This is a genomic window from Rhizobium sp. BK008, from assembly GCF_014197345.1.
Lineage (GTDB): Bacteria > Pseudomonadota > Alphaproteobacteria > Rhizobiales > Rhizobiaceae > Rhizobium > Rhizobium anhuiense.
The window spans coordinates 114,956-172,626 of record NZ_JACIFK010000005.1 but is presented as its reverse complement, the minus strand read 5'-3'; the positions used below and the strand labels follow the sequence as shown (position 1 = coordinate 172,626).

Genomic DNA, 57,671 nt, shown 5'->3' with positions numbered 1-57,671 from the left:
GCGCTGCATACATTGCTGCGTGCCTGCGAAACGCTGTTCGGCCTCTGGCTGGAATTCATGCGCAACCACCTGTCGACGGTTATCGCGCTTACCCTTCTGGTGCCCACCGCAATGTCGATGGACTTGCGCCTTTCCGCCGTGCTCATGGTGCTCGCCATCGCCTACTGGCTGATCGGCCGCGTCGTCATGAGCCGCACCAAGGACGGCCAGGCTTCGGTCGAGAACCATTATCACACTGTCTTCTCGCATGTCAGCGACTCGATTAGCAACGTTTCGGTCCTGCACAGCTACAACCGCATCGAGGCTGAAACCCGGGCGCTGAAATCCTTCGCCGACCGTCTGCTCGAAGCCCAGTATCCGGTGCTCGACTGGTGGGCGATCGCCAGCGCGCTGAACCGCATGGCTTCGACCATCGCGATGATGGTGGTCCTGATCATCGGCACCATGCTCGTCCAGGCCGGCCAGCTGCGCGTCGGCGACGTCATCGCCTTCATCGGCTTCGCCAACCTGCTGATCGGCCGCCTCGACCTGATGCGCCAGTTCGCCACGCAGATTTTCGAGGCTCGCTCCAAACTCGAGGACTTCTATACGCTCGAAGACTCGGTACGTGAACGTGAAGAGCCGGCTGGCAACGGCGAGATCAAGGACGTCAAGGGTGCGATTGAATTCCGCGACGTCTCCTTCGGCTTCGGCAACAGCTCGCAGGGCCTGCACAATGTCTCCTTCTCGGTGAAGGCAGGCCAGACGGTCGCGATCGTCGGCCCGACCGGCGCCGGCAAGACGACGCTCGTCAACCTGCTGCAGCGTGTCTACGATGCCCAGGGCGGCAAGATCCTCGTCGACGGCACCGATATCACCAAGGTGACCCGCAAGTCGCTGCGCCGCCACATTGCCACCGTCTTCCAGGATGCGGGCCTGCTGAACCGTTCGATCAGCGACAATATCCGCCTCGGCCGCGAGGGCGCCAGCGAAGAGGAAATGCGCCGTGCGGCTGAAGCCGCCGCCGCCGCCGACTTCATCGAGACCCGTGAGGATCGCTACGATACGCATGTCGGTGAACGCGGCAACAAGCTCTCCGGCGGCGAGCGTCAGCGCATCGCGATCGCCCGCGCCATCCTCAAGGACGCGCCGATCCTGGTGCTCGACGAGGCGACCTCGGCGCTCGACGTCGAGACCGAAGCCCGCGTCAAGGCCGCGATCGACAATCTGCGCCAGAACCGCACCACCTTCATCATCGCCCACCGCCTGTCGACGGTCCGCGAAGCCGATATGGTGCTCTTCCTGGACGACGGCCGTGTGGTCGAACAGGGCAGCTTCGACGAACTCAGCCACAGCAACGGCCGCTTCGCCGCCCTGCTGCGCGCCAGCGGCATCCTGACGGACGAAGAAGTCCGCAAGGCCCATACCACCGAAGCCGCCTGATCGGTTCGGGTCTCAAGACAAAGGCCGGAAGGGTAGCTCCCTTCCGGCCTTTTTGTTTGCCAGAGCCCCGGGAGCGGCGCCTTACCGTCTGATCGTCCTCTGCCCTGCCGGATATCTCCCCCACAGGTGTAAAGCCCGGATATATACGTGACAGCTGTTCGGAGACATGCCTGACACTTCCAGAATGTTTTTCGACAGGTCGGCAGGAGCTTGCTCCCCGTAAAGCATCAACCACTCCGGTTGCCGTGCCATATCGCCTTATCGCCTTCAGTTTAGAGTCATGCGACGGCCAGTTGTTCGGGAAGCCCTCGCGCCATCCAATCTCCCCGTGCGGGGAGATGCCCGGCAGGGCAGAGGGGTACCGCACGGCACAACATCTCCGCTCTGACCCACACGATTGATCACCCCGCCGATCTTCCCTAACCTTCGGCAGTCAACGAGCATAGGGAGAAAGCCCATGAAGGTCCTGCGCATCGTCGCCAATATCCAGGCAGCGGATATCACCCTGGCCCGGCGTTTCTATCAGGATATCCTCGGTCTCGACGTCATCATGGATCACGGCTGGATCACGACGTTCGGCGCATCGCGTTCGATGAATGTTCAGCTCAGCATCGCCAGTGAAGGTGGTTCCGGAACGGAGGTGCCGGACCTTTCGATCGAGGTTGACGATCTGGATGCCGCTTTCGAGGCGATGTCGGCCTCAGGCTTTCCGATCGAGTATGGCCCAGCCGATGAGCCCTGGGGCGTCAGGCGTTTTTATGTGCGCGATCCGCTGGGAAAGTTGGTGAACATCCTCGTTCATAAAAAATGAGCCGGCGGCCTTTCGGCTACCGGCTCCTACATTTGACATAAATCCGAACCCTATTTCCGATCGCTCCGGCGATAGGCATTGGCCGTTCCGCCGATGCGGACGGGAACGGGGATGCTGGCGGTATCGGCGACGAGTTTTCCCTTGAGCTTGCCCTGTTGGCGCTTGCGCTCGAGATAATAGGCATAGGCGAATTGTATCGCGACCCCTGATATCACGAAGATCGGGCCGACCAGCGGGTCCTTGTTGGTGAGGTAGAGCACCACCTGGCCGATCATGGCGAGGATCGTGCCGGCGACGAAGATGTTCAGCGAATGGCGCCCGAGGATCGTCAGCGGATGATCCGCAGAACGGCGCAGGATCCGCGAGAGCGCCGGGATGCTGATGACGAGATAGGTCAGCGCCAGCACATGCAGCAGCCGCGGCAGCGACAGGAAGGTCTTGTCGAAACCGGTGATAACGGTCGGCAGGCCAAGTGCGGCCAGCGAGTTGCCGAAAATCCAGAGATGGCCCGTCACCCAGACGAAGGACAGTAAGACGTAAGCGGCAGCGGCCGCCAGCAGCAGCGGATGCCGCGGGATCGTGCCGCCGCGCTTGATATGCAGCATCGAGACGATGCCGATCGAAAACAGGAACTGCCAGGAGAGCGGATTGAGGAACCAGTAGCCCTCGATCAGCATGTTGTGCGGCGCCACCTCGTAGATCCCTGCAAGCAGCCAGACGGTGCCCGAGACACCGAGCGCCAGCAACGGGCTCCGCGCATTCAAGAAGAGGATAATCGGCACCATCAGCATCAGCGCGCCGTACATCGGCAGGATATTGTTGTAACCGATCTGATGGCCGAGCAGGAGCAGAGCCGGAATGCCTTCCTTCAGGTTCATCAGAACCGCCAGGATATTGATTTCGACCAGCAATCCCGGCCGGTGGAACAGCCAGGCACCACAGATGAACAGCGCCAGCGTCATGAAGGTGGTGATCATATGGGCGAGATAGAGCGTGAAGGCGCGCTTCGCTGCCTTGATCGCCACCTTGAGCCGGTTCCCCGGCTGAAAGCGAGCCCCATAGGCAAGACCGACGGCGATGCCCGAGATCAGCACAAAGGCCTCGGCGGCATCGGAGAAGCCGAAATTCTTCGTCGTCACATATTCGAAAATCTGTCCGGGAACATGATTGATGAAGATCATGATCAGGGCCACACCGCGCAGGACGTCGAGCCTTGTGTCGCGCGCTGGCGCAGCTGCGGATAGAGTACTGCGCCCAGGGACGATGGCTTCGGACGGCGTGCTTGCCATGGGTCTCTCCTTATTATCCGATTTGCAAACGCGACGACGGCCAAAAGGGTTCCCTTTTGGCCGTCGCGAATCGCCGTGTTTTTCAGCGTGGAGAACGCTGTTATCCGAGCGGATATCCCTCTTCGGGATCGGTGACTTCGCAGCCGTTGATCGACAGAGTGTAGCCGCGATCATTGGACGCTTTTGAGACCGAAATGCGGTATTTGCCGCCGCCTTGCTCCACCTCTGCCGCAAAACCGTCCCATTCGGACGGGAGCGACGGACGCACGTAGAGCCGGCCGTCCTTGAGCCGGATGCCGAGGATGCCCTCGACGGCGGCGCGGTAGAGCCAGCCGGCCGACCCGGTATACCAGGTCCAGCCGCCGCGTGACGTATAGGGCTCATGGCCATAGACGTCGGCGGCCACGACATAGGGCTCGACTCGGTATTGCTCCGCTGAAGCCTTGTCGAGCGCATGGGTGATCGGGTTGAGGATCTGGAAGCAGCGGAAGGCATCGTCACCCCGCTTCAGCTGCGCCAGCGCCATCACCACCCAGGTCGAGGCATGGGTATATTGCCCGCCATTTTCGCGCACACCCGGGGGATAGGCCTTGATATAGCCGGGATCCCTGGCGGAATTGACGAAAGGCGGCGTGAACAGCCGGATGATCCGGGCATCCTCGTCGACCAGTTGGTCGAGCACGGCCTCCATCGCCGTGACGGCGCGGGCCGGATCGCCCTCGCCCGAGAGTACGCTCCAGGACTGCGCGATCGAATCGATCCGACATTCGGGGCTTTCCTTGGAGCCGAGCAGCGCACCGTCGTCGAAGGTGCCGCGGCGATAGTAGCCGCCATCCCAGGCCGCAGTTTCGAGCGCCTTCTTCAGTTCGATGAGATGCGCCGACCAGCGCTCCGTGCGGGCGGTGTCGCCGCGCTCTTCGGCATAGGGAATGAAGGAGCGCAATGCACCCGCCAGGAACCAGCCGAGCCAGACGCTGGTGCCGCGCCCGCCGATGCCGACGCGGTTCATGCCGTCGTTCCAGTCGCCGCCGAGGAACAGCGGCAGGCCATTGGTCCCCTTGCGGGCGATGGCGAGATCGAGAGCCAGCGCCGCATGTTCGTAGACGCTCGCCTTGTCCTCGGAAATCTCCGGCTTGTAGAAGGAGTCGTGCTGGCCTTCGAGCAGTGCCGGCCCTTCCAGGAAGGCGATCTCCTCGTCGAGCACGTTCTTGTCGCCGGTGACGCTGCAATAGTGATGGATCGCATAACTCAGCCAGACGACGTCGTCCGAGATCAGCGTGCGCACGCCCGCACCCGTTCCCGGCAGCCACCAATGCTGCACGTCGCCTTCGCGGAACTGGCGCGAAGCGGCATTCAGGATCTGCCGGCGGGCAAGCGAGGGTTCGTGCAGCACGAAGGCGAGCGTATCCTGCAACTGGTCGCGGAAGCCGAAGGCGCCGCTTGCTTGGTAGAAGGCGGTGCGGGCCATGATGCGGCAGCCGAGGCTCTGATAAGGCAGCCAGGTGTTGACCAGATTGTTCATCCCGCGATCCGGCGTCGATATCTGCAGTCTGCCGGTGAAGTCCCGCCAGAAGGCGCGGTTAGCCTCGACGGCGTCGTCGAACGAAACCTTGCGGATATCGGCAATGACAGTGCGCGCCTCTTCTTCCGTCGGCGTGTCGCCGAGGAAGAAGGTGAAATCACGCTCCTCGCCGGCGCCAAGTTCGATGTCGATCGCAAGAGCCGCGGCCGGATCGCCATCGAGTTCGGTGCCGCCGGAAAGGGCGGCGGCCGAGATGACGGCCTGCGGCGCCTGGATCGTCCCCGCCTTGCCGATGAATTCGCGCCGGCTTGCCGAGAAACTCGAAACCGTCTCGCTCGCCGCGAAGAAGGCGGTTCGGTTGGAGAAATCGATGCTGTAGGGATTGGTGGCAAACAGCGCCCCCGTCTCCTCGTCATGGCTCGACAGGATGAAAGGCACCGTGCGTGCCGGATTGCTGCCGAGGATCCATTCGACATAACCGTAGAGGCGCAGCTTGCGGCTGGCCGAACCGGTGTTGCGCAGGCGCAGGCGCTGCAGTTTCACCGGCCTTTCGCGGTCGACCGTCTGCGTTAGTTCGAGCGCGATATCGTGCTGGACACTGGAGAAGACGGAATAACCGAGCCCGTGGCGGGCTTCGAAACGAATGTCCGGCCGGCGGGAAAGCGCAGCGAAAGGCGTCATGACGGCACCGCTGTGGAGATCGGTGAGATAGAAGGCCTCACCCGAACGGTTGACCACGGCATCGTTCGACCAGGAGGTCAGCTGGTAGTCGCGCGAATTGGCGCTCCAGGTAAAGCCGGAGCCCTCCGCCGACACGTGGAAGCCGAACCTGTCATTGGAGATGACGTTGATCCAGGGCTGCGGCGTTGCATGACCGCCAGGCAGCCGAACGACATATTCGCGTCCGTCGCGGGCAAAGCCGCCGATGCCGTTCCAGAAGTCGAGATCGCCTTCCTCCTCGATGACAACGGCGGGCACGACAGGCGGCGGCACCGGCACGACACGCTTGACGGGGGCCTTGTTGCGCTCGGCCCGTTCCATCTCCTGCAGCTCCTCCTTGGAGGGTGCAAACAGCGCCACGGCGCGGTTGATCTGGTCGACCACCTTGCCGTTCTTGGTATGCAGCGTGACGCGGGAGGCCGCGATCAGCGCATGATAGGTGCTCTCCTCCATCAGGTCCTTGCGCACCGCAAAGATATGCTGGCGCAACCCGTCGGCCTGGCCCATGCGACGGACGTTCTCGCACATGGCGTCGAGCGCATGTTGCATGTCCTGCGCATAGGAAGAGGCGCGTTCGTTCATGATGACGAGATCGGCGGTGACGCCGCGCGAGCGCAGATACTCCTGCGCCAGCAGCGCCTCCCGGGCGATATCGAGATCCATGTCGTCGTTGATGCGCAGCGTGAAAATCGGGAAGTCGCCGGAGATCGCCAGCGGCCAGAGCGCCGATTGCGACTGCAGGCCGGCCTCGACGGTCGCCTCGTCCTTGCGCAGCTGCATGTCGGGATAGACGAGGTAGCGTCCGAGATGCTGGAAGGCCGCCGCCTGCTGCGAGGTGACGCCGACATGGCGCATCTGCACCTGCGTGCGTGTCCAGGCCTGGACGAGTTCGTGGTTGAAGGCGTCGGGATGGCGATAGCGATTGACCGCCTTGTCGACTTCGTCGCGGCTGGGCGCCGCGATCGTCCAGAAGATCACGCTGACTTTCTTGCCGGCCGGCACGCGGACGGTGCGACGCAGCGACATGACGGGATCGAGCATGAAGCCGTCGCTGCCCGAAAGTGTCGCGCCCGGATCGAAGGCCGCCGCATCGGCAAGACTGCGGCCACGGCCGATGAACTTGCGGCGGTCGGTCTCGAATTCGGTATGGCGGGTGTCGCCGGCATTGTCGACGATCAGATGGGCGATGCTGATGTTCGGCTCGTTCGGGTCGCGCTTGTTGCGTTCGGCACGGATGACGTCGCCGCGCTTGCCGATCTCGGTCTTGACGAACATGCGGGCGAATGCCGGATGCGCATTGTCGGTATCATCGGAGGTGATCACCGGTTCGAGATAGGAGGTGACTTCGATGAAGCGGTCTTCCGTGCCCATGTTGAGCAGGGTGACGCGGCGAGCCTCGGCATCATGCTCGGTCGCAATGATGCACTCCACTTCGCTGGTGAGGTCACCGACCGTCTTGGTGAACTGTGCCTTCTCGTCGGCGAATTCGACCTTGATCTTCTCGCCTTCGACACCCTTCGGCTCAGCCGTCGCCGACCACCATTCGCTGGTGGCGGTATCGCGCAGGAAGATGAAGCTGCCCCAGCGGTCTTCGGTCGGATCGGCTTTCCAGCGGGATACGGAAAGGCCGTTCCAGCGTGAATAACCAGCACCCGTCGCCGTCAGCAACAGCGAATAATGACCGTTCGACAGGAATACGAGTTCGCGGTCGCGCGAAGCCGGATCGTTGATCTTCCGGAGCTCCGGTCGCAGGAGATCGTCCTGGATGCTGGCCGGCGTGTCGGATTCGTGTTTGCCGCTCATGACCGGGATGTCGCGCGGCGCCTTTTCCTGCAGCAGCAGCTCGGCCGCCTCGATGACCGGATCGGAGTGGAAGAGCTCGCGCAGATGACCGTTGAAGGCGACGTTGGCGACAGCCGCGATCGACATGCCGTGATGGTGGGCATAATAATTGTAGACCACCGCGCATTTCTTGCCTTCCGGCACGCGTGTCGGCGTGAAGTCGACGGCGTCATGGAAGCCGAACTTGCCGAGCGCGCCGACCTTGCGCAGCCTCTGCAGGTTTTCCAGCGCACCCGGCGGGTCGTACTGACTGGCGAGCAGCGATGCGTAAGGCGCGATGACGGCATTGTGGCCAAGGCCGCGCTTCAGGCCGAGCGTCGGTACGCCGAAATTCGTGTACTGATAATTGAGGTTATGGTCGCGGGCATTGAAGGCCGCTTCCGAAATGCCCCACGGAATGCCGAGCTTGCGGGCGTAATTCATCTGCTCGACGACGACCAGATTGTTGGTCTGGTTGAGAATGCCTCCGCCACGCTCCTGCATGACGAGCGGCGGCATCAGATATTCGAACATTGAGCCGGACCAGGAGACCAGCGCGCCGCGTGACCCCACAGGCACGACCTGGCGGCCGAGGCGATACCAGTGTTCGGTCGGCAGGTCGCCCTTGGCGATGCCGAAGAGGCTGGTCAGGCGGCATTCCGAGGCAAGAAGGTCGTAACACGCCTGGTCGAGTTCGCCGCTTTCGACGCGGTAGCCGATCGACAGCAGGCGCCGCTCCGGCCGGAACAGGAAGCCGAAATCCATCGAGAAAGCCAGATCACGGGCCTTGTCGCGCAACGCCACCAGGCGCGGCCGCAGCGCATCGACCTTGGAAAGGTCGAAGGTGCTGTCGGAAATATGCGCCTCGCAGACCTTTACCAGCGATGCCGCCCATTGGGTGACTTCTTCGCTCTGCTTCGACTTGACCTCATGGTCGAGATTGGCGGCAAGCTTCTCGATGTCGCGCGCGAGAACGGCGAGGTTGATGATGCGGATCGAGGCGAATTCATGCTCGCGTTTGACGGCGGCAAGTGCGTTCTGGAAGCCGACGATGCGCTCCTCCAGGCGCCGGCGCAGCGGGCGCACGGTCTTGCGGTCATCGGGCAGGTCCGCCAGCACTTCGCCGAGAATGCCGGCGGTGTCGCCGACGCCGTCGAGATTGCCCTGCATATGCGCCGACGGCGCCTCGGCCCAGTTGCGGCAGGCCGATGAAATGGCGATCAGATGGCCGGCGAGATTGCCGCTGTCGACGGCCGAGACGTAACGAGGCCCAAGCGTCTGCAGCGTATCGGTGTGATACCAGTTGAACAGATGGCCGCGGAATTTCTCCATCCTGTCGATCGTCGCGATCGTCTGCTCCAGCCGCTCGAGCGTCTCCTCGAAGGAGAACCAGCCGAAATGCCGGCCGGAAACGACGGAGAGCAGATAGACGCCGATATTGGTCGGCGAGGTGCGTGCCGCGACGATCACATGCGGCGTTTCCTGGATATTATCAGGCGGCAGATAGTTCTGCTCGGCCGTCGTGAAGGTCTCGAAATACCGCCAGGTGCGCCGGGCGATCTTGCGCAGTTCGCTCGACACGGAATCGGCGACTTCGAGCCGGTCTTCGGTCTCCGCCGACTGGCTGACATACCAGGCGACAACAGGCGACAGGACCCACAGCAGGGCGAAGGGAATGCCGACGAGGAAGGCGTTGTCGCCGGGAAGGGCTGCGAAACCGAGCGCCAGCAGCGCCAGCACCGGCGCATGCCACATCGCCTTGTAGTAGGAGATCAGCGTCCCCTGGCCGCCGGCCTGGACGCTGGCGGCGGTGCGCCACTGCAGCATCAGCTTGCGGCTGACGAACAGGCGGTAGAGCGAACGGCCGATCGCATCCGCCATCATGCAGGCCGAGTCGGCGATGAAGACGATGCGCAGCGCAACTTGTGCATTGGCCGCCGTGATATCGGACCAGACCGTATAGAGATGGGCGCGGGCGATGATATCGCTGGTGCGCGGGATGATGCCGTTGATGAGCGACAGCGTCGGTGCGACGAAAAGGCAGAAGATCAGCAGAATCTGCCAGATGAGTGCGCCGAGCGGGCCCATGAAATACCAGCCGAGCACGGAGGCGAAGAACCAGGCGATCGGCGTCAGCGAGCGGCGCAGATTGTCGAACATCTTCCAGCGGCCGAGAGCCGTGACGCCGTATTTCGGATTGAACATGTAGGGCAGAAGCTGCCAGTCGCCGCGCGCCCAGCGATGCTGGCGCGAGGTTTCCACTTCGTAGCGGATCGGGAAATCCTCAACCAGTTCGAGATCGGTGACGAGCGCGCAGCGCGCCATCGAGCCTTCGAGGAGGTCGTGGCTGAGCACGGAATTCTCGTCGATCCGGCCCTTCAGAGAGGCTTCGAAAGCGTCGACATGATAAAGCCCCTTGCCGGTGAAAGTGCCTTCGCCGGCGAGATCCTGATAGACGTCGGAAACGGTGAAGACATAAGGATCGAGGCCGCGATTGATCGAAAAGACGCGCTGGAAGACCGAGGCGTCCTTGCCCGTCGTCAGCGACGGGGTGACACGCGGCTGCAAGACGCCGTAGCCGCTTTCGACACGGCCGGTTTTCGGATTGATGACCGGGCGGTTGATCGGGTGATAGAGCTTGCCGACGAGCTTGGTGACGGCATCGCGCATCAGGCGCGTATCGGCATCGAGCGTCATGACATACTGCACGTTGGCCGGCACCGCATTGGCGCCCGGCAGATAGGTCGTGTCGCGGTCGCCGCGCAGCAACATGTTCAGTTCGTGCAGCTTGCCGCGCTTGCGCTCCCAGCCCATCCACACGCCTTCCGAAGGATTGTAGAGGCGGCGGCGATGCAGCAGATAGAAGCGCGTCTTGCCGTCATAGGCATAGCGGGCGGAAAGATTGGCGATCTCACGCCGCGCATAATCGAGAACCTCGAGATCGGCAGCCGTTTCCTCGACCTCGCTGTCCGGCCAGTCGCTGAGCAGTGCGAAATAGATCTCGCCGCGCGGGTTGGCGAGATAATGAACCTCGAGATTGCGCACGTGGTCGTCGACGCTGTCGCGGTTCGAGATCAGGCAGGGCACGACGAGCAGCGTGCGCGCGTCCTCCGGAATGCCTTCCTTGAACTCGTAACCGACAAGGCGCGCCGGCGTCACGAAGAAAGAAAGCAGAGTGTTGAAGAGACCCGTCGCCCCTTCTGACGCCGGTACCGAGAACATGATCAGCAGCACGGCGATTTCGATCGCCCCCATGCCGGCATTGGCCATGAACCTGCCGACGATCGCCATGGCGATGATCGTCAGCAGCATGACCGGCAAGGCAATCGCCAGCCAGTTGAACTGGCGCACGGCGCGCACGAAATGCTGGATGATCGTCGGGCGATAGTTCGCCCGCGCCTCGAGCTTCGGCCGCTGCGCGCCCGACAGGAAACCACCGACATTCGGTTCATGCGGCTGCGGCTCGTCCGAAGCTTTGGCGGCATCGGTCATGTCGAGCGCCAGCTGGGCGATTTCCATTTCCGTCAGCGGCGAGCGCTTCGCCAGCTTCTCGATCTGTTTTCGATATTTGTTGCGCGAGCCGGAATCGAGGATGCCGTAATCCGAATGCTCCCAGAGCAGCTTGTCGACATGGCTGACCTGCTCGACCCAGACCGACCATTCGGCATCATCGATCTCGCGAAGGCTGCGGATTATGTTGCCCATCGTCACGTTGCCGGAAGACAGGCGGCTATGTTCGGCCGTCGTCGCCTCTTCGGTGTTGCGGCCGAGTTCTTCCAGCCGCTCGTCGAGCCAGGTGATCGCCAGGCTCGACGTCTGTGAGCCGTCGCGCAGGCGATAGAGGAACTGCGTCGAGAATGTATTGTCCTCAGCAAGCGGTTCCAGCGTCTTCAGATAGGCGGCCGCTCCGGCCGGATCGGTCAGGCGCACCAATTCGTCGGCCGCCTCATTGGCGCGGCGGCGCATGCGGCGGCTGGCTTCGACACGGCTGGAAATGCGGCGAAGGTTTTCGACGAGCACGTAACGCACCAGCGAAGGCAACGCCCAGAGTTCGCCGATCTTCAGCGTCTCGCTGGCCTGGAAGCCATCGACCAGCGCCGTCAGGCTTTCCTGCGAGATCGTGCTGTGGGTATGGGCGACATAGAGCCAGGCAAGCACGAGGGTGCGCGGTACCTCGACGCCGCCGACGACCATGGTCGGCAATTCGCGATAGAAGCGGCGGGGGAAGTCGCGCCGCACCTCCTGGATCGCCTCTTCGACGATATAGTGATTGTCCAGCAGCCATTCTGCCGCCGGCGTGATCGTCTCGCCGGCCTCGACATCAGTCGCCGTGGTCCGGTAGACGCGCAGGATTTCCTTCTCGTTTTCCTTATGGCGCGCGAAAAAATCGAAGGGAGCAAAGGCCGGCAGCTTGTCGACGCCGTTGCGGGCGACCCCATCGCCCATCGCCTTGATGTCCTCGATGGCAAGATAGGTCGAACGGATCGAATCGTTGTGATCGATCTGCTTCGTCTCGGTTTCGCGCGAAGGGCTCGGAGAAAGATGTGAAATAGACATGGGTTCGGTTCTGGATCCAAACGAAGTTATGGCTGTTTTGCTCAGCCTTTTGCACTGCTTATCATGACTGCTACATGAACGGAGCCCTATTCTTCAAAGATCGAAGAAACCGGGGCGAATGAGACTTGGGCCAAGCGAGGCAAACGGGCTAAGCCCCGGTTCCGGGCGTGGCCCGACGGCTGATCGCGGCCATCGATATCCTCTCCGCGAAAGCCATGGCGAAAATTTGGACACTATCGGAATAATTCAAGCCAAGAGGCATCAGCCGCCGCCCGCGCGCTCGTCTGGCGGCAATGCGAAAGCTTCGATTTCGGAAAAAGGAAAGGGCAGGATCGATAGACCATGTGCCGGGGGGCGGCGCTTGGGGGCAGCTTTCGACCCTTGTTCCTTTGCCGCTCCGTCGCCGGTATTCAGATGCGTGAAAAAAGTACAGAAGAATGATGATAGGGATCGGAATGCCGATCAACCACAATAAGATGCCCTCATGGCCACTCTCCCTTTGACATTCGAGTGCCAGGAGAATGCCGAGACACATCAAATGTTCGGAATTCAATAGGGGCGGAAACCGCCGCAGCGCCGGCACTTGCCAACACTTACCATTCACCGATTAGCCGACGACGCCGCAAACCATGGCTACGACGAACAGAAATGCCGCAGTGAAAATCGCTCCATGGAGCAGCGCCTGAAGCCTGTGACGCGTGGTGAGCGCCTTCTTGGCCGGTACGGAACCATATTGGTTCACGTGAGCATGCGAAATACCCAGATCTGCCATATGTCGCCTCCGTTGTTCTCGTGCGGCCGGTTGTGCGGCTCGCGCTTATATTCTTATTTTCTCTATCAAGTAGGTAGAGATAAATTTCCGTCCAGAGCGAAAGGAAGAGAAAATTCAACCAGCCTTTTTAGCAGAGCGTGCGCCACGCCCAGATCCAGGAGCGCTCGACGGCACTCTCATTCTCGGGCAGGTTGGAGGAAGTCTCGATCAGCCGGCGGTCCTTTTCCGCAGGAAGAGATACCGAAGCCTGTTCTTGGCGATCGGTTTTCACGGGAGGATCGAGGTAGCCCATGGTCATCCCACCGAGAAAGAACATGCTTCAACCTCCATTGATCACGAAAGCTAACAAACGTTAACAGGATCATGACAGAAGCAAGGCAGCTGTCAATAGTCTAGTTGAATGGTCGTCTTTTAGCAAAGCGTTATCCTTAACGCCGCTATCGCTCTTTCCTTTTCAAGGGCTTGAAAAGATTGCCGTTCAGGCTTTGACGAAACCCTTGCTCGCGATCATCAAATTTCGCGTGTAGTCCTCGTGAACCGCGCCGGCCGCCAGCTCTTGAGAGCTCAGCCGCTCGACGACGGCGCCGTTGCGCATCACCGCGAGCCTTTCACACATGTGGGTGACGACGCCGAGATCATGACTCACCATCACGAAGGTGAGTTTGCGGTCACGTCGGATCTGCTCCAGCAGGTTCAGCACTTCGGCCTGCACCGAGGCGTCGAGCGCCGATGTCGGCTCGTCGAGCAGCAGGATCGACGGTTCCACGATCAGCGCCCGGGCGATCGCCACGCGCTGCCGCTGGCCGCCGGAAAGCTGGTGCGGATAGCGGAACCGGAAACCATTGCCGAGGCCGACTTCGTCGAGTGCGCGGGCGATGCGCTTATCGCTGTCGTCGATGCCATGGATCGCGAGCGGTTCGAGCAGAAGCCGGTCGATCGTCTGGCGCGGATGCAGAGAACCATAAGGATCCTGGAAGACCATTTGCACGCGGCGATAGAAAGACTTGCTGCGTTTCGAACCCTTCAGCACTTCGCCATCGATGTTGATCGCGCCGCCACTGATCGGCGCAAGTCCGGCAACAGCCCGCAACAAGGTCGATTTTCCCGATCCGGACTCGCCAACGAGACCGAAGGATTCGCCGCCTTCGACGGCGATGCTGACATCCTTCAGCGCATGAAAATGGTCGTAGACGACGCTGAGATCGTCGACTTGGAGAGCTGCGCTCATGCCGCCCACTCCGGCCTGCGGTCGAGCACCGGCAGCGGGTGACGGTTTGAGCCGATCTCGGGCATGCAATTCAGCAAGCCTTGCGTATAGGGATGTTGCGCATGTTTGAGATCGGCGGCCGCGAGCTCCTCGACGATCTTTCCGGCATACATGACGATGACGCGGTCGCAGAAGGAAGAAACCAGCCTCAGATCATGGGAGACGAAGATCAGCCCCATGCCACGCTCGGACACCAGCCTGTCCATGATCCTCAGCACGTCGAGCTGGACCGTCACGTCGAGCGCCGAGGTCGGCTCGTCGGCAATCAGCAATTCTGGCCCGGCAATCAGCATCATGGCGATCATCGCCCGCTGTCCCATGCCGCCCGACACCTCGTGCGGATGCAGGTCGAAGACACGCTGGGGATCGCGGATCTGCACCGCTTCCAGCATGGCGAGCGCGCGCTCGCGCGCCTCGGCCTTGCCGACCTTCTCATGCGTGCGCAGCGTTTCGCAGATCTGTCGCCCGATCGACATGACGGGATCGAGCGAATATTTCGGATCCTGCAGGATCATGGCGATGCGCTTGCCGCGCAGCCTGCGCCTTTCGCCGGCCGGGGCATTGATCAGATCGATGCCGCTGAAATTCAGCCTTTCGGCCGTGACGACGCCGTGTTTCGGCGTCAGACCCATGATCGCCCGTCCGGTCTGCGACTTGCCGGAACCGGATTCGCCGACAATGCCGAGCCTTTCCTTGCCGAGCGTGAAGGAGACGCCGCGCACGGCCTCGATCACGCCGGTGCGCGTGGGGTAGCTGACCTTGAGCTTATCAACCGTCAGAAGTGTCGTCATTGGCCACTCTCTTTCGGATCGAGCGCATCGCGCAGGCCGTCGCCGAGGAGATTGAAGCCAAGGCTGACGATGAGGATGGCGATGCCGGGCATCGCCGCAACCCACCATTGATCGAGGATGAAGCGCCGTCCCGAGGCGATCATCGCCCCCCATTCCGGCAGCGGCGGCTGTGCGCCCAGGCCGAGGAAACCGAGACCGGCCGCCGTCAGGATGATACCCGCCATGTCGAGCGTTACGCGCACGATCAGCGAGGAAATGCATAGCGGCATGACATGGCGCACGATGATGCGAAGCGGCGAGGCGCCCATCAGCTTCACCGCCGAAATATAGTCGGAGCGCCGGACCGTCAGCGTCTCGGCGCGCGCGATGCGGGCATAGGGCGGCCAGGAGGTGATGGCAATGGCGATGATCGCGTTCTGGATGCCAGGCCCGAGGGCTGCGACAAAGGCGAGCGCCAGCACCAGCTTCGGAAAGGCCAGGAAAATATCGGTGATGCGCATGAGCGTCGCATCCACCCAGCCTCCGGCATAACCGGAGACCGTGCCGACGATCAGCCCGATCGGCGCCGAGATGATGGCGACGAGCGCGACGACGAGCAGCGTCAATCGCGATCCGTAGATCAGCCGTGAATAGATGTCGCGGCCCTGGTCGTCCGAACCGAGCAGGAATTCCCCGGTTCCCGGCGGCAGCAGCCGGGCATTGCGCAGATCGCCGACAACGGGATTATGCGTGGCGATGACATCGGCAAAGGCGGCGGTCAAAAGCAGCGCCACGATGATCAGCAGGCCGAGGACGGCGAGCCTGTTTGCCGTAAACTGCCGCCAAGTGACATAGGCGCGGCCGAGGCGAGCCTGCAGGCGCGATTGCGGCCGGTCGGAAAGCAGCCAGTCGCGGCGGCTCATCGCAGGAGGTGGGCTGGCGGAGGCCGTCATCGGTTTCGCGTCCTCGGGTCGAGCGTCCGGTAGAGAAGATCGGACAGAAGGTTGATGCCGATGAAGACCGTCCCGATGACGATCGTGCCGCCGAGCACGGCGTTCATGTCGGCGTTCTGCAGCGAATTGGTGATGTAGAGTCCGATGCCCGGCCAGGAAAAGACGGTCTCGGTCAGCACCGAGCCTTCGAGCAGGCCGGCATAGGAAAGCGCAATCACGGTGACGAGCGGCACGGCGGCATTGCGCAGCGCATGGCCCCAGATCACCCGCGTTTCCGAAAGCCCCTTGGCGCGCGCGGCAACGATATATTCCTGGGAAAGCTCGTTCAGCATGAAGCTGCGCGTCATGCGGCTGATATAGGCGAGCGAGAAATAACCGAGCAGGGATGCCGGCAGGATGATGTGGCGGAAGACATCGTAGAAGACATCCCATTGTCCTTGCCAGGCACTGTCCAGGAGATAGAAGCCGGTGATCGGCGTGAAGGTGTATTCGAAAACGATGTCGATGCGGCCGGGAAAGGCCACCCAGCGCAGTTGCGCGTAGAAGATGACGAGCGAAATCAGCGCCAGCCAGAAGATCGGCACCGAATAACCGATCAGGCCGATGACCCGCACGACCTGGTCGGCGATGCTGCCGCGGCGCACCGCGGCGAGAACGCCGAGCGGCACGCCGACGAAAGCGCCGATCAGCGTTCCGAGCGTTGCAAGCTCCACCGTCGCCGGAAATGCACGGCGAATATCGACCATGACAGGATTGGTCGTCAGGACCGAATTGCCGAAATCGCCGGATAGGATGCCTTTGATATAGATGAAGAACTGCTGATAGAGCGGCAGATTGAAGCCCATTTCCTGGCGTACGCGCTCGACGACATGATTGGGCGCGCGGTCGCCGAGGATGGCGAGCACGGGATCGATCGGCACGACGCGGCCGATAAAGAAGGTGACGGCCAACAGGCCGAAATAGGTAGTGACAGCGGCAAACAGGAACCGCCCTAGCGCCTTTGCGAAGGCGCTGGCACGGCCCCTTCGGGGCCGCGCCTCCTGTGGTGTTTCGACGGTGCTCAAGCCCCTCAATCCTGCCGGATTATTCCTTGGCGATCGGACCGACGAAATTGGTATCGAAGCTCGGACCCAGTTTGAAGTCCTTCAGGCTCTTGCGGTAACCGGCCACCTCGGTCTGCTGGAAGATGAAGACGAAGGGGCTGCTGGCCAGGTACTTCTTCTGGATATCCTGATATATGGCGGCACGCTTGGCGGCGTCGCGTTCCAGAAGTGCGGCCTTGGCTTGCTTGTCGAGTTCCGGCGCTTCCCAGCTGTTGCGCCATGCGAGCGTCTTCACCGTGCCGGCATCGGAATTGTCGGGATTGCCGGTGAAGGTATCGGCATTGGAGTTCGGATCGAAATAGTCCGAACCCCACTGGCCGATATACATGTCATGGGTGCGGGCGCGGTATTTGGTCAGTGTCTGCTTGCCGTCCCCGGGGATGATTTCCATCTTCACGCCGGCCTGCGCCAGCGTCTGCTGCATGGATTCGGCGATACCCGTCACCGGCTGGTTGTTGCGCACATCCATGGTGACCGAGAAACCGTCGGGCAGGCCCGCCTTGGCGAGCAGTTCCTTGGCTTTGGCGACATCGAGCTTATAGGGATTCTCGTCGAGCGCGCCGAGCTGGCCCTTCGGCAGGAAGGTCTGGTGGATTTCGCCGATACCCTTGATCAAGGTCGCGCCGATCGCATCGTAATCGACCAGATATTTGAAAGCTTCCTGGACTTCCGGCTTCTTGAGGTTCTCGTTCTTGTTGTTCAGGCTGACATAATAGATCGTGCCCTTCGGCGCACTTGTCGTCGCGAGATCGGCATTTTTCGAAACGGCGTCGATATCGCCCGGCTCGAGGTTGCGGGCGATATCGATATCGCCGGCTTCGAGCGCCAGCCGCTGGGCAGAACTTTCCTTCATGTAGCGGTAGATGACGCGGTTGAGCTTCGCCTTGTCGCCGTAATAATTGTCGTTGCGCTCCAGCACGACGACTTCGTTGGCACGCCATTCGCGCAGCTTGTAGGCGCCGGAGCCGGCATAGCCGGTCTTCAGCCATTCATTGCCGAAATCATTGTCGTATTTGTGCTCGGCATCCGGCGTCACCGCCTTCACGTGTTCCAGCACCAGCTTCTTGTCGACGACGGAAGCGACGGTTGCCGTCAGGCAGTTCAGCACGAAGCTCGGCGCATAGGCCTTGTCGACCGTGAAGACGAAGGTGCCGGCATCAGCCGCCTTGGCCTTTTCCGTGACGTTGTCGCCGGTGAGGCCGAACTGGGTGAGGATGAAGGCCGGGCTCTTGTCGAGCTTGACGGCGCGCTCGAACGAATAGGCGACGTCTTCGGCGGTGATCGGATTGCCCGAGGCGAATTTCAGGCCGGGCTTCAGCTTGAACGTATAGGTGAGGCCGTCATCGGAAACGCTCCAGCTCTCGGCCAGATCGCCCTTCACCTTCGACGTATCGTCCATGTCGAGACGGACGAGCAGGCTGTAGCTGTTGCTGGTAATCTCGGCGGTCGAAAGCTCGAAAGCCTCGCCCGGATCCATCGTAATGATATCGTCGATGGCAAAACCTTCGACCAGCGTATCCTTCGGCGTCTCGGCGAAGGCGGCGGGTGCCGCCATCATCAGGAGCGAAAGCGCGGCTCCGGCGGAAAGCATGCGAAAATTGCGGCTGAGTTTGGTCATCATCATGATCTGTTCCCCTGTTTTTTGATTGGATTAGGAAAGGCTTAGGCGCGGTCCTCCCGCCAAGCTTGGGCCAGAATGCGAAGCCAGTTTTCACGGGCAAGTTTTGCGAGGTCGGCATCAGCATAGCCAACCTCTTTGAGAGCGGCAATCAGCTTCTGATTGCCAGCCGCATCACCGATTTCCTCGGGAATGGTGGCCCCGTCGAAATCCGATCCGAGCGCCACGCATTCGATGCCGATGCGGTTCACGAGATAGTCGATATGGCGGATCATGTCGGCAAGCGGCGTATCGCTGTCCGAGCGGCCGTCGGCACGCAGCATGGCGGTCGCATAGTTGATGCCGACGAGCCCGCGGCTTTCGCGGATCGCATCGAGCTGCTTGTCCGTCAGGTTTCGTGCGACCGGCGTCAGCACATGGGCATTGGAGTGGCTGGCGACCAGCGGTTGGTCCGTCGTCTTCGCCACGTCCCAGAAACCCTTCTCGGTGATATGGGCCAGATCGATCAGGATCCCGAGGCGATTGCATTCCCTGACCAGTGCGAAGCCGGCATCGGTCAGGCCGGGGCCTGTGTCCGGCGACATCGGGAAGGCGAAGGGCACGCCGTGACCAAAGACATTGTGCCGGCTCCAGACCGGCCCGAGCGACCGCAGCCCCGCTGCGTAGAATACCTCGAGTGCCGAGAGATCGGCGCCGATCGCCTCGCAGCCCTCCATATGCATGACGGCGGCGAAAATGTCGTCCACCATGGCGCCGCGGATGTCTTTCACCGTCCGGCAGAGCCGCCAGGCGCCTGCCTGGTCGAGCCGCAACGCGATCGCCGCCATTTCATTGGCAATGGCAAGGGAAGGCAGCGGATCAAGGGGGGCGGCCATCGGCGTGATATAGCGACCGTTGGCATCCGGATCGGCGAAGACGAGATCGCCCGAGGGAATGTAGATGGCACAGAGACCGCCGGAAAGACCGCCCTCTCTGGCCCGACGCGCATCGATATGGCCGACCGTCGTGCCGTCCGCGAATTCTGCGATCGGATCGCTGCCGTCTTTTGAATGTGTCCAGAGTCGAAGGAGAACGTCGTTGTGACCGTCAAATACGAATTGCATCTGTCTTCCTGCGCTGCCCTACTGCATAATTCCTTAAATCGGAATCGATTTAAGGACAAATTATGCAGCATTCAAAGTGCTACAGCCTCCGTAGCGCGTCTTTTCAGACGCGCGGCGCCGTAGAGGGCGAATGAAGCGGCAGAATAGAAAAGCTGACGGGATTCGCCACCCCTTTTTTTAAAATCCGTCATGGTGCGGAAAACAGAACGGGGGCCGAAGCCCCCGTAAAAAACCATGAGAGATCAGTGCTTGCGTCGTTTCTTCTGTCTGTAGACGTCGATGACGACAGCCGCGACGATGATGAGACCCTTGACGATCTCCTGGTAATAGGCGTCGATCCTGAGGAAGGTGAAGCCGGAGGTCATGACGCCGAGGATGATGGTGCCGATGACGGTGCCGGTGATGCGCCCGACGCCGCCGGTCAGCGAGGTGCCGCCGATGACGGTCGCGGCGATCGCGTCGAGTTCGTAGCCGACGCCCATGCTGGCCTGTGCGGTTTCAGCACGTGCCGCCGTGACGATCCCGGCGAGACCGGCAAGCAATCCGGCAATCACATAGACCTTGACGAGATGCGCCTCGATGTTGATGCCGGACACGCGTGCCGCCTGCGGGTTCGCGCCGATCGCATAGGTGAATTTTCCGTAGCGGGTATAGCGCAGCGCAATGTGAAAGATCAGCGCAACGACCAGGAAGACGACAACCGGCCAGGCTTTCGTTCCGATGAAATGAAACTGTTCGGTGATCCCGGAAACCGGCTGTCCCTTCGTATACCACTTGGCGACACCTCTGGCCGAAACGAACATGCCAAGCGTTGCAATGAACGGCGGGATCTTCGTATAGGCGATGAGTGCGCCGTTCGCCAGACCGGCTGCCGCTCCGATCAGCAGGCCGATTATGATCGGCACGAAAGCCGGCAGGTCGGTCAGCGACGGAAAGACGGCCCGTCCCCAGGTCGACGACTGGGCGAAGCTTGTTGCAATCATCGCCGTCATGCCGACGACAGAGCCCGACGAAAGGTCGATGCCGCCGGTGATGATGACCTGCGTGACGCCGACGGCGATGATGCCGATGACGGAGACCTGAAGGATCATGATCGTCAGGCGCTGCGAATTCATCAGGAAGCTTTGGCCGATGAACATCCAGCCGAGCACCTCGTAGATGAGCGCGATGCCGACGAGCACGAGGAAAATGCTGAGCTCGGTCGGTATGCGCCGCCGCCTTTGCCGGGTTGCGAGCGGGGCTCCGCCCTCTGCTGCCTTGGTAGTCATGTCAAACCTCCCTTGGGCGATTGCCGGTGACGCATCACTGCGCAGCCAGTTCCATCACCTTGATCTGCGTTGCTTCGTCGCGATTGAGGAAACCGGTCACGCGTCCCTCATGCATGACCATGATGCGGTCGCTCATGCCGAGAACCTCAGGCATCTCGGACGAGATCATCACCACCGCCACGCCGTTGCGCGCCATCTCCACGACCAGCCGGTGGATTTCCGCCTTGGCGCCGACATCGATGCCGCGCGTCGGCTCGTCGAGGATAAGGATGCGCGGATTGGTGAGCAGCCAGCGTCCGATCAGCACCTTCTGCTGGTTGCCGCCCGAAAGATTTTCCACCCGCTCGTAAAGATTGGGCGTTTTCACGCGCAGTTTCTTTGCCATGTCTTCACAGGTTGCCTCGATAGCGCCCTGCTGCACGAAGCCGCGCTTGACGTATCTGTCCTGCAGAACGGCGATCTGCATATTCTCGAGAATATCGAGGATCAGCAGGCAGCCGGTATCTTTCCGGTCCTCGGTCAGGAACGCCATCTGGTGACGGATGGCCTCGGTCGGAGAAGAAATCGTCACCGGCTTGCCGTGGAGTTCGATCGAGCCGGAGCTTGCCGGCGTCACGCCAAACAGCGTTTCGGCAACATTCGATCGGCCGGAACCGACAAGGCCTGCCACGCCGAGGATCTCGCCGGCTCTGACATCGAAGGAAACGTCGTGGAAGACCCCCTTGAGACAGAGATCCTTGACGGAGAGCACGACCTCGCCGATCGGCACCTCTTCCTTGGGAAACATCTGGGTGATCTCGCGCCCGACCATCATGCGGATGATGTCGTCGCGGGTGACGTCGGTCGAGGCATGCGTGCCGATATATCGGCCGTCGCGGAAGACGGAGAACTCATCGGCGATCTCGAAAAGCTCGTTCATCTTGTGGGTGATGTAGACGATGCCGATGCCCTGGGCCCTGAGGTCGCGGATAATACGGAAAAGATGCTCGACCTCGCGCTCCGTCAGCGCCGAGGTCGGCTCGTCCATGATCAGCACGTCGGACTTATAGGAAACCGCCTTGGCGATCTCGACCATCTGCCGGTTGGCGACCGACAGGTGCCGGACCTCGATATCGGGATCAATCTCGATATTGAGCCGGGCAAACAGCTCCTCGGTCATGCGATGCATGAGGCCGTGATCGATGAAACCCAAGCGGTTTTTCGGTTCGCGACGAATCCAGATATTTTCCGCGACCGTCATGAACGGCATCAGGTTCAGTTCCTGATGGATCATGGCAATCCCGTTCTCCAGCGCATCGAGCGGAGATTTCAGCCGAATCTCGACCCCTTTCAGGCGGATATCGCCTTTGTCGGGGATATAAATGCCGGCGAGGATCTTCATCAGTGTCGATTTTCCGGCGCCGTTTTCGCCCATCAGCGCATGCACCGAGGCGCGCTTCAGCCGGAACTGCACGTCGTCGAGCGCGACGACACCCGGAAATTCCTTGCGAACGCCCTCGGCGCTCAAGAGATATTCCGCATTCGGAACTGCACCACTGGCGCGCACGGCGGCCATGGTTGTCGGGCTGACGGCCATATCATCTCCTCCGGATACGGACAGGCGGAAAGGATGCGGGCAAGGCCCGCATCCTGCTTGGCATTCGCCTCAGTTCTTGGTGACGAAGTCCTTGACGTTCTCAGGCGTGACGAGCTGGAAGGGAATATAGACCTTCTTGTCGACCTTTTCGCCCTTGGCAAGCTTGAGCGCCGCGTCGAGCGAGCCCTTGCCCTGGCCGGCGGCATCCTGGAACACGGTGACGTCAAGATCACCCGCCTGCATGGCGGCAAGCGCGTCCTGGGTGGCGTCGACGCCGCCGACGACGACCTTGGTCATATCCTTGCCGGCTGCCTTCAGCGCCTGGATGGCGCCGATCGCCATTTCGTCATTGTTGGAGATGACGGCGTCGAATTCGATGCCGCTGGAGAGCCAGTTGGTCATCAGGTCGGCGCCCTGGGTGCGGTCCCAGTTGGCCGTCTGCTCTTCGACGATCTCCAGCCCCTTGCATTCATCCGTCTTGATGACGTCATGAATGTCCTGGGTGCGCATGCGCGCAGCCTGGTTGGAGAGCTCGCCCATGATCACCACGGCCTTGCCCTTGCCGCCGAGAATGCGGCAGATTTCCTTGGTTTCCAGCGTGCCGGATTCCTGCTCGTTGGAGGCGACGAAGGCCTGCTTCTCCGGCAGCGTGTCGACATTGACCGGCTGACGGTTGACGTAAACCAGCGGAATGCCGGCATCGGCCGCAAGCTTCGACATCGCCGTCGTCGCATCGGTATCGACAGGGTTGACGATGATCGCATCGACCTTGGAGGCGATGAAATTCTGGATCTGGCTCTGCTGCTTGGACACGTCGTTCTGTGCGTCTTCGACCTGCAGCGTCACACCGCTGAGTGTCTTTGCATAATCGGTCATGCCGTTGCGCAGAACTGTCAGGAAATTATCGTCGAACTTCGCCATCGAGACGCCGACGGTTTCTGCGTGAGCCGCCGTCGACATGACGAGCGCCATCGCAGTGCCCAGGATAAACTTTTTCATTTCACTTCCTCCACAAAGCGGTGCCCGGCTGCACCCTCCTCACGCCGGAGCTCCAGGCATTTGCCCTGAAGCCGCAACTTCCCCGCGCCACCTCTCCCGCGGCGCTCTGCAAAACGGAACAAACAAACCGTCAAATCCGCTCTGCGGAATATTCATTCCATTTTCTGGGAACGGCGTCAAGCCTCTTTAGCGGCGACCGGATATGGATGAAGCGCAATGCCGTGGGCCTTCACGGCCAGCACCTGCATTTCCGCCGTTGTGAAAGACGAAGCGAGCATCCATCTATGCGAGGTCGAAGACAGGCCCAGAGCCGCAGGCATCTTTGATCTTTTGCCGCGGCCCAATCATTTGAAGATTTTGGAGACAGGACACATGTCCATTTCGATCTACCGCCTCACCGTTCCGATGTTCCAGCGCGGCATCGCCAGCCTGAAAACCTACCTCGACAAGGCCGAAGCCTATGCCAGGGAAAAGAATATCGATCCCGCCATATTGGTCGCCGCTCGACTTGCGCCCGACATGCTGCCGCTCTCCGGCCAATATCAGCGCGCCAGCGACACCGCCAAATTCGCGCTCGCCCGCCTGACCGCGACCGACGCCCCGAAGTTCGAAGACAACGAAACGACGCTCGATGCCCTGCGCGAGCGCCTGGCAAAAACCGAAGCCTATCTCGCCGGCTTCTCGGCCCAAGCGCTGGAAGGCACGGAAACCCGCCAGATCACCCTGCCGGGAAAGAGCGGTATCGTGCTGCCCGGTGACGAATATATCGCCACCTTCGCCCTGCCGAACTTCTATTTCCACGTTGCGACGGCTCACGCCATTCTGCGCAACCAGGGCGCCCCGATCGGCAAGCGCGATTATCTCGGCTGAACAAAGCAATTCCAGCAAAAATGTGCAGCGGTTTTGCCAGGCAAAGCGTGAAACGCTTGTGCCGGGAATTGCGTACAAAGAGAAAGAGAGCATTGCCGTCATTCGAAGAAGACGGCAATGCTCTACCAGGGTCGGTGCGTCACCGGCCCTCTTTCCGTCAGCTCGGTATAGGCAAGCGTCTGGTCGAGATGCCGTGCCCGCAGCGACAGAAGCTTCTCGGCATAATCGAGCCGTATCGCCGCATAGGCCGGATCCGCTGCGACATTGTCGAGTTCCATCGGATCGTTGAGAAGATCGAAGAGCAGCGGCGGCAATGCGGTAAAATGCACATATTTGAACCGTCCGTCGCGGATCACCGCCAGATTGCATTGGTTGGACCGGAGCCCGAAATGCCGCTCCGCCTCGCCATGCGCAATGTCGCGAAAATCGAATTCCCAGAATGCCGCGTCCCGCCAGCCCGGTCCGCTCCCCCCCCTGACAAACGGCATGAGCGACTGGCCATCGAGCCCGTTCTTCGCGTCGATGCCGAGCCTTTGACAAAGGGTGGGAAAAATATCGGCAGCGCTGGTGAATTTGTCGACGACCCTACCCGCAGCACTGCTTGCGGGATCGCGAATGACAAGAGGAATATGATAGCTGCCGTCGAAGAAACCGCCCTTGCCGAGCATCCAGTGATCGCCCGCCATCTCGGCGTGGTCCGAGGTGAAGACAATAAGCGTGTCGTCCCAGGCGCCCGCATCCTTCAGGGCTTGCCAGATGCGGCCGAGTTGCGCATCGACCTCTGATATCATCCCGTAATAGATCGCCCGGATCGCGGCAAAATCCTCAGCGTTCCAGCCGCTGAGCGGCCCCGTTGCCCCGTAGATGAAGTTGCCCTTGCCAGAGCGTGGCATCTCGTAGGCGAGATAAGGATGACTATTCTGTTCGGCGTCGCGGTTTGCAGCGCGGGCAAAAGCCGGTCCCTCGTCGGGCTTGAACATCCGGTTGAACGGCTCCGGCACGGAAAATGGCGGATGCGGACGCAAGAAAGAGACATGTGCAAACCACGGCCTGTCCTGTTCGCCCACCCAGCGAATGAACTCGCCGGCCAGGAACGCCGTCTGGGCCTCGTCGCGCGAATAGGCCGGCGCCGCATTTGAAATTTCGCCTGCTTCGGCACCGACCGGAATATGGATGTCGCGGCTGACGGCATTCGCATGGCCGCGGGACCTGAGCCAGGAGAGCCACTGTTTTTCATGCTCGGGCAGAAGCTGGCGGGCCGTAAAGCCCGGCAGCACGCCTTCATAGGTCGTCAGATGCGGATCGCCGGCATCCATGCCGCGCGGATCGGGCGCGGTATCCGTGTAGCCGAACAGGGTCGGATCGTATCCGGCCCGCCGGGCGGCGAGCGCCAGATTGTCGAAGCGGGCATCGAGCGGCGAACCGTTGCGGCAGACGCGGTGGTTCATCTGATAAAGGCCGGTATAGAGTGTGGCCCGCGCCGGCGAGCAGGGTGCCGCCCCGGCATAGTGCCGCCGGAAGAGCGTGCCTTCCCGCGCCAGCGCATCGACACCAGGTGTCTTTACGCAAGCGTGACCGACAGCCGACAGGCTATCGCCACGCCACTGGTCGGCCGTGATCAGCAGGATGTTCGGCCGGCGCGCCTTCTCAATGCTGGTTGGATTTTGCATGCCAGGCCCAGGCGGAGCGGATGATCTCGGACAGATCATATTGCGGCACCCAGCCGAGCACGTCGCGCGCCTTGTCGTTATTGGCAACCAGCGTATGCGAATCGCCTTCACGACGGCCGATATATTCGACGGGGAAAGGCCGGTTCGACACTTCCTCGATCGCGCCGAGCAATTCCCTGACTGTCGTGCCGGTGCCGGTGCCGAGGTTGAGCGCGACGGAATCGCCGCCCTTCAGCAGATATTCGACGGCGCGCACATGCGCATCGGCAAGATCCAGCACATGGATATAGTCGCGCACGCAGGTGCCGTCGCGGGTCTCGTAGTCGCTGCCGAACACCTTGAAACCCTGGCGGCGGCCGAGGGCTGCATCGATCGCCAGGGGTATCGCATGCGTTTCCGGCTGGTGCCATTCGCCGATCCGGCCCTCGAAGTCGGCGCCGGCCGCATTGAAATAGCGCAGCACCACCGAGCGCAGGCTCTTATATTGGTCGTAATCAGCAAGCGCCTGTTCGACGATATATTTCGTCCGCCCGTAGGGATTGATCGGCACCTGCCGGTGCGTCTCGTCGAGCGGCACGCTCTGCGGCAGACCGTAGGTGGCGCAGGTGGAGGAGAAGACGAAGGCGTTGATGCCGGCAGCCTGTGCCGCCGAAAGCAGCGTCAGCGTGCCGATCACATTGTTCTCGTAGAAGGAAACCGGATCTTTCACCGATTCGCCAACCTCGATCAGCGCCGCGAAATGCAGGATCGCCGCCGGTTTGTGCTTTGCCAGCACCTCATCCAGCCGGGCGCGATCGCGAATATCGCCCTCTTCGGCCGGCCCCCATTTGACGAACTCGCGATGGCCGTTCGAAAAATTGTCGAAGACGACAGGCGTATAACCCTTGTTCGCCAAGTCGAGACACGTATGCGACCCGATATAGCCGGCGCCGCCGACAACAAGAACCGTTTCACCTGCCATGCACCACCCTATTCTTCGTGAGAGATGAGGGAAACCTAGACGAGATACACGTCAATAAAAAGAAAGAACTGCGATCGGCGTGAACAGACAATACGTCAAATGCCGATGCCACTTCAATCGATGCGCGATTCGTCGCCATGGCGGCCCTATCGATGACTTCAACTCCAACGCCGAACGACAATGACGCCGCCCGCCCCGCAATTTGGGCCGCATCGGCGATATTCGAAAATTATTCGCGTGATTTGCATAGCCGCCCGATCTAAGGGCCTTGTACCACCATGTGATGCAACGGTCTGCAACATCAGCCAGGGAGGGCACGAATGAGAAAGGCATTGGTCGTTTGGGGCGGCTGGCAGGGTCATGAGCCGGAGCAATGCGCTCATATCGTCGCCGACCTGCTGCGTGAAGACGATTTTACGGTCGAGGTGACCGGCGATCTCGGAATATTCGGATCACCGACGCTGGCGCAGGCCGATCTGCTGGTGCCCATCATTACCGGCGAAACGCTCGAAAAGCCTCATGCCGCGGCCCTGGTCGAAGCCGTGCGCGGCGGGCTGGGGCTCGCCGGCCATCACGGCGCCCTTGCCACGTCCTTCAAGGAAAGCGCGCCTTTCCGATATGTTTCCGGCGTCACCTGGGTGGCCCATCCCGGCAATATCATCGACTTCCGTGTCGCCGTCACCCGCCAGGACGATCCAGTGATGGAGGGCATTCCCGACTTCGACTACCGTTCCGAGCAATATTATCTCCACTATGATCCCACGGTCGAAATCCTTGCGACCACCACCTTCACCGGTGCCTACGATCCGGCGGCCCGCAATGTCGTGATGCCCGTCGTCTTCAAGCGCCATTTCGGTGCCGGCCGCATCTTCTATTCCGCCCTCGGCCATATCGCTGCCGAATTCGACCATCCCTATATGCCGCTCATCCTGCGGCGGGGTTTGAGCTGGGCCGCACGCCAGTAGCGTCAGGACGGGCCGCGCGCCGGAGAATGCCGACCGGCGGCGACAGCCGGGCGACGTCGGCCGCTGAAGAATGAGTATTTCAAGCTGGAGAGCAACCTCGCCTGATCGTCCGGCACGGGCGACCGCTTGCCGATCGTCCGTCTGCGTCATAATTTGCCCGGATGCAGGATCGCTTCTCTTTCTTCCCCGCCACCGCCGACCGCCTGGCTGATCTAGAAGAGGTGTTCGACGATTGCTCGGGCGGCCGGAATTGTCGCTGCGCCTACTGGTATCTTCCGAATGCCGACTACAAGGCAGGATGGGGCGAGGGAAATCGCAACTGGTTTCGAAGCCTCGTCGCCGGGCCGCGCCCGCCAGGCATTCTCGGCTACCACGAGAACGAGCCGGCCGGATGGTGCGGTATCGCGCCGCGCGCCGTATTCGACCGGCTGCGCCGCTCAAAGCCCTTCGCGCCGGTCGACGACAAACCGGTTTGGTCGATCAATTGCTTCATCGTCCGCAAACCGTTCCGGCGGCAGGGCCTGGCGCGATTGTTATTGAAACACGCCGTCAAATTCGCAAACGCGAATGGCGCTGAATGCCTCGAAGCCTACCCCGTCGATCAGGCAGCCCGCGCTTCGAACGGAGCCGAGCTCTATCCGGGAGCGCTCTCGATGTTTCTGGATGCCGGCTTCGTCGAAGTGGCAAGACGCCTGCCGGCAAGGCCGATCGTCCGCCTGGAATGCCGCTGAATATTTCGGCAACCCAGGGATTATAAATACAGGCTAGCGAACCGCCTTGATCTGCCGGTCATTCTCGACGGCGGGAACCGTCTCGTCATAGACACGCATCAACCGCCCCGCGGCCTTCAGCTTCTCGATAAGATCATTTCCATCAGGCGAGGCCTTCGTCAGCTCCAGCTGCTCGAACTCCCGTAGCGCCTGCGCCCAATGGCTTTCCCCGCGCCCATCCGGCCTGCCTTCCGATTCCCACAGCGAATAAGCGCGCTGGCTGACCCAGGCGTCCTTATTATGACTCATAATCAACCCCAGCGAGAAATTTGGAAGCAATATTCGACAGGCAACAAGGTGCCAAAACCGGCTTTAGGAGTCGTTACGAGGCAGCGTTAGTTTTTAGCTAATATCGAGGAGCAGGGGATTATCCCTCGCATGCATTCCCCGACCTTGGCCTCGTACCGGCTCCAGGGTAGGGTCAGCCGCAGAAACGACAGCGATGACCGATGGCAGCCAAGACAACACTCAATGCCAAGAATCTCGAATCCCTCGGTGTCCAGCGCCTTGCCGAGCTGCTGATCGAGATCAGCACGGGCAGCGCCGCCCACAAGCGACGGCTTCGAATGGAGCTTGCCGGCAATCACGGCAGCGCCGAAGTGGCGCGTGAGGTGCGAAAGCGGCTTGCCAGCATTACCCGCGCTCGCACCGTCATAAACTGGCACAAAGCGAAGGCGCTGAAGACCGATCTGGAAACTCAACGCAAGACGATCTCAGAGACGATTGCCGCCGATGATCCCCGGGAGGCTTTCGAACTGATATGGCAGTTCCTCGCAATGGCGGATTCGATCTTTGAAAGATCCAACGACCGCGGCGGCTCACTGATCCAAAGTTTTCACCAGGCTTGCGAGGATGCTGCTGCAATCGCCAGGCTCGTCAAAATTGACGTCAATGTTCTGGCCGATAAGGTGTTCAAAGCCGTGCAGGACAATGGTTACGGCCAGTACGACAACCTGCTTGCGGCGATGGTGCCGGCCCTCGGCAAGGATGGTATCGATCGGTTGAAAACCCTCTTCGTCCAATGGTCCAAGGAGCCGAAGGACAAGCCGGCGGAAGATGAGCGCAAGGTCATCGGCTGGGGCGCGGGAGGCCCGATTTACGAGGATGAGATCTACGGCACTCACCGGGATCTGACGGTGCGCATGGCCTTACAGCAAATTGCCGACGCCCAGGGCGATGTTGATGCCTACATTGGCCAGCACCCCGAGGAAACGCGCAAGGCGCCGATGATTGCGGCCGATATCGCCAATCGCCTGCTCTCGGCCGGGCGGGCGAAAGAAGCGCTTGAGACGTTGGATGAGGCCGACGCGAGAGGCTGGGCCAACATGCCATTCGAATGGCAGCTCGCTCGCGTCGCCGCGCTCGAGGCCCTGGGGCGCGCCGAAGAGGCCCAAACCTATCGATGGGGGCGCTTCGAGCAGGCGCTGGATGGCGAGCATCTCAGGGCTTTCCTCAAGCGGCTGCCGGATTTCGACGATCTCGACGCCGAGGAGAAGGCATTTGCCCATGCCCGGGCTTTCCCGAACGTCCATCAGGCGCTTGCCTTTTTCCTGAATTGGCCGGCGCCTGCCGAGGCGGCAAAACTGGTGGTGATCAGGAAAGCCGAACTCGACGGCGATCTCTATGAACTGATGACGCCGGCGGCCGAAGCTCTGGCGGAGAAACATCCGCTCGCGGCGACCATTCTCTTGCGCTCCATGATCGATTTCGCCCTCGATAACAACAGGCCCAGCCGCTATAAACACGCCGCAAGGCATCTTGCGGACTGCGCGTCCCTTACGCCTCATATCGATGACTTTGGCAACACAAGATCCCATGACGTCTATGTCGCGGACCTCAAGCGCCGGCACGGCAAGAAGCATGGCTTCTGGAGCCTGGTGACCTAAGTCGCTTCAAATACCTTGCCTTCAGAGAGGAATCCCATGACGACCACCGCCTGGCACGCAGATCCGCTCACCTGGGGAACTGGCTCCCGCATCTTCGAAGCCTTTCTGGAGCCGACTTGCCCTTATTCGGTCAGGGCGTTCAACAAGCTCGACGAATTGCTGAGCCGAGCCGGCGAAGACAGGATCACCGTGAAGATCCGTCTGCAGTCGCAACCCTGGCATATGTATTCGGGCGTCCTTGTCCGCTGCATCATCGCAGCCTCAACGCTGGAAGGCGGCAAGCAGACAGCCAAGAAAGTGATGGCCGCCATTGCCGCCCATCGCGAGGATTTCGAGTTTGAACGCCATGCCGGCGGCCCGAACATGGACGTGACGCCGAACCAGACCATCGAGCGCCTGGAAACCTACAGCGGCGTCAGGCTGAAGGAGGCCTTCGCAATTCCGGATCTCGACCGGGAGATCAAATGGCATTGCAAATATGCCCGGCAGAACGGCATCCATGTCTCGCCGACCTTCATGATCGATGGGCTGGTGCAGCCCGATCTGAGCAGCGGCGATGAGGTCGGAGTCTGGGTGAAGAAAATACAATAAAACAGAGATCAAACGGCTCTGACATACAATGAGAGCGCCCGCAGCGACTGTTGTCGGCTCTCATGGACGAGTGATCCTGTAGACCAGCAAATCATCCGAATCCACAAGCTTGGTTGCGGTCTTGTCCAGATAGTCGATGACCCCGTCATGATGCTCGACGAACAGCAGGTCCTGTTTGTCGGTGGCGTTCTTGGCAACGCCGAACAGATCCGCGCCTTGCGCGCGCAACTCCTCCAGCTGCGCGATCGCAATGGCGTCATCGGCGACGAATTTCGACCATTCCTCATCGCCTCCGCCGGGCGGGAACACCCAGCCCCGCGCCCTGCTGTAGTAGATTGCGACGGGATCGCCGACCTCGGGCGCGATGGCGACGACGAGGTCGCCCGGTTGCGCCAGCCGCGCCAGTTCCTCGCCAAGCAGCTTGCCCTTCATGGCGATTGGCTTCTTCATCGTCCTGACGAGGGGAAGGGTCGACCAGGCAAGTGCGACCGCCACGATGCAGATCGAGCGAAGCACGACCGCCGGCGTTAGAACGGTTCTCGATGCAAGGGTTGCCAGAAGAAGCGCGCCGCGGCCTGAGAATATCGCGACCGGTACATGGAAGATGTGGAAGTTCCACACATTGCCGGTGATCTCGCCGGCCGCCGCCAGATAGACGATCACGGCCGCAGCCAGCCACACATAGGGAATGCGCGAAAGGGTGCGTCGCCTAGGGTCTTCGGCAGGTCTGGGCGGTATCCACAAGCCGACCGCAAACAGCACCATGAACGGATAGCCGTAGAACCACAAAGCCGAGGTGTTCCACGCGGATTGGAAATAGAACCTGTTTCTGAGGTATGTCCGGAAGCCATCCTCCCAGATATAGCCGCCGGTGCCGGCGACATGAAACGGCGGATAGCTGCGGCCGAGATAAATCGCCCAGCTGAAATAAGCGCCGATGACGGCCAGGCTCAGGAGCCCCGACAGGAAGACCCCACTCGCCTGCTTCCACTTCTTCTCCAGAATCCAGCAGACCATCAGATAGAAGATAATGGCACCGGCAGCGAGGCCTGGCGGCTTTGACAGTGCGCCGAGCGAGAAGCTGACCGTGGCGAACGGCAAGAGCCAACCGCTGCCGCCGGCCCAATATCTGACGAACAGCCAGACGCCGAGAGTGACCAAGGCCAGCATCGCGGGATCGGGAAGAAACGAGCTGTCGATCATGATCGACGCCGGCATCAGCGCGTAGGCAAGTGCTGCCGCGTGGGCGTGCATCTCGCCCCAGCAGCGCGCCGTCAGCCTGTGCAGCGAAAACACCGTCACCAGGCTGAAGAAGGCCGCAACCATGCGGCCGAACCAGTCGTGCCAGCCGAACAGTTGGTAGAGCAGGGCTGTGAGATAGCTGACGATCTGGAACTCGCGGCCCTGATAGCTTGGCCCGGGCCCGGTCCAGCTGACCTCCGGAAAGAAGATGTTCCAGCTGCGCTGCTGGAAATTGTCGGCCATCATTGCGGTGCTGACCTCGCGCCAGCTGAAGCCGTCGACCAGCGGCAAGGTGATCTTGTGGAACCTGAAGACGATCGCAATGAACAAGATCCCCAGCAAGATCGCCGTGTTGAAGCTCAGGAAGTTGCGAGCCGCCATGTCCCGGTCGGTCGCCCGCTGCGGGTACGGCTGACCTTCGGCCTGGTTCAAATCCGGGTCGTCCGGCATCGGATCGAGAGGAAGATTGGGCTGAGCGGGATCTCGCAGCCAGTGCGGTCGGCTGCGGAGCGGCTCGTAGGCTTCACCGAGCAGCGGCTTGGAAGGCTTGCGGGGCGGCTTTGTCATGCCGGCACTTCATCAGCAATGCCTTAAAAAGCAATTCGCCCAGATTGATTATTGACGCATCCGCACTGGAACTGCGACACCGCAGTCCGGCATCCGCTTGTCCGCCGAAAGAGCTACGGCGCCTTCCCGCTCTGATGTCTCGGTATTTCAGCGGTTTGCAGGAAAATTATGCGCTTGAAGCGTTATGGCGGAGAGGGTGGGATTTGAACCCACGATACCCTTGCAGGTATGCCGCATTTCGAGTGCGGTGCATTCGACCACTCTGCCACCTCTCCGCGGTCTGGTCGGCGCTTGTTCGGCGCGGGCGTTCTCATAACGAGCATATGACAGGTTGGCAAGCCGAAAAGTCGAAGCATTCCATCCTTTTGCCTTGACACTTTTTTGTCGCTCGCGTATCTCGGCTGCGCAATAGGTTTGGAGAAATCCGTGCCTTGCTTGTCCTGCGCTTGCGTGGGGCGTTTCACCGGCAGGAAGAGTTCGAGGTTTCCCTCTGAAATCCCTGCTTAACTTCGACTGATAAAAAGACGGCCACCTTGCTCAAGGAGCGAGGAGAGCTGGAACGAACATGAAAGGATAAAAAATGTTCGCAGTCATCAAGACCGGCGGTAAACAGTACCGTGTGGCAGCCAACGACGTGCTGACCATCGAAAAGCTGGAAGCCACCGCTGGCGATTCCATTGAATTCACCGAAGTGCTCGTGATCGGCGAAGGCGCCGACGCTGCGATCGGTGCGCCCTTCGTTACCGGCGCCTCTGTCAAGGCAGAAGTCGTCGAACAGAACCGCGGCAAGAAGGTCATCGCCTTCAAGAAGCGCCGCCGTCAGAATTCGAAGCGTTCGCGCGGCCATCGTCAGCATCACACGGTCGTCCGTATCACGGACATCGTGGCTGCCAAGTAAGATCAACGGGACAAGGTTTAAAGGAGAACTCCAATGGCACACAAAAAAGCTGGCGGTTCCTCGCGCAACGGTCGCGATTCCGAATCCAAGCGCCTTGGCGTGAAGAAGTTCGGCGGCGAAGCCGTCATCGCAGGCAACATCCTCGTGCGTCAGCGCGGGACGCAGTGGCATCCGGGTTCCAACGTCGGCCTCGGCAAGGATCACACGATTTTTGCGCTTACCGCCGGCAATGTGAACTACCGAACGAAGGCCAACGGTCGCGTCTACGTGTCTGTCATGCCGAAAGCGGAAGCAGCGGAATAAGCCGGTAGCGCTCAAAAACAGCCGGCGTCTCATCGACCCGGCTGGCCGTATCAGGTTCAGTCTAGAAAACAGGGGAGATGGGGCGCCATCTCCCCTTTTTCTTTACCCCTCAAGGAGGACTGAACCATGCAAGGCGAATTGTTAAGGGCAGACCAATCACGGTCGCCCCGGGAAGACCAGCGGTCTTCCGAAGAACGGCTGAGGCCGGAGCGGTTAAGGACCGATTGCCCTGTCTTGTTATCGGAAAGGCTCGTCATGCGCGCGCCCCACGAAGAAGACATCGACGCCCTTGCCCATCTCGCCAACAACGCCAAAGTCGCCACCATGGTATCGCGTATGCCGCACCCCTATACCGCCAATGATGCTGCTGACTTCGTGCGTCGCACGAAAAATGGCGAGATTGGCAAGTGCGTCTATGCGATCACCAAGGCCGAAAACGGCGCCTTTATCGGCTGCTGCGGCGTCGAGCCGCATGCCGACGGCAAGACCGTCGAGATCGGTTACTGGCTGGGTGAGCCCTATTGGAACAAGGGCTATACGACCGAGGCCTGCCATGCCCTGGTCGATATGGTGTTCAGAACCCGCCAGGACGTCGATCAGATCGATGCGCGCTGCCGGGTGATGAACGTCGCCTCGCGCCGCGTCATCCAGAAGTGCGGCTTCCAGTTCCAGGGATCGGGGCTCGCTGCCTCGCTGGCGCTCGGCAGCAACGTGCCCGTGGAATGGTACAGGCTCGACCGCAAGACCTGGATGTCCCTCCGAAGCTGGGGGAACATCGCATGAGCACGACCGCGCTGCAAAGGCCTGAGCTCAAGCCGATGATGCCCGGCCCCGCGCCTGTCATCTCGACCGCTAGGCTGACGCTCCGCCCGCACAGGCTGAGCGATGCGCCTGCGATCGCGGAATCGCTCTCCGATTTCGCGGTCACGCGCATGCTGTCCCGCGTACCCGCGCCGTTCGACCGGCAGGATGCGCTGGACTGGCTGATCCCAGTCACCTCGGGCACCCTGCCCGACTGGCCGCTGGCGATCACCGGTCACGACGATGTCCATATCGGCAACGTCTCGATCGAGTTGCGTCACGGCCGCTGGCACCTCGGCTACTGGCTGAACCGCTACTACTGGCGGCGCGGCTATATGAGCGAGGCGGTGGCGGCGATCATCGAGCGCTTCTCGCGCCGCATGCCGGAGACGCCGGTCCATTCCGGCGTCTTCGCCGACAACCCGGCCTCGCTGCGACTGCAGGAGAAGCTCGGTTTCCGCATGACGGGTTGCGGCGAAATCTATTGTTTCGCCCGCAACACCATGGTGTCGCACATCGAAACCGTGCTGCAGCCGGGCATGCTGCAGCCGCGGAAGGTCGCATAACCGAAAAGGAGACGCCGCCCCGGCGGCGTCTCCCTCAATCCCCGATCTCAACCCATAGGGGAAAATGATCGGAGCCCTCGGATTGCGTATCGATCCGGGCGGATTTCAACCGGCCCTCAAGGCCGCAACTGACGAAGCAATAATCGAGATGCATGCGTTTGCCGTGATCTTCGGGATCCATCCAGCTGTAGCTCCCCGGCCGATAGGCCGAGAGCGCCGCAAAGGCGTCGATCGGCGTGCCGACCCTGGCGATACGGCCGTAATATCCGCCGCCGGCACCGGCAAGCGCGCAATATTCCGGCGATTCCGGCTCCATGTTGAAATCGCCCATGATGACGTAATCTTCCGGCAGCGGCGGCTCCGGCAGATCGAATTCGCCGCCTCCCGTCAGCGACCCGCCCTCCTGGACGAAGGCATTGATCTGCGCGTTCAGGAATTGCAGTTGGCGGATGCGCTCGTCGGCAGAGACATGGTCGAGATGGACGGAGTAGACGCGGAACGCGCCGCCGGGTGCTTTGATCACCGCCTCGGTTGCGCCGCGCTGCAGGTTGATCTTGCCGATCGTCCGGCTGCGCGGCAGAAGCAGCGTCCGGGTCGAAATAACAGGCCAGCGCGACAGCACCATGTTGCCGAACTGGAAACGGGTGCCCCGCTCCGGCCGCAGCCCGCCTTCATCAGCCTCGACATGCATGTCGCAGGGCGGCCCATACACCCAGAAATAGTCGGGAAAGAAGGCTGCAACATCGGCCACCATGTCGGCAAAACCGTTGCGGGAGAAGCCGCGGGTCACCTCCTGCAGCGCGATGACATCTGCCCCCTCGAGGCTCCGGGCAATGCGCGGCAGATCGTATCTGCCATCGAGACCGAAGCCGTACTGTATGTTATAGCTCACGAAATTCACGATAATCTTTGACCTCCGTCGGAACCGCCTATATCGAATGGACCAAGACGGCCGTCCAACTGCCACTGAATATTGGAAGTAAAATGAAATTTCTCGACGAAGCAAAGGTCTATATCAAGTCCGGAGACGGCGGCGGCGGCAGCGTTTCCTTCCGGCGCGAGAAATTCATCGAGTTCGGCGGCCCGGATGGCGGTGATGGCGGACGCGGCGGCGACGTTTGGGTCGAGGCTGTCAACGGACTGAACACGCTGATCGATTTCCGCTATCAGCAGCATTTCAAGGCCACGATCGGCACCCATGGCATGGGCAGGAATCGCACCGGCGCCAATGGAAGCGACGTGACGCTCAAGGTTCCCGTAGGCACCCAGATCTTCGAAGAAGACCGGGAAACGCTGATCTGCGATCTCACCGTCGAAGGCCAGCGTTTCTGCCTCGCCCATGGCGGCAATGGCGGCTTCGGCAACGCCCATTTTAAGACCTCGACCAATCAGGCGCCGGATTGGGCCAATCCCGGCCTGCCCGGCGAGGAAAAGACCCTCTGGCTGCGGCTGAAGCTGATTGCCGATGCCGGCCTCGTCGGCCTGCCCAATGCCGGCAAGTCGACGTTCCTGGCTGCCGTCACCCGCGCCCGTCCGAAGATCGCCAACTACCCCTTCACCACACTGCATCCCAACCTCGGTGTTGCCACCATCGACGAGCGGGAATTCATCCTCGCCGACATTCCAGGCCTGATCGAAGGCGCCCATGAAGGTGTCGGCATCGGCGACCGTTTCCTCGGCCATGTCGAGCGCACCCGCGTGCTGCTCCACCTCGTCTCCGCCCAGGAGGAAAAGGTCGGCAAGGCATACAAGACGGTCAAGCACGAGCTCGAAGCCTATGGAAACGAGCTGACGGATAAGGCTGAGATCGTGGCGCTGTCGCAGATCGACCTGCTCGACGATGCCGAATTGAAGAAGAAGACCAAGGAATTGGCCAAGGCCTGCGGCAAGACGCCCTTCCAGATTTCGGCCGTCACCGGCAAGGGCATGACCGAGGTCCTGCGCGCCCTGCGCGACATCATCGTCGAGGCCAATACCGAGGAGAAGCCGGCCAAGGTGCCGAAGCTGCGCCATCGCGACATGGTCGTCTCCGATGAGGACAAGGGCGAGGTTCAGGGCGAGGACGAGGCCGATGACCAGCCGTAAGCCGCTCGGCCGCTACCGCCGCATCGTCATCAAGATCGGATCTGCGCTGCTGGTCGATCGCAAGGCCGGGCTGAAGAAGGCCTGGCTCGACGCCATGTGCGCCGATATCGCCGGCCTGAAATCCAAGGGCATCGATGTGCTCGTCGTCTCCTCGGGCGCGATCGCGCTCGGCCGCTCGGTACTCGACCTGCCCTCGGGCGCGCTGAAGCTGGAAGAAAGCCAGGCGGCCGCCGCCGTTGGCCAGATCGCGCTGGCGCGTGCCTGGTCGGAAAGCCTGTCGCGCGACGAGATCGTCGCCGGCCAGATCCTGCTGACGCTTGGAGATACCGAGGAACGCCGCCGCTACCTCAATGCCCGCGCCACCATCAATCAGCTTTTGAAAATCGGCGCCGTGCCGATCATCAACGAGAACGATACCGTTGCCACCAGCGAAATCCGCTACGGCGACAACGACCGCCTCGCCGCCCGCGTCGCGACCATGACCGGCGCCGACCTGCTCATTCTTCTCTCCGATATCGACGGCCTCTATACCGCGCCGCCGCATCTCGATCCGAACGCAACGTTCCTGGAGACGATTGCCGCGATCACGCCGGAGATCGAGGCAATGGCCGGGGGTGCGGCCTCCGAGCTTTCGCGTGGCGGCATGCGCACCAAGATCGATGCCGGCAAGATTGCCACCACATCGGGCTGCGCCATGATCATCGCGTCGGGCAAGACCGACAGCCCGCTGTCGGCAATCGAAAACGGCGCGCGTTCCTCCTGGTTCGCGCCGTCTGGCACGCCTGTCACCGCCCGCAAGACCTGGATTGCCGGGCAGTTGCAGCCGGCCGGCGAACTGCATGTCGATGACGGCGCCGTCGTTGCACTCGGGGCCGGCAAGAGCTTGCTTCCGGCCGGCGTGCGCAGCGTTTCCGGCCTCTTCAGCCGCGGTGATACGGTGGCGATCATCGGCCCGGCGGGCCGCGAGATCGGCCGCGGTCTTGTCAGCTACGATGCCGACGACGCCCGCCGGATCGCCGGCCGCAAATCGGCGGAAATCGCCGCCATCCTCGGTTATGCCGGGCGCGCCGCCATGGTCCATCGCGACGACATGGTCATGACCGCCCAGATCGGTTCGAAATCGGAAAGGCAGAAGAAGGACGCGAGCTATGCTTGATACCGTGGCGCCAGGCCCTGACATTGACGTGCTGATGAACGACATCGGCCGCAAGGCGAGGGCTGCCGCACTACCGCTGAGCTTTGCGTCCACCGAGGTGAAGAACAGGGCGCTGAACGCCATGGCCGATGCGATCCTGGCGAACAAGGCGCATATTCTTGCCGAGAACGCCAAGGACCTGAAGGATATCGAAGGCACCGAAATGCTTGCCTCCTTCGTCGACCGGCTGACGCTGAACGACAAGCGTGTGGCCGAAATGGCCGAGGGCATCCGCGCCATTGCCGCGCTTGCCGATCCGGTCGGCGAAGTCATCGCCGCCTGGGACCGGCCGAACGGGTTGAAGATCGAGCGCGTCCGCACGCCGCTCGGCGTCATCGGCGTCATCTTCGAAAGCCGGCCGAACGTCACGGCGGACGCCGGCGCCCTCTGCCTCAAGGCGGGCAATGCCGTCATCCTGCGTTGCGGCTCGGATTCGCGCCGCTCATCGCAGGCTATCCATGTCTGCCTGGTTGAAGGCCTGAAGGCGGCAGGACTTCCAGAGCATGCTATCCAGCTCGTTCCGGTCACCGACCGCGCCGCCGTCGGCGCCATGCTGCGCGGCCTGGAGGGTGCGATCGACGTCATCGTGCCGCGCGGCGGCAAGAGCTTGGTCGCCCGCGTGCAGAACGAGGCCCGCGTGCCGGTTTTTGCCCATCTCGAAGGCCTTTGCCATATCTATGTCGATGCCTCGGCCGATATCGAAATGGCGAAGAAGATCGTCGTCAACGCCAAGATGCGCCGCACCGGTATCTGCGGCGCGGCCGAAACCCTGCTCGTCGATGGCGCCGCGATCGGCACGCATCTGACGCCGCTGCTCGAGGTTCTCGCGCAGGCCGGCTGCGAGATCCGCGCTTCGGCAACGGTGCTGAAGGTCGCACCCGGCATGAAGCCCGCGACCGAGGAGGATTGGTCGACCGAATATCTCGACGCGATCATTTCGGTTGCCGTCGTCGACGGCATATCGGGCGCCATCGCCCATATCCAGACCTATTCCTCGAACCATACCGAGGCCGTCATCGCCGAGGACCCTGACGTCGTCGCGCGTTTCTTCACCGAAGTCGATTCAGCAATCCTGCTACACAATGCCTCGACGCAATTTGCCGATGGCGGCGAGTTCGGCATGGGTGCGGAAATCGGCATTGCCACCGGCAAGATGCATGCCCGCGGTCCTGTCGGCGTCGAACAGCTCACCTCGTTCAAATATCGGGTGCATGGTGCCGGACAGACGCGGCCCTGAGGTGACGACCGAGCCAGACGTGACGATTGAGAATGTGGACCGGCACTATCTCCGCATGCCGCACAGCGAGCGCGGCATGGTCGTCGGTCTGTTTGGCGGTTCGTTCAATCCGCCGCATCAGGGCCACGCGCTGGTCGCCGAGATCGCCCTCAAGCGGCTTGGCCTCGACCAGCTCTGGTGGATGGTCACCCCGGGCAATCCGCTGAAGAGCCGCAACCAGCTCGCCCCGCTTGCCGAGCGTATTGCCGAAAGCGAGCGTGTCGCCGCCGACCCCCGCGTCAAGGTGACGGCCTTCGAACAGACGCTCGGCGTCAGCTACACTGCCAACACGCTTGCCCGCGTCAAGGCCCGCAATCCGCATGTGCATTTCATCTGGATCATGGGCGCCGACAGCCTGCAGACCTTTCACAAATGGCAGAAATGGCAGGAGATTGCCCGCACCTTCCCGATCGCGGTGATCGACCGGCCAGGTGCGACGCTCTCCTTCCTCTCCTCGAAAATGGCCAGGACCTTCGATTTCGCCCGGGTCGACGAGGATGATGCCCGTGTTCTCTGGAAGAAGCGTGCGCCGGCCTGGACCTTCATCCACGGGCCGCGCTCCGGCCTGAGCTCGACGGCAATCCGCAACGGCTCGTCGCCCGGCGACGCGCTTTAGTTTGATTTCCAAGGATGTCCCGAAAACGAGAAAGCCCGACGGGGGAGGAGATCCGTCGGGCTTATAAACTCGATCGACAACTGGGAGGAGGAGTGTTGTCGATCCTACCGAACGGCTATGGGAGGAGGAGAAGCCGTTTCGATGAGTGTGTTGTACCATATTTCGCAGGAAGATGAATATCGATTGTTGCATTGCAGCAATGCGTCACTTGCAATCCTGTGCAGCCTTATGGCTTTGGCATTGCCGTTTTTCTTGGCAGAAATCGACGGAGCATACTCTACCGCCGGGAATCGTTGCGGTCTGCCAACTGTCGTTTGGATATTTCCGCCCCTTTGGATCTCATGCTGCGGTTCGAGCCATGCACTTCAACAATGCCAAAACCATTGGGCGTTGCGAACACGCAGGCCCGATATGGTTATATTTTTCTGGATATATCCCTAGCCAAAGCACCCCACCCGTTATATTCGTCGCAATATTTCGAAACCTGGGGAGACATCATGCAGAACCGCCGCCGATGGATGAAACAGGCAACCGCCGCGATCGCAGCCCTCTGGCTTGGCGCGGCAGCGCTTCCGGCGCCTGCTGCCGCAGCCGAAAAGCTCACCGTCTTTGCGGCCGCCAGCCTCAAGGATGCGCTCGACGCCGCCAACGCCGCCTGGGCCAAGGAAAGCGGCAAGGAAACCGTCGCCTCCTATGCGGCGAGCGGAGCCCTGGCCAAGCAGATCGAAAACGCGGCTCCTGCCGATGTCTTCATCTCGGCCGATCTCGACTGGATGGATTACGTCGCCAAGAAAAACCTGATCAAGGCCGATACCCGGTCCAATCTGCTCGGCAACCGCATCGTGCTCGTTGCCGAAAAGGCCAAGGCAAAACCGGTCGAGATCAAGCAGGGCTTCGATCTTGCAGGACTGCTGGGTGACGGCAAGCTGGCCATGGGTGAGCCGAAATCGGTTCCGGCCGGCAAATATGGCATGGCCGCGCTCGAAAAGCTCGGCGTCTGGAAATCGGTCGAAAGCAAGGTCGCCGGCGCCGAAAGCGTGCGCGCCGCCCTTGCCCTCGTCTCCCGCGGCGAAGCGCCTTATGGCATCGTCTACCAGACGGATGCCGCAGCCGATAAGGGTGTCGCCGTCGTCGGCACCTTCCCGGCCGATTCCCACCCGCCGATCATGTATCCGATCGCAATCCTTAACGAGAGCAAGAACCCGGATGCAGCAGCCTATCTCGACTTCCTGAAATCCGACAGGGCTGCTGCCTTCTTCACGGCGCAGGGTTTCACGATTCTGAAATAGTCGACCAATTAGTGTTTCGTGATGCTTGTCTTGTACCCCAAGCATTTGCATCGATCGATAAGTGGCAGAGGCTGTCTTGTTCGTGCCGTGGGATTGCCCCTCACCCAAACCCGCTCGCGGGCGAGGGACGTGGCAAACGCCGCGTTGAGGTTGAGGAGGACGGTGCGACAGGGTCCCTTCGCCCCGCGAGCGGGGGGTCTGAAGGACGGGTCGAGACCCGTGGCTTGACCCCGGTCGGTGCCGGCAGGCGGATGAGGGGCAGGCGTCGGATGACGCCATGTAAAGAACGAGCATTGTCAACAAACTGAGGCTCGCCCCGGCGTGCCCCCAGACTTCCAGGGAGACAGCTGCATTTGGACATGTTGGGGTTGAGCAATGAGGAATGGACGGCGATCCTGCTCAGCCTGCGCGTCTCGATCGTCGCCATGCTGGCAAGCCTGCCCTTCGGCATCCTCGTCGCCCTGCTGCTTGCCCGCGGCCGCTTCTGGGGCAAGTCGGTGCTGAATGGCGTCGTTCACCTGCCGCTGGTCCTGCCCCCGGTCGTCACCGGATTCCTTCTGCTCATTCTGTTCGGCCGCCGCGGTCCGGTCGGCAGCCTGCTCGACGAGTATTTCGGCATCGTTCTCTCCTTCCGCTGGACGGGTGCGGCCTTGGCCTGCGCCATCATGGCCTTTCCGCTGATGGTGCGCAGCATCCGCCTGTCGATCGAGGCGGTCGACCGCAAGCTGGAGGAGGCGGCAGGAACGCTCGGCGCCGGACCTGTCTGGGTCTTCTTGACGATCACCCTGCCGCTGACCCTGCCCGGCATCATCGCCGGCATGATCCTGTCTTTTGCCAAGGCAATGGGCGAATTCGGCGCGACGATCACCTTCGTCTCCAACATTCCCGGCGAAACCCAGACGCTGTCGGCGGCGATCTACACTTTTACCCAGGTTCCGGGCGGCGATGCCGGCGCACTCCGCCTGACGCTCGTTGCCGTCGTCATTTCCATGGCCGCTTTGCTCGCCTCCGAATTCCTCGCCCGTCTCGCCGGCCGGAGGATCGATCCGGAATGACGCTGATCGTCGAGGCAAAACAGAAGCTTGGCGCCTTTTCGCTCGATGCCGCCTTCACCTCCGAGCGTGGCGTCACCGCGCTGTTCGGCCGTTCCGGTTCCGGCAAGACCGCGATGATCCGCATCATCGCCGGCCTCGCGCGCCCGGACGCAGGCCGCGTCGCCCTTGACGGCGAGGCCCTGACCGACACCGCAACCGGCATCTTCGTCCCGAAACATCGCCGCCGTTTCGGTTATGTCTTCCAGGAGGCGCGGCTTTTCCCGCATCTCAGCGTTCGCGCCAATCTCTCCTACGGCCGCTGGTTCGCGGCGAGAACGGCAGGCAGTGAGAGCTTCGATCGCATCGTCGACCTGCTCGGTATCGAGACGCTGCTGGCGCGCAGCCCCGCGAAACTCTCCGGCGGCGAAAAGCAACGCGTCGCCATCGGCCGCGCGCTTCTCTCCTCGCCCCGCCTGCTGCTGATGGACGAGCCGCTCGCCGCCCTCGACGAGGCGCGCAAGGCTGAGATTCTGCCTTATCTGGAACGATTGCGCGACGAGACCGACATCCCGATTGTCTATGTCAGCCATTCGATCGCAGAGGTGGCGCGGCTGGCAAACCAGGTCGTCGTCATGCGCGACGGCAAGGTGGAAGCGACCGGTTCCGCCATCGACATATTGAGCCGTCCGTCAACCTCCGCCGATCGGCGCGAGGCGGGCGCGCTACTCGAAGGCACCGTGGAAAGCTTCGATCCGCTTCACCGCCTGTCGACCGTCGCGCTGAAATCCTGCCGGCTCCATATTCCGGGTGCGGCCCTTGCGCCCGGCAAATCGGCCCGCATCCGCATTCCCTCCCGCGATGTCATGTTGGCGACCGCAAAGCCGGAGGGGCTCAGCGCGCTGAATATCCTGGAAGCAAGGATAGAGCAGATATCGGCGGCCGAGGACGGAACGGTGGAAATCCGGCTCGATTGCGGCGGCGATATCATTCTTTCCCGGATCACGACGCTCTCCTGCGAGCGCCTCGATCTTCGGCCGGGAAGGGCGGTCTTCGCCGTCATCAAGACGGTTGCGCTGGAGGCCTGATCAGCCGCGCTTGCCCTGTTGCAGATTGCGCTTGCCTTCGAGCCAGGCGAGATCGTCGGCAAGGCTGGTGCGCACCGTCTTTTCCATCCGGCGGAAACGCTCGAGCAGTTCCTCGCCGAACGGCGTCAGCACCGCGCCGCCGCCCCTCTGCCCGCCGCGCTGCGATTCCACCACCTGTTCAGAGAACATCCGGTTCATCTCGCTGACGAGCAGCCATGCCCGGCGATAGGACATGTCCATCGCCCGCCCCGCCGCCGAGATCGAACCGGTCGAGCGGATGTGCTCCAGGAGCTCCATCTTTCCGCGACCGAGGCGATCCTGGTCCGGGAAGCTGATTCGCAGGACGGGAACGAGTGTTTTTGCGGCTGAGTCGGTCATTGAATCCAGAGATCGCGGAATTTTCGGCACTTTACGCTGCGGTATGGAAACTGTACACCGCCCGCCGGAAGCAGCCCGCGTGGCAATATTCTTCAATTCGGACGTTAGATCGGATTTTCGGCCGTTCCGTACCTTAGCATGTCTTGAAACATTAATGGTTTGATGCCTATCTTAACCATGATCCGGTCTCGATCGGATCTGTGTTGTGCATAGTTTGTCATTCCAGGAAAGGGAAAGCACTGACAACAGTACACGCCAAGGGAAAAACGCTCGCCGTTATCCCGAAGAGTGCGGAACGTGGCGCCGATGCCGCCGCCCGTGCCCTAGAAACCGTCCTCGCCAGCCTTGAGGACTCCAAAGCTGAAGATATCGTCACCATCGACATTGCCGGAAAATCGGCGCTGGGAGACTACATGATCGTCGTCTCCGGCCGCTCGAACAGGCATGTCATGGCGATCTCGGATCATCTGCTGACCGACCTTAAGGACGACGGCCTCGGTACGGCCCGCGTCGAAGGTCAGGAAGGCGGGGATTGGGTCCTGATCGACACCGGTGACATTATCGTGCATGTGTTCCGTCCCGAAATCCGCGAGTTCTACAACATCGAAAAGATGTGGGCGGCTCCGGATATGGATGAAGAAACACGGCACTGACAGGCAGGCCGGCATTCTGTCCGGCGCCTGAGACGTGGCATTGGCTGGCCGGAAAATATCACAAGCCGGCCGGTGGCGCAGTGTGCGCCCGATGTGCCGCATGAGCGGGAGCGGATGAATGCGAATAGGTCTTTTTGCGGTGGGACGGCTGAAGTCCGGCCCCGAAAAGGATCTTGTGGCCCGCTATCTCGACCGTTTTGCCAAGGCCGGCCCTGCCGTCGGCCTCGAATTTACCCGTGTTGCCGAAGTGGCCGAAAGCCGTGCCTCCAATGCGGAAACCCGCAAGCGTGAAGAGGCGGCGATGCTTTTGAAATCGCTTGCCGATGGCAGCATTCTCATTCTTCTCGATGAACGCGGCAAGGCGCTCGACAGTGAAGCCTTCGCAAATCTGCTCGGCTCCTATCGCGATCAGGGCAAACGCGAACTGACCATTGCGATCGGCGGCGCCGACGGCCTCGATCCCTCCCTGTACGATCGTGCCGACGCCACGCTGTGTCTTGGCAAGATGACCTGGCCGCACCAGCTGGTGCGCACGCTGATCGCCGAACAGCTCTACCGCGCCGTTACCATCCTGTCCGGCCACCCCTATCACCGCGTCTGATGCCGCGGCGGCCCAATGCGTCGCCCAGCGCGTCGTAATGTCACGCAGCCGTGTTTGCTTGGCCACCCGCTGTCCGTCGAACGTTCTGGCAAAGCGCGCCAAATCAGCTTAGTCTTCGCGCGATTTGAGAAAGTGCCCCAACACGCATGACGAGAGCATCCACCAGGCGACACCGCATGATCCTGCCGGCTATCGCGGCCGGTGTCGGTGTGGCGGTGATTGTCGTGTCGGCAAATCCGTTCATCGTCCGGGCGCAGGAAGCCGCCCCCGAAGCGGCACAATCCGCACCGCAGCCGGCAGCCGAGCCGCCACCGCCCGATCCCGCCGCCGAACTTGCCGCCAAGCGTGATCAGACCCGAGCCGAACTCGAAACCCTGTCGAAGACCATCAGTCTCTCCACCGACAAGGTGAGCGCGCTTCGCCAGAGCATCGCCGATCTGGAAAAGAGCACGGAGAGCATCCGCCAGGCGCTGATCGATTCCGCCGCCCGCCGCAAGGCGCTTGAAAAGCAGATCCTCGAAAGCGAGAAGAAGCTTGCCGATCTCGGCGTCAAGGAGGATGGCATCCGCCGTTCCCTACATGAGCGCCGCGGCCTTCTGGCCGAGGTGCTGGCAGCACTCCAGCGCATGGGCCGCAACCCGCCGCCCGCTTTGCTCGTCACCCCCGATGACGCGCTCGCATCGGTGCGCAGCGCCATTCTGCTCGGCGCGGTCGTGCCCGGCATCCGCAAGGAGACCGACAAACTTGCAGCAGACCTCGCAAACCTCGCCGCATTGCAAACCGCAAGCGCCGCCGAAAAAGCCTCGCTGACCGCGACGATGACGGATGGCATCGAGGAAGAGCGGCGCATGGACCTGCTGCTTGCCGAAAACGACAAGCTCAGCCGCAGCAATGCCGCCGAACTCGCAGCCGAGAGAAGACGCTCCGAAGAGCTGGCGGGCAAGGCGACGAGCCTTGAAGGCCTTGTCGCCTCGATGGAATCGGAGATCGCTTCGGTGCGGGATGCTGCCGCCGCCGCCCGCCAGGCGGAGGAGAACCGCAGGCTTATGACGGACGAGCAGCGCGCTCAGGCCAAGGCGCTCGCCGACAGCGGCGTGCCCGATAAAAACCGTATTGCGCCCGCATATCCCTTCGGAGAATTGAAGGCGAAATTGGAGGTGCCCGTTGCGGGCGATATCCTGCGCCAGTTCGGCGATGCCGACGGCACCGGACACGAGGCCATGGGAATGACGGTCGCCACCAATCCGGAGACGGTGGTGACGGCGCCTGCGGATGGCCTGGTGGTTTTCGCCGGCGCTTTCCGCAGTTACGGCCAGATGATCATCCTCGACGTGGGCGATGGATACCACCTGGTTCTATCGGGAATGGATACGATCAATACCCGTCAGGGAAAGTTCGTTTTCTCCGGCGAGCCGCTTGCCGTGATGGGCGCAAAAAGAGTGGCAAGCGCAACTGCATTGGCGCTGGAAACGGACCGGCCAGCGCTTTACATTGAATTTCGAAAGGACGGTAAACCGGTCGATTCCCGGCCGTGGTGGACCTCCAAAGACACTGGAAAGGCACGCAATGATTCGTAGGGCTTCTCTTGTTCTGGTCGGCGCATTGATGGGTGCGACCGCAATGAGCGTCATTTACTCGGCGGGTGTGCCGGCAGAAGCGGCCGGATCCTCTACATACAAGGAACTTTCGGTTTTCGGCGATGTCTTCGAGCGCGTGCGTGCGCAATACGTGACGCCGCCGGCCGAAGACAAGCTGATCGAGAACGCCATCAACGGCATGCTCTCCTCTCTCGATCCGCATTCGAGCTACATGAATGCGAAGGACGCCGAGGACATGCGCACCCAGACCAAGGGTGAGTTCGGCGGTCTCGGCATCGAAGTCACGATGGAAGACGAACTCGTCAAGGTCATCACCCCCATCGATGATACGCCCGCCGCCAAGGCCGGTGTTCTCGCCGGTGACTATATCTCCGAGATCGACGGCCAGTCCGTGCGCGGCCTGAAGCTGGAGGACGCCGTCGAGAAGATGCGCGGCGCCGTCAACACGCCGATCAAGCTGACGCTGATCCGCAAGGGCGCCGATAAGCCGATCGAACTGACGATCGTCCGTGACGTTGTCGCCGTCCAGGCAGTCAAGTCGCGTGTCGAGGACGATGTCGGTTATCTCCGCATCATCTCCTTCACCGAGAAGACCTATCCCGACATGGAAAAGGCGATCAAGAAGATCAAGGACACCGTTCCGGCTGACAAGCTGAAGGGTTATGTCCTCGACCTGCGCCTCAATCCGGGCGGCCTGCTCGACCAGGCGATCAACGTCTCCGATGCCCTGCTGCAGCGCGGCGAGGTCGTTTCGACCCGCGGCCGCAATCCGGATGAAACCCGCCGCTTCAATGCCGGCCCGGGCGACCTGACGGATGGCAAGCCGGTGATCGTGCTGATCAATGGCGGTTCGGCTTCCGCATCGGAAATCGTCGCCGGCGCTCTTCAGGATCTGCGCCGTGCCACCATTCTCGGCACGCGCTCTTTCGGCAAGGGCTCCGTCCAGACGATCATCCCGCTCGGCGAAAACGGCGCGCTGCGCCTGACCACGGCGCTCTATTACACGCCGTCGGGCCGCTCGATCCAGGGTACCGGCATCACGCCCGACATCAAGGTCGAGGAGCCGCTGCCGGAGGAACTGCAGGGCAAGATGGTGACCGAAGGCGAATCCAGCCTGCGCGGCCACATCAAGGGCCAGAGCGAGACGGACGAAGGTTCGGGCTCCGTTGCTTACGTCCCGCCGGACCCGAAGGACGACGTTCAGCTGAACTACGCGCTCGACCTCCTGCGCGGCAAGAAGACCGATCCGGCCTTCCCGCCGAACCCGGACAAGGCCGTCGTCGCCAAGTAATCGATCATCTCAAGGCCGGGCACCTCGCCCGGCCTTCCCTTTCTGCTGTTTCCCGGTTTTGGAGCGGGCGAAAAATTGGGAACGGACCTGCATGCGCCTTTGGGCCGCAACCGCAAAACCGGCAGCCGGCGCCCGGGTGTTCTGCGCCTGGGCCGCATCGCCGCCAGTCTCTGCCTTTTCGCGATAGGCGGCTTTTCGCTCTATACGGCATTTCGCGGCGATGGGCTCGAACGCAGCAAACCGCCTGCGGCCGAGCAGCCAGCAACGCCGCCTTCCCAGCCTCGGCCACCAACGTCAGCCGCCAACCAGGCGCCTGACGGCATGCCGCGCGCCGAGCCGCGCTCGGGCGCCAATGTCGAGCAGATGGTCACCGGTGACGGCTCCGTCGTCACCAAATACAGCCCGCGCCCGCGTGACGGCAGCGGGCCGGTGCTGGTCGATGCCATGCAGATCGGCCAGGATCCGCGCATGGCAGCTCAGCCGAATGAAGCATTGCTCGAAGAAACCCCCTTGGGCAGGCTTCCGATCGTCGGTCCGGATGGCCGGCGGCCGATGGATCAATATGCCCGTCCTTCGTCCGGCGCGCGCGGCGTCCGCATCGCCATCGTCGTCAGCGGTCTCGGGCTCAGCCAGACCGGAACGCAGCGCGCCATAGCGGACCTGCCGGAAGAGATCACCTTCGCTTTCGCCGCGAGCGGCAACAGCCTGCAGCGCTGGATGCAGGAAGCCCGCCGCGGCGGCCACGAGATCCTGTTGCAGGTACCGCTCGAACCATTTGATTATCCGGCGAATGATCCGGGTCCTGAAACCCTGCTGACCACGAAGCCGGCCGCCCGCAACATCGAGAACCTGCACAAGGCGATGGGCGAGATCACCAATTATACCGGCGTCATGAATTATCTCGGCGGCCGTTTCTTGTCGGATCCCGCCGCCATGGAACCCGTGATGCGCGATATCGGCAAACGCGGCCTGCTGTTCCTCGACGACGGCACTTCGGCACAATCAAAGACGGCGACGGTGGCCAAGGGAACCGAACTGCCTTATGCTTTTGCCGATCTGCAGCTCGACGGCCAGCTCGATATCAACGCCATCCTGAAGAAGCTCGACGAGCTCGAGCGCATCGCCCGCAAGAACGGTCAGGCGATCGGCGTCGCATCGGCTTTCGATGAGAGCGTTGACGCCATCGCCAAATGGAGCGAGGAGGCCGCGATGCGCGGCATCGAGATCGTCGGCGTCGCCGCCCTTTCCAACGACCCCCGGAATCCTTGATAAGAATCCTTGATAAGGATCCCTGAGAAGAATCCCCTAACGGAGAAAAAGATGAGCCAGGCGACTGTGAAAGCCGAGGATCTGCCCTACCGCCCCTGCGTCGGCGTGATGATCTTGAACCGCCAGGGTCTCGTCTGGGCCGGGCGGCGCATCCCCGACGGCAATTCCGAATATGACGGCTCGCCGCAGCTCTGGCAGATGCCTCAGGGCGGCATCGACAAGGGCGAGGATCCATTGGACGCCGCCTACCGCGAGCTCTACGAGGAGACCGGCATGAAGACGGTGACCCTGCTCGCCGAAGCGCGAGACTGGATCAACTACGATCTGCCGCCGGCACTGATCGGCATCGGGCTGAAAGGAAAATTCCGCGGTCAGACGCAGCGCTGGTTCGCCTTCCGCTTCGACGGCGACGACAGCGAGATCGCCATCAACCCGCCGCCGGGCGGCCACGAGCCGGAATTCGATGCCTGGGAGTGGAAGCCGATGCAGCAGCTGCCGGGGTTGATCGTCCCCTTCAAGCGCGCCGTCTACGACCAGGTCGTGGCCGAATTCCAGCATCTGATGACGCTGCAATCGGAAGATTGATTGAGCAGGAAGACCGCTTCGGTTTGCGCTCGGCAAACGGGAGCAAGGTCCACGACAATGCCAGATGAAGAATATCGGGCCAGGTGAAGAATATCGGCCGCCGATGGGGCGGCCGATATCGGCAGGGGCCTTATTCAGCCTCGTCGGCGGAGTCGGCGTTGAGCTGGCCGTATTTGCTCTCGCCGATTTTCTCGAGCAGATCGATCTGTGTTTCGAGGAAGTCGATATGACCTTCCTCGTCCGCCAGCAGCTCTTCGAAAAGCTTCATGGAGACGTAGTCGCCGGCCTCATGACAGATATCGCGCGACTTCTTGTAAGCCGTGCGGGCGTCATATTCGCCGGCAAGATCGGCTTCCAGCACTTCCTTGACGTTCTGGCCGATGCGCAGAGGTGCAAGGGTCTGCAGGTTGGGATGGCCTTCGAGGAAGATGATGCGCGCAACAAGCCGGTCGGCATGATGCATCTCTTCGATGGATTCGGCGCGCTCCTTCTTGGCGAGCTTGGTGTAGCCCCAGTCCTCAAGAAGACGATAGTGAACCCAATATTGGTTGACCGCACCGAGTTCGAGGAACAACGCCTCGTTAAGCCGCTCGATGACCTTTTTGTCGCCTTTCAATGTCCGCTCTCCTGTTTTCCTCATGGAATTGTTTCAAGCGGGACATGAAATCAAATATTTCGGTCTCCGTCGAGTGGCGACGGGCGTGATATTCCTCGGTCGTCTGGATAATGATGTCGACGACGTTGGGAAAACAGCCGCAGCAGCGGCCGCGTTTTTCCATGGCGTGGTAGACCTTCGCAGGCACGATAAGCTGCCAACAGTCTTCATCGAGAAGGTTGGTGATAACCTCCCGGATTTCCTTATCGGTTATATAATTGCAGCTGCAGACGAGCACGTCTTCATTCCAAACATGACACTGACTATCGTGTTTTCTGCTAAAGAAGATGGTGGCTGTCAAGAAAAAATTCGAGCCCCGCATCATTGAATAACAGCGTCCGGATGAGACCCCATGCATATCGTCTAAAATTATGCAGAGGTTTCAGGATGATGACGCCACAAGGCCGATGAAGACGCGCCGCATGCCCTGATCGGGTGACGCTATTTTAATGGAAGTTGCGTCCGCGCGGCATCACTTCAGCCGTTGCCGCCGCGCCCGCATGGCGGTCTGTTGCAACCATGCGTTTTTCCAGCTCCACCCTCTCCTGCGCATGCGCAAGCTTTTTCTGCCGCGGATCGCCCCCCGGTCTCAGCACTTCGTCTGCCCGTTCGCAGGCGCCGAAACGCCGGGCCTCGCGTTGCAGGACCCCGAGCGCCGGCGTCATATCCTCGATATGCTCGACAACGGTATGGATCACCCCGCTCTGGCTTTGCAGCCTGCCGCGGATTTTCACCAGCCGAGCACCCATCACGACCGATCGGTATTTATCGAACATTTTCGGCCAGACGATCGCATTGGCCACACCGGTTTCGTCTTCCAGCGTCATGAAGATCACACCTTTGGCCGAACCCGGTCGCTGGCGCACCAGCACGAGGCCGGCGATCGTCACCCGCTTTCCGCTGGCGATCTTCAACAGATCGACATTGCGCGTGATGCCCGTCCTTTGAAACTCCTCCCGCAGGAAAGAGACCGGATGCGCCTTCAGCGACAACGAGAGATAACGATAGTCCTCGATGACCTGTTCTCCCGGCAGCATGTCCGGCAGCTTCGCCATAGGTTCGATCTGGAGGTCGATATGACGGGTCTGCTCGAAAAGCGGCAGTTCCTCGGCTGCGCTCTTCACATCCAGCGCCCGCACCGCCCAGAGCGCTTCGCGCCGCGACAGATCGATCGACCGGAACGCATCGGCATCCGCCAGCCGTTCGATGACGGATTTTTGCAGACCGGACCGCAGCCAGAGATCGCGCACCGAACTGTAACCTTCGCCTCGATTGCCGACCAGTCGTTCCATATCGTCTATCGAGAGGCCCTTGATCTGGCGAAACCCCAGTCGCACCGCATGCCGGGTCTTGATGATCGTGCGCATCTTTTCATGCCGGAAATCGACGGCATTCCGATCGAAGACAGCTTCTTCCAGTCCGCAATCCCAGTCCGATTCATTGATATCGACCGGCAGGATCCTTACCCCGTGCTCGCGTGCATCCCGCACCAGCTGCGCCGGCGCATAAAACCCCATCGGCTGGGAGTTCAGCATCGCCGCGCAGAAGACATCGGGATAATAGGCCTTGAGCCAAGAGGAGGCATAGACGAGCAGCGCGAAGGAGGCGGCGTGGCTTTCGGGGAAGCCATATTCGCCGAAGCCTTTGATCTGGTTGAAACACTGCTGCGCGAATTCCTGGGCATAGCCCTTTGAGACCATTCCCTCGATGAACCGCTTTTCGAAATTGCCGATCGTCCCGGTTCTCTTGAATGTCGCCATCGCTCTGCGAAGCTTGTCGGCTTCCGCCGGTCTGAAGCCTGCGGCGGTAATGGCGATCTGCATGGCCTGTTCCTGGAACAAGGGCACGCCGAGGGTTCTTTCCAGAACCGTTTCCAGCTCCTTGCTCGGATATTCGATCGGAATGTTCTTGGCCTGCTGCTCCCGGCGCTTCAGATAGGGATGCACCATATCGCCCTGGATCGGTCCTGGCCGCACGATCGCCACCTCGATGACGAGGTCGTAGAATAGCTTCGGCTTCAGACGCGGCAGCATGCTCATCTGCGCCCGGCTTTCGATCTGGAAGACGCCGAGCGTATCGGCCCGGCCCATCATCTCGTAAACCGGCTCGCCTTCGTCCCCATGCTCCTTGTTGCCGAGGTCTGCGAGCGTCTTCTTCACGTCGTAATGCAGTTCAAGCAGCGAGAAGGCCTTCCGCAGGCAGGTCAGCATGCCAAGCGCCAGCACATCCACCTTGAGGATCTTGACATTGTCGAGGTCGTCCTTGTCCCACTCGATCATGTAGCGATCCGGCATCGCCGTCTTCATGATCGGCACCACCTCGTCGAGACGGTCCCGCGTGATGACGAAGCCGCCAACATGCTGGGTGAGGTGGCGGGGGAAACCGAGAAGCTCGGACGCATATTTCAGCACGTTCTGCGTCACCGGATCCTTGATGTCGAGGCCGGCCGCCTTGGCATCCCGTTCGGAGAGATTGTCCTCCGACCAGCCCCAGACGAGGCTGCTGATCGCCGACTGAACATCCTCCGAGAGCCCAAAGGCCTTGGCGACCTCACGGCCGGCCGAACGGGTCCGATAGGTGGTCACCCCCGCCGTCAGTCCGGCATGTTCTATGCCGTATCTCTTGTAGATGAACTGGATGACCTCTTCGCGTCGATCATGCTCGAAATCGACATCGATATCCGGCGGTTCGTCACGATCCATCGAAATGAAGCGGTCGAAGAGCAGCGTGCTCTTCTGCGGATCGACTTCCGTTATCTCAAGACAATAGCAGATGACCGAGTTTGCCGCCGATCCGCGCCCCTGGCACAAGACCTTAAGTTCATAGCGGGCGTGCTGGATGATCTTGTGAACCGTCAGGAAGTAGGAGGCATATTGCTTATCCCCAATGAGTTTCAGTTCATAATCGATCTGTTGCGCCACCTTGGGCGGGATACCGTCGGGATAACGCCTTGCGGCGCCCGCTCTCGTCAGTCTTTCCAGGGTCTCCTGCGGCGTTTCGCCCGGATCGTTTTCAGGCGGATAATTGTGCTCCAGTTCCTTCAGCGAAAAGCTCAGCTTGCCGAAAAAGGTCTGCGTATTTTCGATCGCATCAGGATAGTCCCGGAAGATCCGGGCCATTTCACGTGAATCCTTGAGGTAACGTTCGGCATTCGGCGCCAGCAGGAATCCGGCTTGTGGTATCTGCACATGCTCCCGGATCGCGATCACGACATCCGAAAGCGGCCGGCGTTCAGGATGGTGGTAAATCGGCTGGTTGGTGGCAATCAGCGGCACGCGGTTTCGGGCAGCCAGCATCGAAAGCACCGCAAAGACCTGCCTGTCGCGGCCGTCATAGGCTGGCGCCAGCGCCATGAAAAAGGCCTTGCGGAATCGCCTGCGAAGCCGCTCCAGATAATCGTCCAGCGTCGACTGCCCCGCCTGATGATCGACAAGACTGCGGTCGGGAACGAGGGCGAGCATCATCTCGTCCCCCCATTCCGCAAGCTCCGCTTCCGTCAGGATGCAGCTTCCCTTGACCGCTTCTTCCTTCAGATTGCCGGCGCTGAGAAGGCGGCAGAGGTTTGCCCAGCCTCGCCGGTTTTGTGGATAGGCAAGGATATCAGGCGTTCCGTCGGAAAAGACGAGACGCGCGCCCGGTTGAACCCGGATAGGATCGAGAATGACCTCTGTTTTTCCCTTCTTCTTCGCCTCAGCCAGAATCTCATCCCTGTTCTTGTATCTCTCCTCAAGCTGCTCCGCCTGGGCATGCGCTCGCACAACGCCGGCAACCGAATTGCGGTCCGCAATCCCGAGACCGCCGAGCTTCAAATAAGCGGCCTGCACAACCATCTCTTCCGGACCGGAGGCGCCTTCGAGAAACGAGAAATTCGTTCTCGTGCCGACCTCGAAGAATGCCCGTGCGGTTGTCATGCGAACACGCCGTGCATGAACCAGCGAGGGTCAAGCTCCTGACCATAAAAACCACGACGATAGATCCAGAAGCGATGCCCGGTCTCATCCTCAATGCGGAAATAGTCACGCGCCTCGGCCTCATCCCCATCGATCCACCACTCCATGGCAATCCGTTCCGGCCCTTCGCTTCTTGCCACCTGATGCTGCATGCGCCGCCAGCGGAAGATCTGCGGCGGACCATCGGGCACTTCGGCCATCATGATCTCGACCGGCTCCGGCGTTGCAAAGAGCCGCAACGGGCGCTCTTCGCGGAAAGGAAGTTGGATGTCCCGCGCTACCTTCCGCCTGGGAAGACTCTCCATCACAGGAACCGTGATGACGGCGCGTTCCGGCACATGACTCTCGCGAAGCTGGAAGCTTTGCAGGCAATCCGCACCAAGCCGGGCCGACACCCGGTCGACGAAAACAGAAAGCGAGATCTCTCCCTGACGATCGCCCTCGAAATCCCCCTGCGCTTCGTTGAAGGAATCGTGCCGCAACACATTCAACCGCAGGATCTCGAAACCATAGCCGGCATCGAGATCATCATAGACCGCCTGCAATCGCTCGGAAAAAAGCCCGGCAATGAGCTTTGGTTCGCGCAGCGGCTGCGAAGCGCCGACGGAGATACGAAAGACCCTGCCGTCGACGCGGAACAGGACCAGTTCGAACACCCGCCCGCCAGCCCCCCGCGCCTCCAGCGACGGCTGCAGCGACATGGCGACCTGCCTGGTGACGGCAAGGATCTGCTCTTCCGTCCCGATGGGCTCCATCAGCCGGCTTTCGGCCGAGAGGCTGGCGACAGGACGCCGGGGAGAGACCGGCTCTTCTTCATGCCCCAGCGCCTGGTCGAGACGCAGAAGCAGTTCCGGCCCGAACCGGCGGGTTAGCGGCGCTCGCGGCGCATCGATGACATCGCCGATATATTTCAGGCCGAGCTTCTTCAGAGCATCGACGGTTTGTCCTTCCAGCCGCAAGGCTGTAACCGGCAAGGACACCAGCACATGTTCCGCCTCTTCGTCCTCGATCACGCCACTCTGCCCGAAGCGGGACACCGCCCAGGAAAGGCCGGGCGATGATGAAATCGCGCCCCGTGCATCGAACCCCATATGAAAAAGCCGCGACAGCACATCCCGAAGAAGCGCCTTTTCACCGCCGAACAGATGGGCGCAGCCGCTAATGTCGAGAAACAGACCGTCCTTGCTGTCGAATGCCACCAGCGGCGTATAACGGTCGCACCAGTCGGCAATTGCCTCCAGCAGCCGGCGGTCGGCCGCCGGATCCTCTTCCGCGACCTCGAGCATTGGATACATGGCGCGCGCTTCGGCAACGCCCAAATCCTTCCTCAACCCCAGCCTCTCGGCCAACTCGTCCAGTGCCGTCAGCCGAATGGCATTGTTGAGCTTGCCGGAACAGACGATAGGCGGCGTCTCAGGACGCCCTTTCGAACGCCAGGAGAGCCCCCATCGTTTGCGGGCGATGCGGTCCGTTGGCAGATGCGGGAAGCTGAGCGCCAGAATGCGCTGACTGTTCGCCTGGAGGACGAACGAGGTTTGGTTCGGCGACAGGGAGAAATTCGCGTTCATGGGGATTCCACTCCAGAAGAAAGGAGAGCGAAGCCGGATTGCGGCTCTTCTCCAGCGTGAGACGGAAAATCGGATTGCCGATGCTGCCGGAAAGCCTCGATCCGTCCGGCAACGGCCGTAGACCGGCCGGGGCCGGTTCGACATGCAGACGGAAAGCCGCACTGCTTGCCTCCTCCGCTCCGGCCTGGCGCACGAGAAAGAGTGGATGGCGGGCAGCCCGCGCCCGAAGACTGAGCCTGCGGCTTTCGGTCAGCCCGAAATGGGCGGGATTGCCTCGCACTTCGAAGATGACGGCCGAGAAGGCAGCGCTTTCCACCGCCGCCTCCACCAGCCAGAGCGCCTCGTCCAGCTTGCGTGGCGCGGCGTGGAGAAACCGCTCCGGGCTCAGTCCGAAATCCCGAAGTCCGGGGGCATAGGGACGGCCGGCCTCCAGCGTGCCGATTGCATCGCCGATCCAGAGCAACGGCAGAAACCTGCCGGCATCCGCTTCCTGTTTCTGCAGCCGTGCGGCAACAGCCATAGCCAGCCCGCTTGCCGCACCGGCATCGCGAGACAGAGCCGAGCGGAATTCGGTGATCGCATCGAGCGGCAGGCCGCCTTCCAGTGCCCCATCGAGGAACTCTATTCCAAACGGCAGGGGCGGCAGAGTGCGCTCCTGGCGGGCCTTGCGTCCTTCCGCCACGGCTTCCCGTTCCGCCGCGGCAAGCGCCGGCGCGGGCTTTCCCTCCAATCTGGCGATGGTTTCGCGGAGCGCAAAAAGCCGCTCGCGCGCCAGGGCGTGCTGCGCCATGGCGTTCTCCAATCCGTCTTGTTCCTGTTATGTTCTTATAGATTCCAGAGAGCTAATGAAGAGTCAACGGCCATTCTCTATGAATTTATTCC

The 57,671-nt window shown here is 61.4% G+C and carries 48 protein-coding genes, 1 tRNA gene and 1 pseudogene (1 of these 50 cut by a window edge); 24 read left to right on the top strand and 26 right to left on the bottom strand.

The genetic code is table 11. The features are described 5' to 3' along the window. Positions 1–1,422, top strand: the 3' portion of a protein-coding gene (locus tag FHT69_RS21155; protein ID WP_028758321.1) for a glucan ABC transporter ATP-binding protein/ permease. 342 nt of this gene lie to the left of the window's left edge; 1,422 of the gene's 1,764 nt are visible here — the last part of the coding sequence; the start codon falls outside the window, past its left edge; its stop codon occupies positions 1,420–1,422. A 457-nt stretch (positions 1,423–1,879) separates the two neighbouring features. Then, complete coding sequence (locus tag FHT69_RS21150; protein WP_047615754.1) at positions 1,880–2,233, top strand: VOC family protein; 354 nt, start codon at positions 1,880–1,882, stop codon at positions 2,231–2,233. Positions 2,234–2,283: 50 nt separating this feature from the next. On the opposite strand, the gene FHT69_RS21145 is transcribed toward FHT69_RS21150, so the two are convergent. The 13 genes from FHT69_RS21145 to FHT69_RS21085 all read right to left on the bottom strand — a co-directional run bounded on the left by FHT69_RS21145 (position 2,284) and on the right by FHT69_RS21085 (position 23,571). Next, positions 2,284–3,522, bottom strand: coding sequence for an OpgC family protein (locus FHT69_RS21145; RefSeq protein ID WP_183905923.1), 1,239 nt, complete (start codon positions 3,520–3,522; stop codon positions 2,284–2,286). Between the two features lie 100 nt (positions 3,523–3,622). Next, the gene (locus FHT69_RS21140) at positions 3,623–12,142 is read right to left on the bottom strand and encodes a GH36-type glycosyl hydrolase domain-containing protein (RefSeq protein WP_183905922.1); all 8,520 of its coding nucleotides are present in this window, start codon (positions 12,140–12,142) and stop codon (positions 3,623–3,625) included. A gap of 607 nt (positions 12,143–12,749) precedes the next feature. After that, complete coding sequence (locus FHT69_RS21135) at positions 12,750–12,914, bottom strand: hypothetical protein (RefSeq protein WP_183905921.1); 165 nt, start codon at positions 12,912–12,914, stop codon at positions 12,750–12,752. Between the two features lie 127 nt (positions 12,915–13,041). Next, positions 13,042–13,230, bottom strand: coding sequence for a hypothetical protein (locus tag FHT69_RS21130; RefSeq protein ID WP_063473847.1), 189 nt, complete (start codon positions 13,228–13,230; stop codon positions 13,042–13,044). Between the two features lie 162 nt (positions 13,231–13,392). Continuing rightward, a complete protein-coding gene (locus tag FHT69_RS21125) occupies positions 13,393–14,142 on the bottom strand; it encodes an ABC transporter ATP-binding protein (protein WP_183905920.1) in 750 nt (249 codons plus the stop codon). Next, positions 14,139–14,972 carry an ABC transporter ATP-binding protein gene (locus tag FHT69_RS21120; RefSeq protein ID WP_028757716.1) on the bottom strand — a complete coding sequence of 278 codons (834 nt, stop codon included), beginning with the start codon at positions 14,970–14,972 and terminating at the stop codon, positions 14,139–14,141. Before FHT69_RS21120 ends, FHT69_RS21125 begins: the two co-directional genes overlap by 4 nt. Beyond that, on the bottom strand, positions 14,969–15,904 hold the full coding sequence (locus FHT69_RS21115; RefSeq protein WP_028757715.1) for an ABC transporter permease: 936 nt from the start codon (positions 15,902–15,904) through the stop codon (positions 14,969–14,971). The genes FHT69_RS21120 and FHT69_RS21115 overlap by 4 nt, the downstream gene beginning before the upstream one ends. After that, the gene (locus FHT69_RS21110) at positions 15,901–16,968 is read right to left on the bottom strand and encodes an ABC transporter permease (RefSeq protein ID WP_028757418.1); all 1,068 of its coding nucleotides are present in this window, start codon (positions 16,966–16,968) and stop codon (positions 15,901–15,903) included. The genes FHT69_RS21115 and FHT69_RS21110 overlap by 4 nt, the downstream gene beginning before the upstream one ends. 19 nt (positions 16,969–16,987) lie before the next feature. Next, positions 16,988–18,631: an ABC transporter substrate-binding protein gene (locus tag FHT69_RS21105; RefSeq protein ID WP_028757417.1), complete on the bottom strand. Its 1,644-nt coding sequence runs from the start codon at positions 18,629–18,631 to the stop codon at positions 16,988–16,990. Between the two features lie 38 nt (positions 18,632–18,669). Next, on the bottom strand, positions 18,670–19,728 hold the full coding sequence (locus FHT69_RS21100) for a dipeptidase (protein ID WP_028757416.1): 1,059 nt from the start codon (positions 19,726–19,728) through the stop codon (positions 18,670–18,672). Between the two features lie 242 nt (positions 19,729–19,970). After that, on the bottom strand, positions 19,971–20,996 hold the full coding sequence (locus FHT69_RS21095; RefSeq protein ID WP_028757415.1) for an ABC transporter permease: 1,026 nt from the start codon (positions 20,994–20,996) through the stop codon (positions 19,971–19,973). A gap of 34 nt (positions 20,997–21,030) precedes the next feature. Further along, positions 21,031–22,572 (bottom strand): sugar ABC transporter ATP-binding protein, encoded by a 1,542-nt coding sequence (locus FHT69_RS21090; RefSeq protein ID WP_028757414.1) that lies wholly within the window; start codon positions 22,570–22,572, stop codon positions 21,031–21,033. A gap of 69 nt (positions 22,573–22,641) precedes the next feature. Beyond that, positions 22,642–23,571, bottom strand: coding sequence for a sugar ABC transporter substrate-binding protein (locus FHT69_RS21085; RefSeq protein WP_028756155.1), 930 nt, complete (start codon positions 23,569–23,571; stop codon positions 22,642–22,644). A 372-nt stretch (positions 23,572–23,943) separates the two neighbouring features. Here FHT69_RS21085 and FHT69_RS21080 point away from each other — a divergent pair, with 372 nt between their 5' ends. Further along, positions 23,944–24,441 carry a DUF1993 family protein gene (locus FHT69_RS21080; RefSeq protein WP_028757739.1) on the top strand — a complete coding sequence of 166 codons (498 nt, stop codon included), beginning with the start codon at positions 23,944–23,946 and terminating at the stop codon, positions 24,439–24,441. Positions 24,442–24,563: 122 nt separating this feature from the next. Here FHT69_RS21080 and FHT69_RS21075 read toward each other — a convergent pair whose 3' ends face one another. Continuing rightward, positions 24,564–26,111: an alkaline phosphatase family protein gene (locus FHT69_RS21075; RefSeq protein WP_183905919.1), complete on the bottom strand. Its 1,548-nt coding sequence runs from the start codon at positions 26,109–26,111 to the stop codon at positions 24,564–24,566. Then, a complete protein-coding gene (gene galE, locus FHT69_RS21070) occupies positions 26,089–27,072 on the bottom strand; it encodes a UDP-glucose 4-epimerase GalE (protein ID WP_028757679.1) in 984 nt (327 codons plus the stop codon). Before galE ends, FHT69_RS21075 begins: the two co-directional genes overlap by 23 nt. Positions 27,073–27,392: 320 nt before the next feature. Between galE and FHT69_RS21065 the strand changes: the two genes are divergently transcribed. Further along, a complete protein-coding gene (locus tag FHT69_RS21065; protein WP_063473850.1) occupies positions 27,393–28,037 on the top strand; it encodes a ThuA domain-containing protein in 645 nt (214 codons plus the stop codon). 161 nt (positions 28,038–28,198) lie between these two features. Continuing rightward, the gene (locus FHT69_RS21060) at positions 28,199–28,768 is read left to right on the top strand and encodes a GNAT family N-acetyltransferase (protein ID WP_028757238.1); all 570 of its coding nucleotides are present in this window, start codon (positions 28,199–28,201) and stop codon (positions 28,766–28,768) included. A 33-nt stretch (positions 28,769–28,801) separates the two neighbouring features. Here the strand turns inward: FHT69_RS21060 and FHT69_RS21055 are convergent, their stop codons facing one another. Next, complete coding sequence (locus tag FHT69_RS21055) at positions 28,802–29,056, bottom strand: DUF2934 domain-containing protein (RefSeq protein WP_028757237.1); 255 nt, start codon at positions 29,054–29,056, stop codon at positions 28,802–28,804. Positions 29,057–29,256: 200 nt separating this feature from the next. Between FHT69_RS21055 and FHT69_RS21050 the strand changes: the two genes are divergently transcribed. Both FHT69_RS21050 and FHT69_RS21045 read left to right on the top strand, forming a co-directional pair. Next, the gene (locus tag FHT69_RS21050; RefSeq protein ID WP_063473852.1) at positions 29,257–30,693 is read left to right on the top strand and encodes a DUF6880 family protein; all 1,437 of its coding nucleotides are present in this window, start codon (positions 29,257–29,259) and stop codon (positions 30,691–30,693) included. A gap of 36 nt (positions 30,694–30,729) precedes the next feature. Beyond that, positions 30,730–31,284: a DsbA family protein gene (locus tag FHT69_RS21045; protein ID WP_028758422.1), complete on the top strand. Its 555-nt coding sequence runs from the start codon at positions 30,730–30,732 to the stop codon at positions 31,282–31,284. A gap of 60 nt (positions 31,285–31,344) precedes the next feature. On the opposite strand, the gene FHT69_RS21040 is transcribed toward FHT69_RS21045, so the two are convergent. The 3 genes and pseudogenes from FHT69_RS21040 to FHT69_RS21035 all read right to left on the bottom strand — a co-directional run bounded on the left by FHT69_RS21040 (position 31,345) and on the right by FHT69_RS21035 (position 33,368). Further along, complete coding sequence (locus FHT69_RS21040; RefSeq protein WP_028757234.1) at positions 31,345–32,976, bottom strand: ArnT family glycosyltransferase; 1,632 nt, start codon at positions 32,974–32,976, stop codon at positions 31,345–31,347. Beyond that, a pseudogene (locus tag FHT69_RS34315) lies at positions 32,971–33,093 on the bottom strand (ATP-dependent DNA ligase); the annotation flags it as partial. The gene FHT69_RS21040 and the pseudogene FHT69_RS34315, both read right to left, overlap by 6 nt. A 185-nt stretch (positions 33,094–33,278) precedes the next feature. Then, positions 33,279–33,368, bottom strand: a tRNA-Ser gene (locus tag FHT69_RS21035). Positions 33,369–33,673: 305 nt separating this feature from the next. Here FHT69_RS21035 and rplU point away from each other — a divergent pair. The 4 genes from rplU to FHT69_RS21015 all read left to right on the top strand — a co-directional run bounded on the left by rplU (position 33,674) and on the right by FHT69_RS21015 (position 35,661). Next, the gene (gene rplU / locus FHT69_RS21030) at positions 33,674–33,991 is read left to right on the top strand and encodes a 50S ribosomal protein L21 (protein WP_003543907.1); all 318 of its coding nucleotides are present in this window, start codon (positions 33,674–33,676) and stop codon (positions 33,989–33,991) included. A gap of 33 nt (positions 33,992–34,024) precedes the next feature. Then, on the top strand, positions 34,025–34,294 hold the full coding sequence (gene rpmA / locus FHT69_RS21025; protein ID WP_003567620.1) for a 50S ribosomal protein L27: 270 nt from the start codon (positions 34,025–34,027) through the stop codon (positions 34,292–34,294). 126 nt (positions 34,295–34,420) lie between these two features. Next, positions 34,421–35,077 (top strand): GNAT family N-acetyltransferase, encoded by a 657-nt coding sequence (locus FHT69_RS21020; protein WP_028757233.1) that lies wholly within the window; start codon positions 34,421–34,423, stop codon positions 35,075–35,077. Further along, positions 35,074–35,661 carry a GNAT family N-acetyltransferase gene (locus FHT69_RS21015; RefSeq protein WP_063473853.1) on the top strand — a complete coding sequence of 196 codons (588 nt, stop codon included), beginning with the start codon at positions 35,074–35,076 and terminating at the stop codon, positions 35,659–35,661. The genes FHT69_RS21020 and FHT69_RS21015 overlap by 4 nt, the downstream gene beginning before the upstream one ends. A 34-nt stretch (positions 35,662–35,695) precedes the next feature. Here the strand turns inward: FHT69_RS21015 and FHT69_RS21010 are convergent, their stop codons facing one another. Then, complete coding sequence (locus FHT69_RS21010; RefSeq protein WP_183905918.1) at positions 35,696–36,562, bottom strand: endonuclease/exonuclease/phosphatase family protein; 867 nt, start codon at positions 36,560–36,562, stop codon at positions 35,696–35,698. A gap of 83 nt (positions 36,563–36,645) precedes the next feature. Here FHT69_RS21010 and obgE point away from each other — a divergent pair, with 83 nt between their 5' ends. The 7 genes from obgE (at position 36,646) to modC (ending at position 44,241) form a co-directional block, all read left to right on the top strand. Next, positions 36,646–37,746: a GTPase ObgE gene (obgE, locus tag FHT69_RS21005; RefSeq protein WP_028757230.1), complete on the top strand. Its 1,101-nt coding sequence runs from the start codon at positions 36,646–36,648 to the stop codon at positions 37,744–37,746. Beyond that, positions 37,733–38,902, top strand: coding sequence for a glutamate 5-kinase (gene proB / locus FHT69_RS21000; RefSeq protein WP_028757229.1), 1,170 nt, complete (start codon positions 37,733–37,735; stop codon positions 38,900–38,902). Before obgE ends, proB begins: the two co-directional genes overlap by 14 nt. Continuing rightward, a complete protein-coding gene (locus FHT69_RS20995; protein ID WP_183905917.1) occupies positions 38,895–40,178 on the top strand; it encodes a glutamate-5-semialdehyde dehydrogenase in 1,284 nt (427 codons plus the stop codon). Before proB ends, FHT69_RS20995 begins: the two co-directional genes overlap by 8 nt. Beyond that, entirely contained in the window at positions 40,153–40,833 is a 681-nt protein-coding gene (locus FHT69_RS20990; RefSeq protein WP_183905916.1) for a nicotinate-nucleotide adenylyltransferase, read from the top strand. Before FHT69_RS20995 ends, FHT69_RS20990 begins: the two co-directional genes overlap by 26 nt. 497 nt (positions 40,834–41,330) lie before the next feature. Then, entirely contained in the window at positions 41,331–42,122 is a 792-nt protein-coding gene (gene modA / locus FHT69_RS20985; protein ID WP_183905915.1) for a molybdate ABC transporter substrate-binding protein, read from the top strand. A gap of 353 nt (positions 42,123–42,475) precedes the next feature. Beyond that, positions 42,476–43,177 carry a molybdate ABC transporter permease subunit gene (gene modB / locus FHT69_RS20980; protein WP_183905914.1) on the top strand — a complete coding sequence of 234 codons (702 nt, stop codon included), beginning with the start codon at positions 42,476–42,478 and terminating at the stop codon, positions 43,175–43,177. Further along, positions 43,174–44,241, top strand: a complete 1,068-nt coding sequence (gene modC, locus FHT69_RS20975; protein ID WP_183905913.1) for a molybdenum ABC transporter ATP-binding protein — start codon at positions 43,174–43,176, stop codon at positions 44,239–44,241. The genes modB and modC overlap by 4 nt, the downstream gene beginning before the upstream one ends. Here the strand turns inward: modC and FHT69_RS20970 are convergent, their stop codons facing one another. Then, positions 44,242–44,619, bottom strand: a complete 378-nt coding sequence (locus tag FHT69_RS20970; protein WP_028759070.1) for a winged helix-turn-helix domain-containing protein — start codon at positions 44,617–44,619, stop codon at positions 44,242–44,244. Between the two features lie 209 nt (positions 44,620–44,828). Here FHT69_RS20970 and rsfS point away from each other — a divergent pair, with 209 nt between their 5' ends. The 6 genes from rsfS (at position 44,829) to FHT69_RS20940 (ending at position 50,616) form a co-directional block, all read left to right on the top strand. Further along, positions 44,829–45,272 carry a ribosome silencing factor gene (gene rsfS, locus FHT69_RS20965; protein WP_032984631.1) on the top strand — a complete coding sequence of 148 codons (444 nt, stop codon included), beginning with the start codon at positions 44,829–44,831 and terminating at the stop codon, positions 45,270–45,272. A gap of 118 nt (positions 45,273–45,390) precedes the next feature. Further along, a complete protein-coding gene (gene rlmH, locus FHT69_RS20960) occupies positions 45,391–45,873 on the top strand; it encodes a 23S rRNA (pseudouridine(1915)-N(3))-methyltransferase RlmH (RefSeq protein ID WP_063473856.1) in 483 nt (160 codons plus the stop codon). 176 nt (positions 45,874–46,049) lie between these two features. Continuing rightward, positions 46,050–47,450, top strand: coding sequence for a murein hydrolase activator EnvC (locus FHT69_RS20955; protein WP_183905912.1), 1,401 nt, complete (start codon positions 46,050–46,052; stop codon positions 47,448–47,450). Next, positions 47,440–48,762, top strand: coding sequence for a S41 family peptidase (locus FHT69_RS20950; RefSeq protein WP_028759099.1), 1,323 nt, complete (start codon positions 47,440–47,442; stop codon positions 48,760–48,762). The genes FHT69_RS20955 and FHT69_RS20950 overlap by 11 nt, the downstream gene beginning before the upstream one ends. A gap of 75 nt (positions 48,763–48,837) precedes the next feature. Continuing rightward, positions 48,838–50,031, top strand: coding sequence for a divergent polysaccharide deacetylase family protein (locus FHT69_RS20945; protein WP_183905911.1), 1,194 nt, complete (start codon positions 48,838–48,840; stop codon positions 50,029–50,031). A 51-nt stretch (positions 50,032–50,082) separates the two neighbouring features. Next, a complete protein-coding gene (locus FHT69_RS20940; protein WP_183905910.1) occupies positions 50,083–50,616 on the top strand; it encodes an RNA pyrophosphohydrolase in 534 nt (177 codons plus the stop codon). 130 nt (positions 50,617–50,746) lie between these two features. On the opposite strand, the gene bfr is transcribed toward FHT69_RS20940, so the two are convergent. From bfr to FHT69_RS34305, 5 genes are all read right to left on the bottom strand, one after another. Further along, positions 50,747–51,232, bottom strand: a complete 486-nt coding sequence (gene bfr, locus FHT69_RS20935) for a bacterioferritin (protein ID WP_047615824.1) — start codon at positions 51,230–51,232, stop codon at positions 50,747–50,749. After that, positions 51,198–51,596: a (2Fe-2S)-binding protein gene (locus FHT69_RS34310; protein WP_080759938.1), complete on the bottom strand. Its 399-nt coding sequence runs from the start codon at positions 51,594–51,596 to the stop codon at positions 51,198–51,200. The genes bfr and FHT69_RS34310 overlap by 35 nt, the downstream gene beginning before the upstream one ends. Positions 51,597–51,717: 121 nt before the next feature. Continuing rightward, complete coding sequence (locus FHT69_RS20925) at positions 51,718–55,182, bottom strand: error-prone DNA polymerase (protein ID WP_047615826.1); 3,465 nt, start codon at positions 55,180–55,182, stop codon at positions 51,718–51,720. Then, a complete protein-coding gene (locus FHT69_RS20920) occupies positions 55,179–56,624 on the bottom strand; it encodes a Y-family DNA polymerase (RefSeq protein WP_183905968.1) in 1,446 nt (481 codons plus the stop codon). Before FHT69_RS20920 ends, FHT69_RS20925 begins: the two co-directional genes overlap by 4 nt. Positions 56,625–56,634: 10 nt before the next feature. Next, positions 56,635–57,579, bottom strand: coding sequence for an ImuA family protein (locus tag FHT69_RS34305; protein WP_183905909.1), 945 nt, complete (start codon positions 57,577–57,579; stop codon positions 56,635–56,637). Positions 57,580–57,671 lie beyond the last annotated feature (92 nt).

Excerpts from the sequence above, each read along its gene's own strand:
- FHT69_RS21150 (WP_047615754.1), top strand. The coding sequence starts at position 1,880 with ATGAAGGTCCTGCGCATCGTCGCCAATATCCAGGCAGCGGATATCACC.
- FHT69_RS21145 (WP_183905923.1), bottom strand. The coding sequence starts at position 3,522 with ATGGCAAGCACGCCGTCCGAAGCCATCGTCCCTGGGCGCAGTACTCTA.
- FHT69_RS21140 (WP_183905922.1), bottom strand. The coding sequence starts at position 12,142 with ATGTCTATTTCACATCTTTCTCCGAGCCCTTCGCGCGAAACCGAGACG.
- FHT69_RS21135 (WP_183905921.1), bottom strand. The coding sequence starts at position 12,914 with ATGGCAGATCTGGGTATTTCGCATGCTCACGTGAACCAATATGGTTCC.
- FHT69_RS21130 (WP_063473847.1), bottom strand. The coding sequence starts at position 13,230 with ATGTTCTTTCTCGGTGGGATGACCATGGGCTACCTCGATCCTCCCGTG.
- FHT69_RS21125 (WP_183905920.1), bottom strand. The coding sequence starts at position 14,142 with ATGAGCGCAGCTCTCCAAGTCGACGATCTCAGCGTCGTCTACGACCAT.
- FHT69_RS21120 (WP_028757716.1), bottom strand. The coding sequence starts at position 14,972 with ATGACGACACTTCTGACGGTTGATAAGCTCAAGGTCAGCTACCCCACG.
- FHT69_RS21115 (WP_028757715.1), bottom strand. The coding sequence starts at position 15,904 with ATGACGGCCTCCGCCAGCCCACCTCCTGCGATGAGCCGCCGCGACTGG.
- FHT69_RS21105 (WP_028757417.1), bottom strand. The coding sequence starts at position 18,631 with ATGATGATGACCAAACTCAGCCGCAATTTTCGCATGCTTTCCGCCGGA.
- FHT69_RS21100 (WP_028757416.1), bottom strand. The coding sequence starts at position 19,728 with ATGCAATTCGTATTTGACGGTCACAACGACGTTCTCCTTCGACTCTGG.
- FHT69_RS21095 (WP_028757415.1), bottom strand. The coding sequence starts at position 20,996 with ATGACTACCAAGGCAGCAGAGGGCGGAGCCCCGCTCGCAACCCGGCAA.
- FHT69_RS21090 (WP_028757414.1), bottom strand. The coding sequence starts at position 22,572 with ATGGCCGTCAGCCCGACAACCATGGCCGCCGTGCGCGCCAGTGGTGCA.
- FHT69_RS21085 (WP_028756155.1), bottom strand. The coding sequence starts at position 23,571 with ATGAAAAAGTTTATCCTGGGCACTGCGATGGCGCTCGTCATGTCGACG.
- FHT69_RS21080 (WP_028757739.1), top strand. The coding sequence starts at position 23,944 with ATGTCCATTTCGATCTACCGCCTCACCGTTCCGATGTTCCAGCGCGGC.
- FHT69_RS21075 (WP_183905919.1), bottom strand. The coding sequence starts at position 26,111 with ATGCAAAATCCAACCAGCATTGAGAAGGCGCGCCGGCCGAACATCCTG.
- galE (WP_028757679.1), bottom strand. The coding sequence starts at position 27,072 with ATGGCAGGTGAAACGGTTCTTGTTGTCGGCGGCGCCGGCTATATCGGG.
- FHT69_RS21065 (WP_063473850.1), top strand. The coding sequence starts at position 27,393 with ATGAGAAAGGCATTGGTCGTTTGGGGCGGCTGGCAGGGTCATGAGCCG.
- FHT69_RS21060 (WP_028757238.1), top strand. The coding sequence starts at position 28,199 with ATGCAGGATCGCTTCTCTTTCTTCCCCGCCACCGCCGACCGCCTGGCT.
- FHT69_RS21055 (WP_028757237.1), bottom strand. The coding sequence starts at position 29,056 with ATGAGTCATAATAAGGACGCCTGGGTCAGCCAGCGCGCTTATTCGCTG.
- FHT69_RS21050 (WP_063473852.1), top strand. The coding sequence starts at position 29,257 with ATGGCAGCCAAGACAACACTCAATGCCAAGAATCTCGAATCCCTCGGT.
- FHT69_RS21045 (WP_028758422.1), top strand. The coding sequence starts at position 30,730 with ATGACGACCACCGCCTGGCACGCAGATCCGCTCACCTGGGGAACTGGC.
- FHT69_RS21040 (WP_028757234.1), bottom strand. The coding sequence starts at position 32,976 with ATGCCGGACGACCCGGATTTGAACCAGGCCGAAGGTCAGCCGTACCCG.
- rplU (WP_003543907.1), top strand. The coding sequence starts at position 33,674 with ATGTTCGCAGTCATCAAGACCGGCGGTAAACAGTACCGTGTGGCAGCC.
- rpmA (WP_003567620.1), top strand. The coding sequence starts at position 34,025 with ATGGCACACAAAAAAGCTGGCGGTTCCTCGCGCAACGGTCGCGATTCC.
- FHT69_RS21020 (WP_028757233.1), top strand. The coding sequence starts at position 34,421 with ATGCAAGGCGAATTGTTAAGGGCAGACCAATCACGGTCGCCCCGGGAA.
- FHT69_RS21015 (WP_063473853.1), top strand. The coding sequence starts at position 35,074 with ATGAGCACGACCGCGCTGCAAAGGCCTGAGCTCAAGCCGATGATGCCC.
- obgE (WP_028757230.1), top strand. The coding sequence starts at position 36,646 with ATGAAATTTCTCGACGAAGCAAAGGTCTATATCAAGTCCGGAGACGGC.
- proB (WP_028757229.1), top strand. The coding sequence starts at position 37,733 with ATGACCAGCCGTAAGCCGCTCGGCCGCTACCGCCGCATCGTCATCAAG.
- FHT69_RS20995 (WP_183905917.1), top strand. The coding sequence starts at position 38,895 with ATGCTTGATACCGTGGCGCCAGGCCCTGACATTGACGTGCTGATGAAC.
- FHT69_RS20990 (WP_183905916.1), top strand. The coding sequence starts at position 40,153 with ATGGTGCCGGACAGACGCGGCCCTGAGGTGACGACCGAGCCAGACGTG.
- modA (WP_183905915.1), top strand. The coding sequence starts at position 41,331 with ATGCAGAACCGCCGCCGATGGATGAAACAGGCAACCGCCGCGATCGCA.
- modC (WP_183905913.1), top strand. The coding sequence starts at position 43,174 with ATGACGCTGATCGTCGAGGCAAAACAGAAGCTTGGCGCCTTTTCGCTC.
- FHT69_RS20970 (WP_028759070.1), bottom strand. The coding sequence starts at position 44,619 with ATGACCGACTCAGCCGCAAAAACACTCGTTCCCGTCCTGCGAATCAGC.
- rlmH (WP_063473856.1), top strand. The coding sequence starts at position 45,391 with ATGCGAATAGGTCTTTTTGCGGTGGGACGGCTGAAGTCCGGCCCCGAA.
- FHT69_RS20955 (WP_183905912.1), top strand. The coding sequence starts at position 46,050 with ATGATCCTGCCGGCTATCGCGGCCGGTGTCGGTGTGGCGGTGATTGTC.
- FHT69_RS20950 (WP_028759099.1), top strand. The coding sequence starts at position 47,440 with ATGATTCGTAGGGCTTCTCTTGTTCTGGTCGGCGCATTGATGGGTGCG.
- FHT69_RS20940 (WP_183905910.1), top strand. The coding sequence starts at position 50,083 with ATGAGCCAGGCGACTGTGAAAGCCGAGGATCTGCCCTACCGCCCCTGC.
- FHT69_RS34310 (WP_080759938.1), bottom strand. The coding sequence starts at position 51,596 with ATGATGCGGGGCTCGAATTTTTTCTTGACAGCCACCATCTTCTTTAGC.
- FHT69_RS20925 (WP_047615826.1), bottom strand. The coding sequence starts at position 55,182 with ATGACAACCGCACGGGCATTCTTCGAGGTCGGCACGAGAACGAATTTC.
- FHT69_RS34305 (WP_183905909.1), bottom strand. The coding sequence starts at position 57,579 with ATGGCGCAGCACGCCCTGGCGCGCGAGCGGCTTTTTGCGCTCCGCGAA.